Here is a 55,387-nt window from a genome sequence, read left to right as displayed (position 1 = left end):
ATCCAGTCGATGTGGTCGCCGGCGGTCACCGCCGTGCGGTCGAAGGGCATCGACTGCGTCTTCCAGCCGCTGAAGGAAGGCTACCGCGCCTGGGCCTCGGGTTTCGCCCTGCCCGCCACCCTCGAAGGGCCCAAACTCGACGCGGCCTACGAGTTCGTGAACTGGTTCCTGTCCGGCTGGGCCGGCGCCTTCCTCAACCGCCAGGGCTACTATTCCGCCGTGCTGCCGACCGCCAAGGCGGTCATGGAGCCCTACGAATGGGCCTACTGGATGGAAGGCCAGGAAGCCGCCGAGGACATCAAGTCGCCGGGCGGCGACGTCATCGCCCTCAAGGGCACGAAGCGCGACGGCGGCTCCTACGAGGAGCGCATGGGCGGCATCGCCTGCTGGAACGCGGTGATGGACGAGGACGCCTACATGGTCCGCAAGTGGAACGAGTTCGTCGCAGCGTAGGCGGGGCTCAACGCACGGCGTGGCGCCTCTTCGCTGAAGGAGGAGGCGCCACGCTCAAGGCTTCGTCATCCCGGCCCCCGAGCCGGGATCCATTCCAAGTCGTCCGAAGGCTCGCTCCGGCGCAGATCTCAATCGTTTCAACGATTTGGAATGGATCCCGGGTCAAGCCCGGGATGACGACCCTCCTGATAGCGATGCGCCTGTAATGGCCGCGCGCGCATCAAAGACCTTCCTCAACCGGATCTCTCCATGACCTCACGCGTCGGCATCGCACCCTATCTGCAGGCCATGCCGCTGGCGCTGGTCTTCCTGCTGTTCCTCATCATCCCGCTGATCTTCATCGTCGTGGTCAGCTTCTGGACCTACGAGAACTATTCGATCCAGCCGGCCTTCGTCGTGCAGAACTACATGGACGTGTTCGACCGCTGCATCGTCCGGCTGCCGGTCTTGTGCACGACGTTCAAGACCTATCTGTCGACGCTGTTCTTCTGCGTCGTGGTCTGGGTGCTGACGCTCGCGATCGGCTTCACCGTCGCCTATTTCCTCGCCTTCGAGGTGCGCAGCAAGGCGATCCAGTCGGTGCTGTTCCTCGTCTGCACTATTCCGTTCTGGACCTCCAACGTCATCCGGATGATTTCCTGGATCCCGCTGCTCGGTCGCGAGGGTCTCGTCAACCAGACCCTGCAGAAGATCGGGGCGATCGATGCGCCGCTCGACTGGCTGCTCTATTCAAAATTCTCCGTCACCATCACCTTCGTCCACCTCTTCACCTTCTTCATGGTGGTGCCGATCTACAATTCCATGCTGCGCATCGACCGCTCGCTGATCGAGGCGGCACGGGACGCCGGCGCGACCGGCTGGCAGACGCTGACGAACGTCATCATCCCGCTGTCGAAGACCGGCATCGCCATCGGCTCGATCTTCGTCGTCACCATCGTCATGGGTGACTTCATCACCATCGGCCTGATGGGCGGCCAGCAGATCGCCTCGGTCGGCAAGACCATCTCGGTCGAGATCAGCTACCTGCAGTTCCCGATCGCCGCCGCCAATGCCGTGGTGCTGCTTCTCACCGTCCTCATCATGATCTTCGCCCTGACAAGGGTCGTCGACATCCGCAAGGAGCTTTGAGCATGGGCGAGAGCCGCACCCCGACCTTCTACCTCCTCGCCGCCTTCTTCACGCTGTTCGTCGCCTTCCTCTACGGGCCGACGCTGACCATCGTCATCCTGTCCTTCCAGGGGCCGCAGGGCGGCATGACCTTTCCGATGAACGGCGTCTCGCTGCACTGGTTCGGCGTCTTGTGGGAAGGGCTCGGCGTCGTCGACGTCTGGGCCGCCTTTGGCCGGTCCTTCCGGCTCGGCCTTGCCGTCACCGTGCTGACGGTGGTGATCTCGGTCTTGACCGGGCTCGCCTTCCGCCGCCGCTTCATCGGCTCGACGCTGCTCTTCTACACCGCCATCGCCAGCCTCATCCTGCCCTCGATCGTCGTCTCGCTCGGCATCGCGCTGGAGTTTCGCATCGTCGACGATTTCCTGAAGTCCACGGGCCTTGCCGGCACCGGCTTTCAGTCGGCGATGGGCCTGTTCACCTCGGCGCTCGGCGCCCATCTCACCTGGACGCTGCCCTTCGGCATGCTGATCATGTTCGTCGTCTTCAACCGCTTCAACCCGGCCTATGAGGAAGCCGCGCGCGATCTCGGCGCGACGCCCTGGCAGACGTTCCGCCATGTCGTCCTCCCGATCATTTCGCCTTATCTCGTCGGCGTCGCCCTGTTCGGCTTCACCCTGTCCTGGGACGAGATCGCCCGGACCAGCCAGGCGATCGGCGGGCCGAACACGCTGCCGCTGGAACTCCAGGGCCTGACCTCGACGGTGACGACCCCGGCGATCTATGCGCTCGGCACCATGACCACGGCGATCTCCTTCCTCGTCATCGGCCTGACGCTCGGCACCGGGCTGCTGTTGCGCCGCCGCCGGACGCGCGGCGCCTCCGATGCCGGCAAGGGCATTTAGCCGCCCGGTCCCTCCCCGGGCGCGTTTACGGCCGAGAGCAGCGGAGGGTCGGGCGGACTTCCGGCGCAGGCGCGTGCGAGCCCCTGTTCCGAGCTTCTCTCGCCTGCAACACCGCCGCCCTCTCCGCGAAAAATACCGATCCGAAAGCCCCCCATGCGCCTGTGCTTCATCAACCCCAACTCGACGGCGTCAATGACGGCGAAGATCGCCGCGGCGGCGCAAGCCGCGGCCTCTCCCGGCACCGAGATCGTCGCCCTCACCTCCGCCACCGGGCCGGCCTCGATCCAGGGGCTGGAGGACGGCGTGGCGGCGGTGCCGGGGCTGCTGGCGCTGGTCGGCGCGCATGCCGAGGCCGTGGACGCCTTCGTCATCGCCTGCTTCGACGACACCGGCCTGTTCGAGGCGCGGCGGCTGACGAAAAAGCCGGTGCTCGGCATCGGCGAGGCGGCCTTTCTCGCGGCCCGCACCGGCGGGCGGCGCTTTTCCGTGGTGACCACGCTGTCGGTCTCCATTCCGGTGATTGCAGGAAACATCGAGACCTACGGGTTCGCCGCGGACTGCATCCTCGTGCGGGCGTCGGAAGTGCCGGTGCTGGAGCTGGAGCGCGAGGGCTCCGCGGCGCGCGAAACGGTGGCAGCCGAGATCGCGCGGGCGCTGGCGGAGGACCGTCCGGACGCCGTCGTCCTCGGCTGCGCCGGCATGGCCGATCTGGCCGAGGACTATGCGGCGCGCTTCGGCCTGCCGGTGATCGACGGCGTCGTCGCCGCCGTCCGCCTTCTCGAAGCCCGGCTTGGCGGGTAGACCGCCGTCCTGCGCACGGGCGCGAATCTGGCCCGCCGGCTTTTGAGGAGAACACCCATGACCATTGCCACGACCCTCACGGTCGAGATCGACGGCGTCCGCTTTCCCGCGCGCTTCGAAACCGAGGCGGCGCCGATGACGGTGGCGGCGGTGCGCCGTATCCTGCCCTACGAGCAGCGCATCATCCATGTCCGCTGGTCGGGCGAGGCCTGCTGGATTCCGCTCGGCGCCCATGATTTCGGCCTCGGCTACGAGAATGCGACGAGCCATCCGGCGCCCGGCCAGATGATCCTCTATCCCGGCGGCGTCAGCGAGACGGAATTCCTCCTCGCCTACGGCCCCGTCGCCTTCGCTTCCAAGGCCGGGCCGCTCGCCGGCAACCACTTCCTGACCATCACCGAGGGTCTCGACGACCTCGCCCGGCTCGGGCGGGAGACGCTGTGGACCGGAGCGAAGACGATCCGGCTGACGGAGGCTGGCGGCATCGCGGCCTGAACCTGCGCCGCCGTTCAGAACTCCTCCCAGCTCTCGCTGACCGGATCGGCGTAGGCGGCGGCGGCGGCGCCGGTGGTGCGCATCTGCGTCACCGGGCGGGACTGGGCCCGCGGCGCCGGGCGGGATGCGCGGGGGGGCTGGTGGCGGACTGTCGGGGCGGCATGGCCGCTGGCCGCATGGCCGCTGGCCGCATGGCCGGTGTTGGTGGTGAAGCGTTCGACCATGGCGGCGAGTTCGTCGGTCTCGTCGGACAGCGTCTGGGCGGCCGCGGTGGCTTCCTCGACCATGGCGGCGTTCTGCTGCGTGACCTTGTCCATCTGGTCGGCCGCGCCCGAAACCTCGCGCAAGGACACCGCCTGCTCGCGGGCGCTCCGGGCGATCTCGGCGACCACCGCCGACATATCACCGACCTGCGCGACGATTTCCTCCAGCGACTTGCCCGAGGCCGTCACCAGTTTGACGCCCTCGCCGACCTGTTTCGACGAGGTCGAGATCAGGTTCTTGATCTCCTTGGCCGCTTCCGCCGAGCGCTGGGCGAGGCCGCGCACTTCCTGCGCCACCACCGCGAAGCCGCGGCCGGCTTCACCGGCCCGTGCCGCCTCGACGCCGGCATTCAGCGCCAGGAGGTTGGTCTGGAAGGCGATCTCGTCGATGACGTCGATGATCTTGCCGATCTCTTCCGAGGAATGCTCGATCTCGGCCATGGCGGCGACGGCGCGGGCGACGATCTCGCCACCCTTTTCCGCGTTCTTCTGCGCCGCGCTGGCGCCGACCTGAGCGCGGGCCGCGCCCTCGGCCGTCTGGTTCACGCCGGTGGTCACTTCCGACAGCGCCGCCACGGTCTCTTCGAGGCTCGCCGCCTGCTGTTCGGTGCGCTGGGCGAGGTCGTTGGACGCGACGGAGATTTCGGCAAGGCCCGTGCGCAGCGTCGCGACGCCGCCGGCGACGCCCGAGATCGCGGCCTCGAGCTCGGCGACGCTGGCGTTGAATTTCTGCCGGATCGGCTCGAATTCCGGCGCCACAGCCTGGTCCATGCGCACCGTCAGATCGCCGGCCGACAGCGCGTCAAAGCTCTGTTCCACCGCCTCGACGAAGGCCCGGAGATCCTCCTCCTTGGAATGATCCAGCGCCGACTGCCGCTCCCGCTGGCTGGCCTGCGCCGCCCGCGCCGAAGAGGCGTCGGCCTCCAGGCGCTTGTTCTCGATGGCAGCCAGACGGAAGCCCTCGACGGCATTGGCCATGCCGCCGATCTCGTCACGACGTCCGAGGCCGGCGACTGCCGCGTGATGGTCGCCGCGCGCCAGCGCCGACATGCTGAGCCCCAGCGAGCGGATCGCCCGCACGATCGACTGCGAGATTATCATCATCAGGGGAACGATGAGGAGAAAGGCGACGATCGCGGCCCCGAGCTGGAAGTAGAAGGCGTTGTGCGCGGCCTTGTCGGCGGTCGCGATCTCCTGTTCGAGCCGCTCGTCCGCCTTGGCCTGCAACACCGTCAACTTGTTCGAAAGCTCCTCGCCGGAGCCGTCGATGGTGTCGTCGATGACGGCGAAAGCCTCCATCGGCGCGCGGCTGACGATCAGCGCCGGGAGCGTCTTCGAAACGGCGACGGCGAGGCTTTCGACATTGGCGGCAAAGCCATCCATGCCGCCGGTCATCCCGAGCATCTCGGCGAAGAAGGGACCGTCCTTGGCCATCTGGCGCAGAATGCCGAACTCCTCGCTGATGATTTTCAAGCGTTCCGGGGAGACGGCGCCCTCGTCGCGGTCGATGATGCTGTCCATGGCAGCCAGCACCAGCCGGACATTGGCGAGACGCGCCACGGAGATTTCGCCCATTCCGTGCCGCAGCGTGTCGGCGACCGCCATGCTGTCGATGACCTTCTGGCCCTGCACCCAGGCCATCGCGGCCATCGCGACAAAGGCGGCCGCCGCCAGACACATGACAAGCCGCAGTCGTCCAGCGATGGAAAGCGATTCCAATAACATTATCCCGCCTTATCAATAGTGTCTCAATCTACTCTTTCATAATTGGATAATCTGAACCGAGCTCTAATAATTCCGGAGTGCTTTTGGTAACCCAAGGCCGCATGAAAAGCATGCGGCGGCCCATCGCGTCACCTTTGCAGGAAACATCTCCGAGACGTCCGGGCACCGGACGCGACAGGGCGGCTCCGGGGCGCGTCCGGAACAGGGGAAGCCGCCGTCCGAAGGCACCGGCGCCCCGCCCGAAAACTTAATAGAAAATTTTTTATTTGACGGCGCATCCACCGCCGTGGTGATCTCCGCGTGACAAGGGAAGGGAGCGCGATGACGATCGGAAGGCCGACTCTGGCCCGCCAGGCCTATGCGGAAATCCAGAGCAAGATCCTGTCGGGCGAGCTCAGCGCTGGTCAGCGTCTGCTGCCGGACGAACTGGCGCAGAAGCTCGCGGTCAGCCAGACGCCGATCAAGGAGGCACTGGCGCTGCTCGAGCGCGACGGCCTCGTCACCGGCACGGACCGGCGGGCGTCGCTCGTGCGCCGCTTCACCGTCGCCGATATCGGCGAGATCTACGAGGCGCGCATCCTGCTCGAAACGAACGCGCTGTCGGTCGGCTTCCACGCCGGAAAGATCGACGCCGGCTTCGTGCGCAAGGCGTCCGATCTCGTCCAGGCGCAGCTCAGGCTGATGCCGGCCCGCAGCCAGGCCGTCCTCGTCAAGGCGATCGCGCTCGACCGCGAGTTCCACGAACTGATCATGAAGCTCGGCGGCAACGAGGTCTTGACCGGCTGGCACCAATCCATTCAGCTTCGCATCCAGACCGTGCGGACCTATTCGGTGGAGACCTATGTGTTCGAGCGGGTGAGGCTGGAGCACCAACGGATCATCGACGCCCTGGCCGGCGGCCGGGTGGAGGAGATGGTGGCCGCCCTGCGCGATCACCTCGCCTCCAGCCGCGACGACCTGATCGCCCGGCGGCCGGACGAGCTGCCGGTGCGCTAGACCCGGGCGGTCGGCACAGCGACCGACCGGCCGCCGCTGCGCAAGCGGCAGAAGGCGGACGGACGACGGCGTCCCGGGGTTGGCGGTGCCGCCTCCGCGACAGGCCGAAACAGACGAAGTCGCCGGCGCTGGGAGGCGCGGCGACGGGGAAGAGTTCAAGCATCGCTCCACGTTCGGCGCCGGCGTGGGTCGCAAGCACAGCGCGCAATCTGTTTTCTGGGAGGAAAATTCATGTCGTTCACCAAACTCACTGCCCTGACCCGCCGCACCTTGCTCGGCACCGCTGCGGCGGCGCTCGTCGCCAGCGCGGGCCTTTTGCCCACGGCACCGGCTCGCGCTGCCGACGTCACCATTCCGATCATCGTCAAGGACACCACGTCCTTCTACTGGCAGATCGTGCTGGCCGGCGCCCGCGCCGCCGGCAAGGATCTCGGCGTCACCGTGCCCGAGCTCGGCGCGCAGGCCGAGACCGACGTCAACGGCCAGGTCTCGATCCTCGAAAACGCCGTCTCCGGCTCGCCGGCCGCCATCGTCATCGCCCCGACCGAGAAGGACGCGCTCGGCGCCCCGATCACCGAGGCGGCGGCTTCCGTGCCGATCATCGGCATCGATTCCTCGGCCGATTCCGACAAGTTCTCCTCCTTCCTCACCACCGACAACGTCCAGGGCGGGCGCATCGCCGCCGATGGCCTGGCCGCGGCGATCGCCGCCAAGCACGGCGGCAAGGCCGAGGGCGACGTGGCGCTGATTACCAACGCGCCGGGCGCCGGCTCGCTCGAGCAGCGCAAGGAAGGGTTCGTCGCGCAGCTGAAGGAAAAATATCCCGGCCTCAACCTCGTCGCCGACAAGTATGCCGACGGCCAGGCCTCGACCGGCCTGAACATCACCACCGATCTTCTGACCGCCAATCCGAACCTCGTCGGCATCTTCGCCTCGAACCTGATCATGGCGCAGGGTGCCGGCCAGGCCGTGGCCGAGAACAAGGCGCAGGACAAGGTCGCGCTGGTCGGCTTCGACAGCGACGACAAGCTGGTCAGCCTGCTGCGCGAGGGCGTGATTTCGGCCCTCGTCGTCCAGGACCCCTACCGGATGGGCTATGACGGCATCAAGACGGCGCTCGCCGTCTCCAAGGGCGAAACGGTCGAGAAGAACGTCGATACCGGCGCGAACCTCATCACCACCGCCAACATGGACGAGCCGCGTTCGCAGGAACTCCTCAACCCCAAAGTGAACTGAGCCTTGGTTCACGGGACCTCGGTTCGCCAAACCGAGGTCCCCCTTTGGAACGCCGGGAGGAAAGCGCGTGTCAGATCCCATCACCCTGCATCCGGGGCGCTTAGGCGCGCCGGATGACGCGGCAGCCCTTCCCGGCGGCCCGATCCTCGAATTGCGGGGACTGGAAAAGAGCTACGGGCCGGTGCTCGCCCTCAAGCCCCTCAGCCTCGCTTTCGAGCCGGGCGAGATCCACGCCATCGTCGGCGAGAACGGCGCGGGCAAGTCGACCCTGATCAAGCTCCTCACCGGCGTCATCCGCCGGACGGGCGGCGAGATCTTTTGGCAGGGCCGCGCGTCGGCTCTCGCCTCCCCGCAGGACGCGATCGATCTCGGCATCAATGCGGTGCACCAGGAAGTGGTGCTGTGCCGCCACCTGTCGGTCGCCGCCAACATCTTTCTCGGCGACGAAAAGGTCCGCTACGGCCTGTTGCAGAAGCGCGAAATGACCCGCGCGGCGCAGGCGATCCTCGACGACATGGGATTTAGGCTGCCGGCCGGGGCCGAGCTCGGCTCGCTGACCATCGGCCAGCAGCAGCTGGTCGCGACCGCGAGAGCCTCGCTGCGCGGCACGAAGTTTCTCATCTTCGACGAGCCGACCGCCTATCTCACGCGCCAGGAGGCCGACCAGCTCTTCGCCCTGATCCGCCGCCTGAAGGCGGAGGGCGTGACGATCGTCTATATCAGCCACCGCATGGAGGAAGTGTTCGAGCTCGCCGACCGCGTCTCGGTGCTGCGCGACGGCGTGCATGTCGGCACGCGGCAGATCGCGGAGACGAACGACGCCGAGCTCGTGGCGCTGATGATCAACCGCTCGCTCGAACAGATATACCACAAGGAAAAGATCGCCCTCGGCGCCACCCTTCTGGACGTGCGCAACCTCTCGGGCCCCGGCTTTTCCGACGTCTCGCTAGAGGTGCGCGCCGGCGAGATCGTCGGCCTCTACGGCCTCATCGGCGCTGGCCGCTCGGAATTCGTCATGGGCCTCTACGGCCGCACCGCCAAGACCAAGGGCGAGACCTTCTGGAAGGGCGAGAAGGTCGACATCTCGGACGAGCGCAAGGCGATCGGCCTCGGCATCGCGCTGGCGCCGGAAAGCCGGCGGGACCAGGGCCTCTGCCTCAATCTTCCGATCGGCCTCAACCTCAACCTGCCGGTCTACCAGCGGCTGACGCGCGGCGTGACCGTCTCGCGCAAGCTGGAAGCGGAAGCGGCCGACCGGCAGATCGCCAGCCTCGGCATCAAGACGCCGAGCCGGCATTCGCTGGCCTCCTCGATGTCCGGCGGCAACCAGCAGAAGATCGTCATCGGCAAATGGCTGAACCACGGCGCCGACCTCTTCATCTTCGACGAGCCGACGGTCGGCGTCGACGTCGGCACCAAGGCCGAGATCTACCGCCTGTTCGGCGCGCTGCTGAAGCGCGGCGCCGGCATCATCCTGATCTCGTCCTATTTGCCCGAGGTCTACGAACTCGCCGACCGGCTGCATGTCTTCCGCTCCGGCAAGCTCGTCGCCTCCAACGACTTCATGAAAAGCAGCCATGAGGAAGTTTTGGCGCAGGCGATCGGAGTCTGACGCCATGACTCAATCCACACCTTCCAACTGCTTCACCATCACCAGGGCCGCATGCCCACCCGGCTCCAGGAGACGCCCATGACAACCGACGCCACGGCCCCGTCCGTCGCCCGACGAAACTACAGCTTTCTCTTCGCGCTGACGCTTCTGGGCTTCCTGCTGCTGCTCTGCGTGATCCTCAGCGTGGCGACGCCGAACTTCGCCACGTCCAACAACATCGCCAACCTCCTGCGCCAGGGATCGATGATCGCGATCCTGGCGCTCGGCGAAACCTTCGTCATCATCACCGCCGGCATCGACCTCTCGGTCGGCGCCATCGTCGGCTTTTCCACGGTGATCGTTGCCTTGATGCTGCAGGCGGGTTTCCCGATCTGGGTGGCGGTCGGCGCGACCCTGCTGCTGGGCCTCGCCATCGGTCTCTTCCACGGCTTTGCCATCGTGCGCATGGGCCTGCCGCCCTTCATCATCACCCTGGCGACGCTGACCTCGCTGCGCGGCGTCGGGCTTCTCATCACCAACGGCTCGACCATCAACATCAAGAACGAGGCCTTCAACGCCTTTTCGCGCGGCGATTTTCTCGGTCTGCCGAACCTGTTCTGGATGGTCGTGCTCGTCGCCGTGCCGGCCTTCATCTTCCTGCACATGAGCCGCTGGGGCCGCTATCTCTTCGCCGTCGGCTCGAACCCGGAAGCCGCGCGCCTGTCGGGCGTGAAAGTGTCGACGATGATCTACGTCGCCTATTCGCTCTCGGCCGTCTGCGCCGCCTTCGTCGGCGTGCTCCTCGCCGCGCGCATCGGCATCGGCAATGCGACGCAGGCCGAGGGCTGGGAACTGCAGGCGATCGCCTCCTCGGTGATCGGCGGCACCAGCCTCTTCGGCGCCGTCGGCTCGGTGCACGGGCCGCTGATCGGCTCCTTCATCCTCGCCACCATCAACAACGGCGCCAATCTCCTCAACGTCAACTCGTTCTGGCAGCGGGTGATCACCGGCGTCTTGATCATCGTCATCGTCTTCTTCGACCAGCTGCGCCGCCGCAGCCGCTGATCCCGAAAGCGGGCCTTCCGGCTTTCGGGAAAGATCAGGCGACAACACAAACGAAAGCGGGCGGGCGCTTCGAAGAAGAGCCAGTCCGCCTTGGCCGGGGCTCCCGGCAGTCTGGAAAGCAGAACATGCAGGCACTCTTCATCGACGCGGTCGGCGAGACACGTCTCGGGCCGATCGACGAGCCGGCACCCGGCCCCGGCGAGATCGTCGTCGCCATCCGCCATGTCGGCCTCTGCGGCAGCGACCTCAACACCTTTCGCGGCCTCAACCCGCTGGTGCAGCTGCCGCGCATTCCCGGCCACGAGATCGGCGGCGAGATCCTTTCCGCCGGCGATGGGGTGCCGGCGGGCTATGCCGTCGGCGCCCCCGTCACCGTCCTGCCCTATACCAGCTGCGGCACCTGCTCCTCCTGCCGCAAGGGCCGCACCAACGCCTGCCGCTATAACCGCACCCTCGGCGTGCAGCAGGATGGCGGGTTGAAGGAGCGGCTGACGCTGCCCTTCGAGAAGGTGATCGTCAACGAGCGCCTCGCTCCGCGCCATCTGGCGCTCATCGAGCCGCTGTCGGTCGGCTTTCACGCCGTCGAGCGCGGGCGCGTGACGGCGGAGGATAGGGTGCTGGTGCTCGGCTGCGGCATGATCGGCATGGGCGCCGTGCTCGGCGCGCTTGCCAAGGGCGCGGACGTCACCGTGCTCGACATCGCTGCGGACAAGCTGGCGCTGGCGAAAGAGTTCGGCGCCGCGCACAGTATCGACCCCGCCCACGAGGACGTGGCCGAAGCGGTGCAGCGGATCACCGGCGGCGACGGGTTCGACGTCGTCATCGAGGCCGTCGGCGTGCCCGAGACTTTTACCGCCGCCATCGACCACGCCTGCTTCTGCGGCCGCGTCGTCTATATCGGCTACTGCAAGGCGCCGGTCAGCTACCAGACGCAGCTCTTCAACCTCAAGGAACTCGACATTTTTGGCTCGCGCAACGCGACCCTGGCGGACTTTTCCGCCGCCGCCGCCTGCCTCGAAGCCATGGGCGCGACGGCCGACAAGCTCATCACCCAGACCTTTGCCTTCACCGAGGCCGACAAGGCCCTGCCCTACTGGGACACGCACCGCGCCGAGGTGCTGAAGATCATGGTCGAGGTCTGATGACGCCCTGCCCCGCCACCGGAGTTTCCGCATGAAGCGCTACGCCATGACCATCGGGCTCAAACCCGACTGCATCGCCGAATACAAGCGCATCCACGCCGAGGTCTGGCCGACGGTGCTGGCGACGCTGTCGAAGCACAACATCAAGAACTACTCGATCTTCCTGCAGGAGCCGGAAAACCGCCTCTTCGGCGTCTACGAATACCACGGCACCGACCACGAAGCCGACCAGGCCGGCATCGCCGCCGACCCGGAAACGCAGCGCTGGTGGACAATCACCGACCCGATGCAGGTACCGCGCGAGAACCGCGCGGCGGGGGAGCGGTGGGCGATGCTGGAGGAGGTGTTTCATTTGGATTGAGGGGGCATGTGGCCGGCGGGAGCGGCAGTTGCAGCGTGGCGCTGCGTCTCTTCGCACCCGTGCGATCGATGGCGGATGCCGCCGACCTCCGAAGCATTTCGGCAAGACCGAACCCGCCGTAGGCAATAACCGACTATCCGCTTTCCCGGGCCGTGTCGCAAACTCGCTTCATTTCCTCTGCAACTCTATCGTCGGCTGACTGTCATCTCGAGTGACGACAGTCGAACGAGGAGAGAGGGGACGCGCGGGAGAATGGCGCTACCCGTCGAAATGGATTGAAAGGCTGCTGCTGATGAAATCCCCATTGATCGCCGCGACGCTCGTCGTCCTTGGCACCCTGCCGACCCTTGCCCAGGACTATCAGAAAGCCGGATCAGAATTGGAGGTGGGAGACACCGCGACTGTTCCGCATCTGGTGCCGAAGGGACCGGAAGTTCCCATCGCGTTGACCGTGACCGCCATCGAAGAGGGATCGATGGACGACCTGAAAGGGTTCGAGATTCCCGCCGACCTGCGCAATGCGCGGCCTATCTACGTCCGTTATGCCTATACCAATCTCAGCGACGAGGATCTTTCGGCCCAGCAGATCGGGGCTTTCGTCGCCATCGACGACCGCGACCAGGCGCAGGCGCCGGCGCTGGCGATGAGCGGCGGAACCTTCACCAAATGCACGACGCCGCCGGCCGCGGGATTGACCAAGGGCAAGTCCGCCGAGGGCTGCGTGATGTTCATGATCCATGCCAATGGGAGCCTGGCGGCCGCCGCCTACCAGGGACACTACCGCAGCGAGGGCAGCACCAATACCGAGGCGGACTTCCCCATCTACTACAACCCGGTGAAATGGACGGCCCCGACGTCCGCCGCGATGCCGTCCAGCGGCAAGCGCGTGGTGCAGTAGCCGGCCACCCGGGTCGGCTCTCACCCTGCCGGTCAGCCCGGCTGTTGCCGACATGCAAATCGTTCGACGTGGTGTTTGCGGGACCGCCCTGACCGCCGCCCCCGGCCGCCGTCTGAGACGGCGATCGGGGGATTTTTCATTGGAGCCCATCGCGGATCCCGGCGTTTGCTGACATCGACGTGCCCGTCAACCGATCCTGCCATGTCCGTTTGGCAGCGATCGACGCCCGGCCGTCCGGGCGGCCCTCACGCCCCCCGCGGCGCAAACAGAATGATCCCCGCCCCCACCACACACACGCCCGCGCCAACCAGATCCCACCGATCCGGCCGGAAGCCCTCGACGGCCCAGAGCCAGCCCAGGGACGCCGCGATGTAGACGCCACCATAGGCGGCGAAGGCGCGGCCGGCCTGGTCGGCGGGGGAGAGGGTGAGGAGCCAGGCGAAGGCGGCGAGGCAGAAGAGGCCGGGGAGGAGCCAGAGCGACGACCGGTCCAGGCGGAGCCAGGCCCAGAAGGCGAAGCAGCCGGCGATTTCGGCCAGGGCGGCGGCGGCGTAGAGGGCCAGTGTCGTCATGGTCCGTGTCCCCTCTGGTTGGTGCCGGCCGGGTTGTGGCGGCAGGCTCTCCGGCATTCGTGCCGACGTTTTCGCCGCGGGGCGGCAAGGTGCTTCCCCAGGCTTCGCCGAGCGGTGCCCAGCGGCCCGCCCCGCTTCCGCCAAGCGTCGTGCCCTGCTTCGCCAAGCGTCGTGACGCGTTTCCGCCGAGCGGCGTGTCCACTCCGACCGAATGGCGCACCCTGCATCGCCAAGGACGCATGCCCCGCTCTGCCGAGGGGCATGCCCAGCTTCTCCGGGCGTCGCTCCGCCAAACCTACCTCCGGCATAGCCTTTGACGCCGCGGCGATATAGAGACGCGGAGGGATTGACGGAGTTTTCGTGGCCAAAGAAATGATCAGCGGCGTCTATGGCGCCCCCCCGCAGGACCTCGCAGCGCTCGGCGCCGACGTGGTGCAGTTTTCGCCGCTGGTGCCGGGCGCGGCGTCCCTCGAGGCGTTATCGCCCGGCAGCCTCGCCGCGATGACCATCCTCGCCTCGCCCGGGACGATCGAGCGGCGCTACGTCACCGCTCTGGCGCTGCGGGCGCTCGCCCCCGGCGCGCCGCTGACGGTGCTGGCGCTGAAGGACAAGGGCGGCGCACGCATCGCTAGGGAGTTCAAGGCTTTCGGCTGCGACGTCGGCGAGACCGCGCGCAGCCATTTCAGGATCTGCGAAACGCTGCGGCCGGAAGCCTTCGACCGCGAGGGGCGCGAATTCATCGCCACGGCGATCGAGGCCGGCGCGCCGCGGCTCGTGCCCGAGATGGGCCTGTGGACGCAGCCCGGCATCTTCTCCTTCGACCGGCTCGACCCCGGCAGCGCCCTCCTCCTCGACCACCTCCCGGCCTTTTCCGGCCGCGGCGCGGATCTCGGCTGCGGCATCGGCGTGTTGTCGCTCGCCGTCCTTCGGGCGCCCAAAGTCACGGCGCTGGCGCTGGTCGACATCGACCGCCGCGCCGTCGAGGCCGCGCGCCAGAATGTCAGCGATGCCCGCGCCACCGTGCACTGGGCCGACGTGCGCACCGCCGAACTCGGCCTCACCGGGCTCGACTTCGTGGTGATGAACCCGCCCTTCCACGATGCCGGCATCGAGGACCGGGGCCTTGGCCAGGGCTTCATCCGGCAGGCCGCGACCATGCTGCGGCCGGGCGGCTTTCTCTGGCTGACGGCCAACCGGCATCTGCCCTACGAGGAAATCCTGAAGCCGATGTTCAAGCTCGTCACCAACCGGGCCGAGGATGGCGGCTACAAGATCTTCGAGGCGCGCAAGTGAAGTTTTCGACCATGCGGCTCGACCGGCTGCTCGCCAATATGGGCTACGGGTCGCGCCGCGAGATCCAGATGCTGGCGCGCAACGGGCGCATTCTCCTCGACGGCGCGCCGGTCGAGGACGCGGAAAAGCGCATCGCGCTTTCGCCGGATCTTGCCGCGCGCATGGTCGTCGACAGCGAGCCGCTGGATCCGATCCCCGGCATGGCGCTGCTCCTCCACAAGCCGCTCGGCGTCACCTGCTCGCACAAGGAGGCGGGGCCGCTGGTCTATGGCCTGCTGCCGCCGCGCTGGCGCCGTCGGGACCCGGCGATCTCGACCATCGGCCGGCTCGACAAGGAGACCTCGGGCCTGCTTCTCCTGACCGACGACGGCGCCCTCCTCCACCGCGTGATCTCGCCGAAGAACCATGTGCCGAAGCGCTATGTCGTGACGCTCGACCGGCCGCTGGCCGGGACCGAGGCGGCGATCTTTGCGGCGGGCACGCTGATGCTCGACGGCGAGGACAAGCCGCTGCTGCCGGCCGAGATGGAGGTTTTGTCGCCGACGGAGGCCACGATCACCCTCACCGAGGGCCGCTACCACCAGGTGCGGCGGATGTTCGCCGCCGTCGGCAACCATGTCGTCGCGCTGCACCGCGACCGCATGGGCGGTCTCGGCCTCGGCGATCTCGAACCCGGCGCCTTCCGGCTGCTCGGGCCGGAAGACCTGGCGCTGGTCCTGCCGCCCGCCCCGGCCGCCTCGCCAAAAGTATAGACCGCAAGGCCGAGCGCTTTTCTTCGCCGATCCCGGCACCAGATGGAGCGGCATGGATATCGCCTTCGACACAGACTTCGATCCCCGCCACGGCGAAGCGGTGCCGGTGGCGCCGGCAATCCTGCGCGTGACCGCACCCAATGCCAGCCCCTTCACATTCCACGGCACCAACAGCTATCTCCTCGGCGAGCAAAGCCTCGTCGTCGTCGATCCCGGCCCGGACGACGACCGGCATTTGGCGGCGCTGCTCCGGGCCATCGCCGGGCGGCCGGTCGAGGCCATCCTGTTGACGCACACCCACCGCGACCACACGGCGCTGGTGCCGCGGCTGCAGCAGGCCGTGGGCGCGCCGGTGCTGGCGGAGGGACGCCACCGCGCCTCGCGCGCTTTGCACGAAGGCGAGATCAACCTGATGGACGCCGCCGGCGACATGGCGCTGGTGCCGGACCGGTTTCTCGTCCACGGCGAGGTGCTTGAACTGGCGGGTCTTCGGATCGAGGCGGTGGCGACGCCAGGCCACGCGGCCAACCACATGGCCTTCGCCATCGGCGACACGCTTTTGAGCGGCGACCATGTGATGGCCTGGTCGACGACCATCGTCGCGCCGCCCGACGGATCGATGGCGGATTACATGGCCTCGCTGGAGACGCTGCTCGCGCGTGACGAGACGCTCTATCTACCGGGTCACGGCGGGCCGGTCACGCGGCCGCAGGCGTTTCTCCGGGGCCTCAGGTCGCACCGGAAAATGCGCGAGACGGCGATCCTCGAGCGGCTGAAAGCCGGCGACCGCAACATTGCCGAGGTGGTCGCAGCGATCTACCGCCAGACCGATCCGCGCCTGCACGGCGCGGCCGCGCTCTCGGTGCTGGCGCATCTGGAGGACCTCGTGGCCAAGGGCCGCGTCCAGACCGACGGCCCGGTCCTTCTAGGTGGCCGCTACGAACCTGTCTAGCCGTCCTGCCTAGCCGTCCTTCGCCGGCAGCACGGCGGTGACGCCGGCCATGCCCTCGTCGAGGCGGGCCAAAAAGTCCTCGATGAAGCGGCGGTTCTGGCCGAGATCGAAGGTGACGGCGCGCGAGGTCGAGCGCAGGTCGACAAAGGTCTCGTTGCCGTCCTCGACGATGCGGATGGCCATGTCGCTGGGAAGGCGCAGCAGGAAATCGCGCGCCTCGACGGTGAGCGCGTAGTCCTTGGCCTCGGGCAGGGCGAAGCGATCGACGGGCGCCTCGGTGGTTGCCCGCGGGGTCGGCAGGGGGATGCCGACGGTCCCGCTGGTGCCGAGGTCGCCGGTGGCATCCTCGGCATCGTCCTCCGACACCTCGGTCACGACGTCGACGAGCGTCCAGCCCTTGTCCTCGATAACGAGGCGCGCCACGGCGTAGACCTGGGCCGCGCTGGCCTGGAAGCGCCGTCCGGTCAGCGAGGCGCCGCCGTCTGCCAGTTCGGCGGCCGCGCCCTCGTTCACGGTAACACCGGCGAGCATGTCGTTGACCATCATGGCGTCGGTTTCCGCGCTGTTGGTGCGGGGATACTGCGAGGCGAGAACGCCGGCGAGCCCGAAGGGAACGATGACGAGAAGCGCGATGGTGAGGGCGCCGAGGGCGGCGCCACCGCCTTCGCGGCCGCTGTGCCAGACCCGCACCAGTCCGGCGAGCGCCGTGACCAGCGCCAGGACGGCGAGCCCGAAGACGCCCGCGGCCAGCAGCCTCAGCGTGGCGAAATCGATGCCGCCCTGGCGGAACAGGACGATGGCGACGACCAGAAGCACCGCGGCGAAGGCCGCCGCACGACGGGCGGGCACCGCGGTCCGCAGCCGCTTTCTGATATAGTGTCCCGACAAGTGCGCGCGTCCGACCGTCATCTGCATGATGTCACTCCAGGCGCGGTCTTAGCCCACAAGGGCGCTTCGAAAAAGCGCCATCGCGCATCACTCGGCCGGCAATCGGTAGTCGGCGAATTCCTCGCGCAGCCGCATCTTTAGGATCTTGCCGGTCGCGGTGTGCGGGATCGCCTCGACGAAGGCGACGTCGTCGGGCAGCCACCAGCGGGCGACCTTGCCTTCCATGAAGGCGAGGATCTCCTCGCGCGTCGTCCGTCGCCCTTCCTTCAGCACCACGACCAGCAGCGGCCGCTCGGCCCATTTCGGGTGGGCGACGCCGATCACGGCGGCTTCCGCGACGTCGGGATGGCCGACGGCGAGGTTTTCGAGGTCGATGGTCGAGATCCACTCGCCGCCGGACTTGATCACGTCCTTGGAGCGGTCGGTGATCTGCATGTAGCCATGCTCGTTCACATGCGCGACGTCGCCGGTATCGAACCAGCCGCCCTCGCCGAAGACTTCGCCGCCGACGCCCTTGTAGTAGGCGCTGGCGACCGCCGGCCCGCGCACCTTCAGCCGGCCGAAGGTCTTGCCGTCCCATGGCAGGGACCGGTCCTCGTCGTCGGTGACCTTCATCTCGACGCCGAAGGGCGGGTGGCCTTGCGTCTGCGCGACGTCGAGATAGGCCTCGCCGTCGAGGTCGGCGACCTCCGGCTTCATCGAGCAGAGCGTGCCGAGCGGGCTCATCTCGGTCATGCCCCAGGCGTGGATGACCTTCACCTGGTAGTCGTCGCGGAATTTCTGGATGACCGCGCGCGGACAGGCCGAGCCGCCGATGACGACCCGATCGAGGTCTGGCAAGGCACCGCTTTCCTTCTCCAGCTGCTGCAGCAGCATCAGCCAGACCGTCGGCACGGCGGCGCTGAAGGTCACCTTTTCCGCGACCAGCAGCTCGTGGATCGAGGCGCCGTCCATCTTCGGGCCGGGCATGACCATGGCGGCGCCGGCCATCGGGCAGGAGAAGGCGAGGCCCCAGCCATTGGCGTGGAACAGCGGCACCACCGGCATCACGACGTCGCGCGAGGAGAGGCCCATGGCATCGACCTGCTGCGCGATCATCGAGTGCAGGATGTTGGAGCGGTGGGAGTAGACGACGCCCTTCGGGTTGCCCGTCGTGCCCGAGGTGTAGCACATGCCCGCCGCCGTGGTTTCGTCAAAACTTTTCCAGACAAAGTCCTCGTCGGCCTCGGCCAGCCATTCCTCGTAGGCGACGGCGCCGGGCAGCGCGGTCTCCGGCATGTGGGCGGCATCGGTGAGGACGACGCAGCGGCGCAGGCTCGGCAGGCGCGGCGCCAGCGCTTCCAGGATCGGCAGGAAGCTGAGGTCGACGAAGATCAGCCGGTCCTCAGCATCGTTGATGATCCAGGCGATCTGGTCGGGGAAAAGGCGCGGATTGACGGTGTGGTAGATCGCCCCGATGCCGGTGATCCCATACCAGCATTCGAGATGGCGCCAGGTGTTCCAGGCGAGCGTCGCCACCCGGTCGCCGAGGCCGAGGCCTTCCTGCTCCAGACGCTTCGCCAGCTGCAGCGCCCGGCGGCGCACGGTCCGGTAGTCCGTCCGGTGGATCGGACCCTCGACCGACCGGGACACCACGGCGCGCGCGCCATGATAGGTCGCGGCATGGTCGATGACCTTGGAGCACAACAACGGCCAGTGCTGCATCAGTCCCTGCATCGGAACGTCCTCCCTTTTGTCACATTTTACGGTCTTGATCGCTCCTCTCTCGGGAGGCTTGCCAGGACCGCGCAGGTCCGTGCGCAAGGCCAGTGTCCGGAAGCGGCAAGGATTTGTCCAGCGACGTCGCCAGCCGCGTCGGAAGGACCGACCGTCGGGTGACGGTCAGATCGGAAGGATTGAGCGATGCGGATGCAGACAGCGGACGATGCGACCGGGGAGCCGGTCATGGACGCGTTCGAATCGGTCGAGTTCGAGCTGGCCCTGGACATGCAGGATCTGACCGAATTTTCCTTCGAGGCCTGCGTCGCGCATGCCGCAGAGGTGGTGGGCGGGGAAATCCTGTTCGACATGCCGACCGACGGCTCGATCGAGGACGCCGCACGCATGGCGGCGGTCCGCATCCCCCATCCGACACGGGACCGCATCCTCTTCGTCGTCCTCGACGAAGCGCGGTCGAGCCTGCGGGTCGCCTCGAGCGAAGAGGTCGGCGAGCGGTTTCACGGTTTTGCCCGGGCCTTCGTCAGCGTGCTCGAACGCATTCGCGACGACCTGCCGGATCTGCGCCCCGTCGGCTCGGCCTGACCGGCGACTCCGAACGCCTGACGATGGACGGGCGGCGGCCCTTGGCGGCGCGCAAAAACCCTCTTCAGCCAGGGGCGAGGGTCACACGGGGCCCAAGGCCGTTTCGCTCTTGATCCGGGTCTTAGCCGCGCCGGGGCCGCGCAGGGAGCGCGTCAGCCGGATCGCCGCCTGCGCCGCCGCCAGCCGGGCGATCGGCACGCGGAAGGGCGAGCAGGAGACGTAGTCGAGCCCGGTCTGCTCGAAGAAGGCGATGGAAGCGGGATCCCCGCCCTGCTCGCCGCAGACGCCGAGCGAAATGTCCGGCCGCGTGCGCCGCGCCTTTTCCACGCCCATGGCGATCAGCTCGCCGACGCCCTCGACGTCGATCGACTGGAACGGGTCGCGCTCCAGAATGCCCTTGCGCTCGTAGGTCGAGAGGAAATTGGCAGAGTCGTCGCGCGAGATGCCGAACACCGTCTGCGTCAGATCGTTGGTGCCGAAGGAAAAGAAGTCGGCGACCTCGGCGATGGTATCGGCACGAATGATGGCGCGCGGCAGCTCGATCATCGTGCCGACGAGATAGGTGACGCGCTTGCCGCGCTCGGCGGCGACGAGATCGGCGACCTCGTCGATCCGCGCCTTGACGAAGTCGAGTTCCTTGCGAAGGCCGACCAGCGGCACCATGATCTCGGGCACGACCGCCTCGCCCGCCCGCTCGCCGGCCTCGATCGCCGCCTCGAAGATGGCGCGCGCCTGCACCTCGACGATCTCGGGATAGGAGATGGCGAGGCGACAGCCGCGATGGCCGAGCATCGGGTTGAATTCCTCGAGCTTCTCGATCCGCTCGCGCAGCACGCGCTCGGGTATGTCCATCTGCAAGGCCGTCTCGGCGATCTCGGCATCGCCCTTCGGCAGGAACTCGTGCAGGGGCGGGTCGAGCAGGCGGATGGTGACGGGCAGGCCCGCCATGATCTCGAACAGCTCGATGAAATCCGACCGCTGGATCGGCAGCAATTGCTGCAGGGCGGCCCGCCGCCCGGCCTCGTCCGGGGCGAGGATCATCTCGCGCATGGCGCGGACGCGGTCGCCCTCGAAGAACATGTGCTCGGTGCGGCAGAGGCCGATGCCTTCGGCCCCGAAGGCGCGCGCCGCCCGCGCCTCCATCGGCGTCTCGGCATTGGTGCGAACGCCCATGCGCCGCGCGCGGTCGGCAAATCCCATCAGCCGGGCGAAGTCGCCGGTGAGTTCGGGTCGCTGCAACTCAGCCGTCCCGAAGATGACCTCGCCGGTCGAGCCGTCGATGGTGATGGCGTCGCCTGCTTTGAGGGTCACCCCCTGTGCCCGCAATTCCTCCCGCTCGGCGTCGATCCGCAGGGACCCGGCGCCGGTGACGCAGGGCTTGCCGATGCCGCGGGCGACGACGGCGGCATGGCTCGTCGTGCCGCCGCGCACCGTCAGCACGCCCTCGGCGACGTGCATGCCGTGGATGTCCTCGGGATGGGTCTCGTTGCGCACCAGGATGACGGGACGCCCCTCGGAGGAGAGGGCCTGCGCCCGATCGGCCGTGAACACGATCTCGCCGGTGGCGGCCCCCGGCGAGGCCGGCATGCCCTTGGCGATGGTCACGAGGTCGGCATGGCGGACGATCGTCGGGTGCAGCATCTCGTCCAGCGAGGCCGGATCGATGCGCAGGAGCGCCTCTTCCTCCTCGATCAACCCCTCCTCGACCAAGACGACGGCGATGCGGATGGCCTCGGCCGCGCTGCGCTTGGCGATGCGCGATTGCAGGAGAAAAAGCTCGCTGTCGCCGATCATGAAATCGATCTCGACGGCGTCGCCGACATGGCGCTCCAGCCGCTGGACATGATCGGCGAGCGCCGCGAGGTCGGCCGGGAAGATCGCCGCGCCCTCCTTGTCGCCGCCTTCGATGAGCGTTTCCAGCGCCCAGGTCTCCGGCCGCTCGCCGATGTCGCCGCGCTCGCGCCCGCCGAGGCCGAACTCGCCGGTCAGCCGCGAAGCGCCCGTCCTGAGGTCACGCGAGACGGCCCGGCCCGTGCCGGAATTCTGGTCGCGCTCGTTGAAGATCATCGCATGTGCCGTGACCGCGAGGCCTGCATTCTCATGGATGCCGTGCAGCACCCGGAAGGCGCGCGCCACCGGGTTGCGCCAGCTGGCAAAACTCGCCTCGATCACCTTGAACAATTGCTCGATCGGCGTCTGCGGCAGGGTCTCGCCGATCTCGTCCTCGATGAAGGCGAGGTAGCGCGCGATCAGCGAGCGCCACTCCTCGACGGTCGAGGGCTCAGGCCCCGACCAGGCCGCGGTCTCCCGCTCGTCGTCGGCCAGATCCTCGAAGTCTGACGGCTCGACGCTGTAGACGAGGAAGGCGAAGGACTCGATGAAGCGGCGATAGCTGCGGAAGGCGAAGTCCACGTCCTCGAGCTCGGCGGCGAGCGTCTCGACGGTGCGGTCGTTCATGCCGACGTCGAGCACGGTATCGGCGAGCCCCGCCATCGGCGTGCGCGAGCTGGTGCGTACGGCGAGCAGCAGCGGCCGCTCGGCCCCGTCGAACTTGCGGCCCGTGGCCTCCTCCAGCCACTCGACCGCGACGCTGATGTCCGAGCGCAGTGACTGCGACAGCCCCTGGGCAAGACCCTGCGCCTCGCGCCATGCGGCCGAGGTGACGGTGAACCCCGGCGGGACCGGCAGGTCGAGGGAGGCCAGGAGCGCCAGATTGGCACCCTTGGCGCCGAGGGCCTCGAACGCATCGGCGGTCCGCTCGGCAGATCCCCGCTTGAAGGTTTGGATTCGCTTGGCCATCGGACGTCGCGCACTCTTCCCGGAATTCGTGTTCTACCGTCTTCGCATCGGACGGGTCTGAAACGCTTACGGGAATTCCGCGGCCGCGCCAATTGTTGCGTTGCAAAATGCCAAAAGGGGCAGCCCGTCAGCCGAGCCACCCCCAGTGTGTAAGGACCAGGTCCTGATCCGAGGTGCGCCTGTCGGGCGCCCCTGGCGACGTCAGTTCGACGCGGCGACGACGGCCTCGAACTCGGCGGCGCTCATCGAGCCGGAGTACTTGTTACCGTTGATGAAGAAGGTCGGCGTCGCGTTCACGCCGAACTCCTTCTCGCCGCGCTGCTGGGTGTCGATCACCTTCTGCTGCAGGGCCTTGTCGTTCAGGCAGGCGGCGAAGCTCTCCTGGGTGAAGCCGGCGAGCTTGGCGATCCCGAGCAACGCCTGCGAGGCGTTCTCGGCCCGCGCCCACTGGTCCTGCTGGTTGAACAGCACGTCGATCATCGCCGTGCGCTTGTCGTCGGGTGCGCAACGCGCCAGCATGAAGGCGGCGACCGCGCGCGGGTCGAAGGGGAATTCGCGCAGGATCAGCTTGGCCTTGCCGGTGTCGATCAGATCCTTCTTGATGGTCGGGAGCGTGTTCACGTGGAAGTCGGCGCAGTGGCTGCATGTCATCGAAGCATATTCAACGATGGTGACGGGGGCCGCGGGATCGCCGATGACGACGTCCGGCAGGGGACCTGGCGCCATCAGCGCGGCGACGTCGACACTGCCCTGCGAGGCCGGCGCCGCTACGGGCGCAGCCGACTCAGTCGCGGGTGCGGCGGGAGTGGCGCCTGGGGTGGTGGCCGTGCCGGCAGCAGGTGCGGCTTCCTGCGCCGCGGCAGACTGGACGAAGCCCCGCGTAGCGCGGTCCGACCCGGCGGCGAGCGCGATCAGGCCGACGGTTCCGGCCAGGGCCGCCACGATCAGGCGGGTGCGGCGTGCCGCGTGACCTTGAATTTGCTTCGCGTGCATCGGGCTCATACCTTCCATGGTTGCCGCCCCGGTCTGGCCGCGGACGGGTTGTCCCGTCGTGAATAGGAAGAGATTGCGGTCTTGCCAAGGGCCGATGGCGCCTGTGCGCCTTACGCTTTTGTCATCGGAAGGCGCTGCAGGACGCTGGTGCCGAAGGCCGCGAGCGCCGCTTTCAGCCGGGGATCCTCGATCCGGTCGGTCATCGCTGCGATGTCCGACACTTCCGAAGCCTTCAGGCCGCGCAGCACCGGCCGACGGTCCAGGCGCGGCTGCGTGACCGCGCGCTGCACGATCTTCAGGCGGTCGATGGCGGGATAGCCGAAGAAGGCATTCACGCGCGCAATCAGTTCGGAGGTCTGGTGCTGCAGGCGCAGCACGGAGGCGCCCTCGCAGGCCACCACGAGCGTCGCCGGCTGGAACGCGTCGGCCTCGTGCAGGCGCGGCGGCCAGACTAGCTTTTCCGGGCGGCAGACGCCGCCGAGCTTGGCGCCGACGAGTTCGGCCCAGGCGGCGATCAGCCCTGTCGTCATCCCCGCTTTGCGGGCCAGGACGGGATCGAGCAGTTGCGACACGAGGTCGCCCACGGGGCGCGCCCCGCGGCGCTGCGGCGCTCTGGCCATGCCTCAGTTCCCTTTCGTTCCGCCCACGCCGTCGAGCCAGGACCGCGCCGGCACGGAGGCCGCGAGCAGCGAGACGGAGAAGACCCAGACGGCATCCAGGATATCATGAAAGAACATGATGTTCGTCATGCCGGCGCCGAGAAAGGCAACGACCAGGATGAGGCTGGCGCCGAGCCGTCGGCCACCACCCACGGCGTGGCGCGCCCGCCAGGCGACGATGAGGGGCGAGACCACCACGGCCAGGAAGCCGGCGATGCCGACCAGTCCCGCATCGACGCCGACGGTGAGAAACACATTGTGAAAATGCGTGAAGGAGATGCCCCCGAAGACCGAGGCATCGAGGTAGGGGGAGACGGCGGCCCAGTGGTTCTGCGCGCCATAGCCGAACCAGGGCCGGGCCGCGATCGCCTGGACTGCGGCCGAATACATCTCCTTGCGCAGATTCAACGAGGTCGGGGTATCGACATCGGCGAGGATCAGGGCGAGTTCGCCCCACATCTCGCCGATCCGCGCGCCGACCATCGGCGCCACCAGGACCGCGACGCCGGCCAGGACCGCCACGGTCAGGGCGGCCAGCAGCCCGCGCGCGACGGGTGACCACGTCCGCCAGAGTGCGGCCAGTTCCCGGCGCCGGGTGAACACGGCGATGGCCAGGCAGATCGGCAGGAGCGGCCAGGTGCCCCGCATTCCCGACAGGAAGACCGCGACGCTGCCACCGAGCGCGCCCATGACCGCAAGAGAGAGTTGCAGACGGCTGCTGTCCCGCGACAGATGCAGGATCGACCAGCCGGCGCACAGGAGCGCCGTGACCGACAGGGGCCCCTGGTTCCCGGCAAAACCCTGGACGCGGGCGGAAAAGAAGAAGAATTCGGCCAGGACGATGACCAGGAGAAGGCAGCCGCCGACCGCCATGCCGGCAAAGGCGACAGGCAGGGTATCGCGGAACTGCGACAGCCGCATGCGCGGGATGAGGACGAGCGGCATGACGAAGGGGAGGAGCGCGCCGACCCGCAGCAGGCCGCGGCTCGGGTGCTCATGATGCAAGTTCGAGAACGACATGATCGCGAAAAACAGCAGCGAGGCCGCCACGACGATCCAGTCGGACGCGGTCAGACGCAAGGCGAAACGCCGAAGCACGAGCGAAATCAGCGCCCAGCAGGCGAGCAGGCCGGCAACGACCGACGCCCCTGAGCCGCCGGCTGCGGCCAGCACGAAGAAGGTGAAGGTGGAGAGCCGGTTGCGACGGCCCAAAGCCGCCGGGTCCGGCGTCAGGAGAAGACGCAGGGCTGCCGGCCGGTGAGAATCCACAGCCGGCACGACGCGGCTCGGGGCGCTCGCAAACAGGCTGGGCATTTCCGCGGAATGGCTGGATGGAGAACCGGCGCGGGCAGGCTGCAATGTGGGGGTCCCGGAAGGCAGGATGCCCGAGCGCTCATTCATTCCGCAGTCCTCGCGCGGACGCTCCGACAGCGCCGGGGTCCGTTTGTACCAATATGTCGTCGGCCATGATGCCTTGCTCCAGGACTGTCGGCAGGTCTCTTCGGCTGCAGCTCAAGCCTTTCGACCGGCCATCGTCGGCGACGCTCTTTCCATCGACCGATCCGCTCCCTATCACAGGCGCATCGAGAATGTCCTGCCAGGATAGGCAAAAGCAGAATGACAAGGCGACATGATGCCGACGCGCTTCGGCATGGCCCGGCCGTGCCGGAACGGCGCCCCAGGTCCGTTGGGACATGAGGACCGCCAGCAGGCCCGCGCCCGACGAACCACCGGGCGCCTCGCACGACGAGGCACCGGGCGCGCGCTCGGGGCGGCTTCTCGAGTGGTATGATCGACATGCGCGCGCGCTGCCCTGGCGCGTCCTTCCCGCCGAGCGGGCGGCCGGCAAGCAGGCCGACCCCTATCACATCTGGCTCTCGGAGGTGATGCTGCAGCAGACGACCGTCGCCACGGTGAAGGCCTATTACGAAAAATTCCTTCGCCTCTGGCCGACGGTCGAGGCGCTCGCCTCGGCGCCGGCCGAGACTGTGATGGGGGCCTGGGCGGGCCTTGGCTACTATGCCCGCGCCCGCAACCTGCATGCCTGCGCCAAGGCGGTGGCCGCCGAGCACAAGGGGCGCTTTCCCGCCACCGAGACAGGGCTGCGGACCCTGCCCGGCATCGGCGAGTACACGGCCGCGGCGATCGCGGCGATCGCCTTCGACGTGCCGGCCGCGGTCGTCGACGGGAACATCGAGCGGGTCGTCACGCGGCTTCACGCGATCGACACGCCGCTTCCCGCCGGCAAGGCTCTGGTCAAAGCGCACGTCGCCGGCATGACGCCGTCGCGACGCCCCGGCGACTTTGCCCAGGCGATGATGGATCTCGGCGCCACCATCTGCACGCCGCGGCGCCCGGCCTGCGTTCTCTGTCCCCTGTCGGAGGGCTGCCTCGCCCGGATCGCGGGCACGATGGAGCTTTATCCGGTCAAGGCCGCCAAGAAGCCGAAGCCCGCCCGGCAGGGCGCTGCCTTCGTCGCCGTGCGGGCGGGCGACGGTGCGATTTTCCTGCGCCGGCGGCCGGAGACGGGGATGCTCGGCGGCATGGACGAGCCGCCGACGACCGAATGGGGCGTCCGGCGGGACGGCGCCACAGGCGCCGGCGCCGCGCCGTTTCCCGCCGCCTGGACGCGCGCCGGATCCGTGGTGCATGTGTTCACGCATTTCCAGCTCACACTGGAGGTCTGGCGCGCCGATGTCGCCGATGCCGCCGGCGCCGAAGGGCGGTTCGTGACGCCGGCCGGCCTGGTGGCGGTGGCCCTCCCGACACTGATGAAAAAGGCCATCGAGCTGGCCGAACCCGCGGCCCTTGCCCCCTCTCCCCCGCAGCGAAAGCGCCAGATATGATCGACCACGTCGTCTTCGACATCGGCCGCGTCCTCATCCACTGGGACCCGGAGACCCCGTACCGCCGGCTGATCGCGGACGATACCGCGCGCGCAAGGTTTCTGGCCGAGGTCTGCAGCCCCGCCTGGAATCTCGAGCAGGACCGGGGCCGTGGCTGGCCCGAGGGGGAAGCCGAAGCGATCCTGCGCCACCCGGACAAGGCAGACCTGATCCGGGCCTATCGGCGCCTCTGGAAAGAGATGGTGCCGCACGCCCACGACGACACCGTCGTTCTCCTGCGCGGTCTGATCGCACGCGGCGTCGACGTGACGATGCTGACGAATTTCGCCGCCGACACGTTTCGCGAGGCGACGGCCCTCTACGGCTTCCTCGGCGAATCGCGCGGCGTCACGGTGTCCGGCGAGATCGGCCTGGTGAAGCCGGACCGGCGCATCTACGAGCACCATGCCCGCCGTTTCGACCTCACCCCCGAGCGCACGCTGTTCATCGACGACAGCGTGGCCAATGTGGAGGGTGCCAAGGCCGCCGGCTGGCAGGCGGTGCACTTCACCGATGCCGGCCAGCTGGCAGTGGACCTGGCCCGCTTTGGATTGGCCGAGGCGGAGACCCGCCCCGCCTGAGCCTGGTCAGGCGCCGACGAGCGCCATGCGGTCGCGGATTTCCTGGCGCAGCTCGTCGATCACCTGCAGGCCCTTGGGCGAGCGCAGGTGCCAGAAGGTCCAGCCATTGCAGGCATCGAGCCCCTGCACCTTGGCGCCGAGGCGATGGATCGAGGCGGCGTGGTCGCCGATGGCGATCGTGCCGTCGGCCCGCACATTCGCCGTCCAGCGGCCGCGCGAATCCGTCAACTCGGCGCCGGGCGCCACGAGCCCGGCCTCGATCAGGCTGGTGAAGGGCACGCGCGGCTCGGCGCGCTTGCTGCCCACGGTCTGCAGGGTGTGCAGGTCGAGAGGCTCGATCGCGTCGATGCGGGCCTGGGCTGCCGTGATATAGGCCTCCTCCCGCTCGATGCCGACGAAATGACGGCCGAGGCGCTTGGCGACGGCGCCGGTCGTGCCGGTGCCGAAGAAGGGGTCGAGCACCACGTCGCCGGGTTTCGTCGACGACAGCAGCACCCGCGCCAGCAGCGCCTCGGGCTTCTGCGTCGGATGCGCCTTGCGGCCGTCCTCGGCCTTCAGCCGCTCGCCGCCCGAGCAGATCGGGAACAGCCAGTCCGAACGCATCTGCAGATCGTCGTTCGCCGCCTTCATCGCATCGTAGTTGAAGGTGTAGGCCTTGGCATTCTGGTCGCGCGAGGCCCAGATCATCGTCTCATGCGCGTTCTGGAACCGCCGGCCGCGGAAATTCGGCATCGGGTTGGCCTTGCGCCAGACGATGTCGTTCAGGAGCCAGAAGCCGAGATCCTGGACGATCGAGCCGACGCGAAAGATGTTGTGATAGGAGCCGATCACCCAGATCGTGCCGTTCGGCTTCAAGAGGCGGCGGGCCGCCAGCAGCCAGGCCCGCGTGAAATTGTCGTAGGTCGCAAAGCTCTCGAAGCGGTCCCAGTCGTCGTCGACGGCGTCGACCTTGGACTGGTCCGGGCGGTGGAGATCGCCACCGAGCTGGAGATTGTAGGGCGGGTCGGCGAAGATCACGTCGATCGACCCGGCCGGCAGCGCTTCCATCTTCGCGATGCAGTCCCCGCGGATGATGGTATCGAGCCATTCGGCCCGATCTGCCTGAGGATCGAGCCGAGTGGTCGTCGCAGCGCGCAGTTTTGCCATGTTTCTCACCGGTTACGCAGAACAAATCATCACCGACATGGTTACCGAACAGCGTAAACAATCGATGAAGCCCGCCCCGGCAATCGCCGCTGGCCGCCCGCCGGGTGGCAAGACTATGGACGGGACGCGTTCCAGCTTATATCGCGGCCAGGCTTTACGCCGTGTCCCGACAATGCCTTCCGGAGTTTCCCATGCCCCCGCTTGCCCTTGCCATCTTCGACTGCGACGGCGTGCTGGTCGATTCCGAGATCATCGCGGCGCGGGTAGAATCGGTAATCTTCAAGGAATTCGGCATCGAGATGGAGGCCGAGGAGATCGCGTCGCGCTTTGCCGGCCTGACGCTGCCGCGCATCCTCGACATCCTGGCCGAGGAGAACGGCATCGTTTTCCCCTCTGATTTCGAGGAGCGGGTCGAGAAGGAGACGGACATCCGGCTCGGCAGCGAGGTCGAGGCGATCGCCGGCGTGCACGCGATGCTCGACCGCATCGACCTGCCGCGCTGCATCTGCTCGAACTCGACCACCGTGCGGCTGGAAATGGAGCTCGGCCATGTCGCCCTCTGGGACCGGTTCCGCCCTTACGTCTTCGCCGCGCGCGAGGTCGGCAGCATGAAGGGCAAGCCGGCCCCGGACGTTTTTCTCTACGCCTGCGAACAGTTCGGCGTCGCCCCGTCGAGCGCGATCGTCATCGAGGATTCGGTGCATGGCGTGGCTGCGGCCGTGGCGGCCGGCTGCCGCGTGGTCGGCTTCACCGGCGGCTCGCACAGCTATCCCGGCCATGCCGATGCGCTGAGCGAGGCCGGCGCCGAGACGGTGATCAGCCGCCTGGCCGACTATCCCGCCGTCATCGAAGCCTTCGACGCCTGGAGTGCCGCCTGAGCCTCGGCTCCGCTGCCGCCCCGGCGACAGATGGCGGGGACGGCGGAAGGTGGAACCGAAGCGCCACCTCAGTGGCGCTGTCAGTCCGGCGTGCCTTCGTCGAAGCCGGCATAGATCACGAGGTCCTTGCTGGTCGGTTCAGGCACGACGATCGCCGAATCGACGTAGACGAAATTCGGCGTGTTGCCCGGCTGCAGGGAGACGGCCTGCGATCCCATCTGGGAGTAAAGGACGGTTGTCCCCTGAACCACGGCGATGCGGATCGGCAGGCCGAGTTCGCCTGACTTGGCCGCCGGACCCGGCACGACGCGCCCGGCAATGCCGACCTTCATCCGGAGTTCGCCGTTGAGGACGCGGCACTCGCGGCTGGTCGAGACGATCGAGGCGACATATTGCAGATTCGCGCCGTCACCCTTGCGCAGGATCGCGGTGCCTTCGCGCAGGGTGATCCTCGGGCAGTAGTCGGGGACGACCCCTTCGGCCTCCGTCGACATCCTCGGCGGCGTTCCGTCCAGGGCGGCGGGCCGATCGCCATTGGCGGTGCAGGCGGCGACCAGGGCGGCGGCGCCCAGCAGCGCGGCGGTGCGGGCGGCGTTGAACATATCCATCCGTCGGTTCTTCCCTTATTGTGGCGGGCCGTTCTATACCAGCCCTTCCGCCAATAGGCGACGGGCACGAAGAATTCGCGGGCGCCGCGGCGGCGACAGGGTTCGGCCTCCGTCGGGAGAGGATACGACGTGGAATATGTAAGTACACGGGGCGAAGCTCCCGTGCTGGGATTTGCCGACGTGCTTCTGGCGGGTCTCGCCACCGATGGCGGCCTCTACGTTCCCAAGGCGTGGCCGGCCTTCTCGTCCGAGGACATCCGCGCCATGCGTGGCCAGCCCTATGCGGACGTCGCCCTGAAGATTCTGACGCCCTTCGTCGGCTCGGACATCGCGCCCGCCGACCTCAAGGCGATGGTCGATGCTGCCTATGGCAGCTTCCGCCATCCGGCCGTCGCGCCGCTGGTGCAGATCGGCCCGTCGCATTTCGTGCTGGAGCTTTTCCACGGCCCGACGCTCGCCTTCAAGGACGTCGCCATGCAGCTCCTGTCGCGGCTGATGGACCATGTCCTGCGCGAACGCGGGGCGAATGCGACGATCGTCGGCGCCACCTCCGGCGACACCGGCGGCGCGGCGATCGCCGCCTTTGCCGAGAGCGAGCGGACGGACATCTTCATCCTCTTTCCCAAGGGCCGGGTCTCGCCGGTGCAGCAGCGCCAGATGACGACGTCGGGCGCGGCCAATGTCCACGCCGTGGCGGTCGAGGGCACCTTCGACGACTGCCAGGCGCTGATCAAGGCGATGTTCAACGACCAGCGCTTTCGCCAGAAGGCGGCGCTCTCCGGCGTGAATTCGATCAACTGGGCCCGCATCATGGCGCAGATCGTCTACTACTTCACCGCCGCGGCAAGCCTCGGCAGCCCGGACCGGACGATCTCCTTCACCGTGCCGACGGGCAATTTCGGCGACATCTTCGCCGGCTATGCCGCCAAGCGCATGGGCCTGCCGATCGACCGGCTGATCATCGCCACCAACGAGAACGACATCCTGGCGCGCACGCTGGACAGCGGTCGCTACGAGAAGACCGGCGTCCACGCCACGACCTCGCCTTCGATGGACATCGAGATCTCCTCGAACTTCGAGCGCCTCCTGTTCGAGGCCGGCGGGCGCGATGCCGAGAGCGTGCGGCGGATGATGCAGCAGCTGGCGCAGTCCGGCAGCTTCGCCCTGCCGGAAGCGACGATTTCGGCCATTCGCGCCGAATTCGACGCCGGCCGCAGCACGCGGGCCGAAGTGGCGGAGACCATCCGGGGCTCCCTGGTTTCCTCGGCCTACATGCTCGACCCGCACACCGCCGTCGGGGTCGCCGTTGCCGACAGGCATCTCGCAGACAGCCCGATGGTGACGCTCGGCACGGCGCATCCGGCAAAATTTCCGGATGCGGTGAAGGCGGCCTGCGGCGTCTCGCCCGAACTGCCGCCGAGCCACGCCGACCTGATGACGCGCCGAGAGACGTTCGACAGCCTGCCCAACGACCTGTCAGCCGTCGAAGCCTACATTGCGGAGCGCAGTCGTGCGGTCCGAAAGGGAGTAACCGCATGAGCGTGAATGTCGAGATCACCCGGCTTTCGAATGGCATTACCGTGGCGACGGAGACCATGCCGCACCTCGAAAGCGCGGCGCTCGGCATCTGGGTGAAGGCGGGGGCGCGCGACGAGACCGAAAGCGAGCACGGTCTCGCCCATCTCCTCGAGCACATGGCGTTCAAGGGCACCTCGACGCGCACCGCGCGCCAGATCGCCGAGCAGATCGAGGATGTCGGCGGCGAGCTGAACGCGGCGACCTCGGTCGAGACGACGTCCTACTACGCCCGCGTCCTCAAGGACGACGTGCCGCTGGCCATGGACATCCTGACCGACATCCTGATCGACTCCAATTTCGACGAGGCCGAGCTCGAGCGCGAGCAGCAGGTCATCCTGCAGGAGATCGGCGCGGCGGAAGACACGCCCGACGACATCGTCTTCGACCATTTCCAGGAAACCGCCTTCGCGCGCCAGATCATCGGCCGGCCGATCCTCGGCACAAGGCAGACGGTGAAGTCCTTCACCCCCGCCAGCCTGCGCTCCTATCTCGCCAAGCACTATTCGCCCGACAAGATGATCGTCTCGGCCGCCGGCGCCGTCTCGCACGAGGATATCGTCCGGCGCGTGACCGAGGCTTTCGGCTCGGCGGCCGTGGCGCTGCCGGCCGCTGCGGAGACGCCGCGGCCGATCGCCGCCTATACCGGCGGCGACTTCCGCGAAACGCGCGACCTGATGGACGCGCAGATGGTGCTCGGCTTCGAGGGACGCGCCTATTACGCCCGCGACTTCTACGCCAGCCAGGTGCTGTCGCTGATTTTGGGCGGCGGCATGTCCTCGCGGCTGTTCCAGGAGGTGCGCGAAACGCGCGGCCTCTGCTACGCGATCTACGCCTTCCACTGGAGCTTCTCCGATTCCGGCATCTTCGGCGTGCATGCCGCGACCGGCGAAGAGGAGCTGGCGGAACTCGCGCCCGTCATCATCGCCGAGCTGATGAAGGCGGCAGAGGGCATCCGCGAGGAAGAGGTCACACGGGCGCGCGCGCAGATGCGCTCCAGCCTGATGATGAGCCAGGAAAGCCCGGCCTCGCGCGCCGGTCAGATCGCCCGGCAGCTCTTGTTCAACGGCGCGACCATCTCCAATACCGAACTGATGGACCGCCTCTCGGCGATCACCGCGCCGCGCCTGTCGGAATTGGCGGCCCGCACCTTCCTCGGCAAGGCGCCGACGCTGGCGGCGATCGGTCCGGTCGCGCAGCTTCCCAGCATGGAGGAGATCGTGTCGCAGCTGGACGGAAAGTCCGGCGGCCCCGGCCTGCGCTCCGTGGCGAACCGCTAGGCGAACAGCCATGCGGCTGTTCGACCTCTTCCAGGGCCCCCCGCTTCCACTCCTCCGCGGCGACGGTCTGCTGCTGCGCCTGCCCCGCGCCCGCGACTACGAGGCGTGGCGGTCGCTGCGCCAGGCCAGCCGGCAGTTCCTGGTGCCGTGGGAGCCGACCTGGACGGACGACGAGCTGTCGCGCCAGGCTTTCGGCCTGCGCCTCCTGCGATATCGCCGCGACGCGCGCGAAAGGGCGGGCTACAGTTTCTTCGTCTTCGACGCCAACGGCACCACCCTCTACGGCGGCGTGACGGTCGGCCTCGTCAGGCGGGGAGTCGCGCAATCCTGCACGCTGGGCTATTGGATGGGAGAGGCCCATGCCGGCCGGGGCCATATGTACCGGGCGATCGAGGCGCTGAAACCCTTTGTGTTCGATGTCGAAGGTCTGCACCGCATTGAGGCGGCCTGCCTTCCGAAAAACCAGCGCTCGATCCGCCTCCTGGAAAAATCCGGTTTCCGCCAGGAAGGCTATCTGCAAAAGTACCTGAAGATCGCCGGCTGCTGGGAGGATCACTATCTCTATTCGTTTCTGGCGGAAGACTGGATGCGCCCGGCGGCTGCCAGCCGCCTTGAGTTTGCCGCTGCCCGGTGAGATAGGCGCGGCGAACACGATCGTCGCTTCCCCCCTTCAAGGTGACCGCCTGCCGATGTCATTCCTGACCCGCCTTCTCGGCCTCCTGGCCGTGGTCCTGGCCGCCGTCGTGCTGCCGGCGGCGCCGTCTTTGGCGCTGGAACCCGTCGGCATCTCGCGCGAGGATGTCGCCATCGACCTCGCCACGGCCGTCGACATCTACCGCAACCGCGGTGCGAGCTTCCAGGTCTCCACCGTTCCCGGCGCCGACGGCATCGTGCGGCGCATCGAGGTCGAGGCCAATTCGCCGAATTCCTCCGGTGACTGGGCGGTGTTCGCGCTCGCCAACAACACCGACGTGCAGATCGACCGGCTGATCGTCGCGCCGAACTTCCGGCTCGCCGGTTCGGGCATCGTCTGGCCCGATCTCGGCTCGCAGCGCATCGCCTCGGTCACGCCGTCGGAGGGCTTTGGCCTGGAACGGCAGCCGAGTTCGGAGGCGGACGTCTTCCTCGTCACCCTCGATCCCGGCTCCGTCATCACCTTCGTCGCCGAAATGGCCTCGCACGACCTGCCGGAAATCCGGCTGTGGGAGCCGAACGCCTACAAGGACACGATCAACGCCTACACGCTGTACCGCGGCATCGTGCTCGGCATCGCCGGCCTCCTCGCGGTGTTCCTGACGATCCTGTTCGTGGTCAAGGGCTCGGCGATGTTCCCGGCGACAGCGGCGCTTGCCTGGGCGGTGCTCGCCTATATCTGCATCGACTTCGACTTCTGGCAGAAGCTCGTGCCGACCATGCCGGGGCAGGAACGGATCTGGCGCGCCGGCACGGAGGTCGCGCTCGCCTTCACCCTCGTCGTCTTCCTCTACGCCTATCTCAACCTCAACCGCTGGCACGGCGTCCTCTCGGCCTTCACCCTGCTCTGGCTCTCGGTCCTCGCCGGGCTCGGCGCGACGGCGGTTTTCGACCCCTCGGTGGCGGCGGGCCTTGCCCGCATCTCGCTGGTCGCGACCGCCGTCGTCGGCCTCGGGCTGATCCTCTACCTCTCCTGGCTCGGCTTCGACCGCGCGATCATGCTGATCCCGACTTGGTGCCTCGTCATCGTCTGGCTCGTCGGCGGCTGGCTGACGGTCACGGGCCAAATTGCCAACGACGTGGTCCAGCCGGCGCTGGGCGGCGGCCTGGTGCTGATCGTGCTCCTGATCGGCTTCACCGTGATGCAGCACGCCTTCGCCGGCGGCGGTTTTTCCGGCGGCGCGATCTCGGACATGGAACGCAGCGCGCTGGCGCTGGCCGGCACCGGCGACGCGATCTGGGACTGGGACGTCGTCCGCGACCGGATCTTTGCCGGCGCCGACGGCGACAGCCTAGTCGGCCTGCCCTTCCTGACGATGAACGGACCGGCCCGCGACTGGTTGCCGATCCTGCACGCCGACGACCGCGACCGCTTCAAGATGACGCTCGACACCATCATCGAGCACCGGCGCGGCAAGATCACCCAGGATTTTCGCGTGCGCGGCAATGAGGGGCACTATCACTGGGTGGCGCTCCGGGCCCGGCCGGTGCTGGGCAGCGACGGCGAAGTGGTGCGCTGCGTCGGCACCATGAAGGACGTGACGGAGCGCAAGAAGGCCGAGGAACGGCTGCTGCACGACGCGCTGCACGACCAGCTGACGGGCCTGCCCAACCGCGAGCTGTTCATCGACCGGCTGGATTCCATCGGCGTCCTCGCCGGCCTGCATGCCGGCGTGCGCCCCTCCATCTTCCTGATCGACCTCGACCGCTTCAAGCAGGTCAATGACGAGTTCGGCGTCGCCACCGGCGACACCATCCTCCTCACCGTCGGCCGCCGGCTGAAGCGCGTGTTGAAGCCGCAGGATTCGCTGGCCCGCCTGTCCGGCGACCAGTTCGGCCTGATCCTCGTCTCCGAAACCGAGGTTGCGGCGATCGTTGCCTTCGCCGAGAGCCTGCGCGAGGCGATCAAGGCGCCGATATCCTTCGGCGGCCGCGAGATCGTCCTCACCGGCTCGATCGGCCTCACCGGCTGGACGGAGAACACGCCGCCCGAGGAGATCCTGAAGGAAGCGGAACTGGCCATGTACCAGGCCAAGCGTTTTGGCGGCGACCGCATCGAGCCGTTCCGGCCGGCCTACAAGGGAGCCGGCTCCGGCCGGCTGGAGATGGAATCGGACCTCCGCCGCGCCTTCGACCGCAACGAGCTGTCGCTGGCCTTCCAGCCGATCGTGCGCCTGCACGACGGCGAGATCGCCGGCTTCGAGGCGCTGCTGCGCTGGGAGCACCCCAAGCGCGGCACGATCTCGCCGTCCGAGTTCATCCCGATCGCGGAGAGTTCCGGCCTGATCGTGCCGCTCGGCCAGTTCGCGCTGGAGGAGGCCTCGCGCCGCCTGTCCGACTGGCTGAAGCTGACGCCCGACGGCGACCTCACCATGTCGGTGAACATTTCCAGCCGCCAGCTGATCCGCCAGGACCTCGTCCAGGACGTCAAGAACGCGCTCGACCGCTACCAGTTTCCGGCGCGCTGCCTGAAGCTGGAGATCACCGAATCGATCGTCATGGACAATCCCGAGCGCTCGGCGAAGCTTCTGGCGCGGCTTCGGGACATGGGCGTCGGCCTGTCGCTCGACGATTTCGGCACCGGCTACTCCTCGCTGTCCTATCTCCTGCGCTTTCCCTTCGATACGTTGAAGATCGACCAGTCCTTCCTGCGCGACGATGGCCATCCGCAGCGCCCGATCATCCTGCAGTCGATCGTCACCATGGCGCACGATCTCGGCCTCTCGGTCGTCGCGGAAGGGGTGGAGAGCGAGGAGGACACGGTGCGGCTGCGGCAGCTGCAGTGCGAATACGCCCAGAGCTACATGTTCGCCCCGCCACTTACGCCGGAAGCGGCGCGCCGCCGCCTGCAGGACCGCCAGATGGGCTTGAAGCGGGCGGGATGACGGCGGGCGCCGTCGCGCCCGCGCGAGCGCCAGCTAGACGGCGCCCGCGTCGTGCCAGGACGGCGCCTGCAGCTATCCGGCGTCGATGCGGTCGCCCACCGGCCGCCCCTCACGCCGACCGGCGCTCGGGTCCTGACCTGGAGCCGGGACCGATCCGGACGTCGGCCGGCGCGCCTCAGGCGTGCCCGACCTCGCTGTTGAGAAAGGCCGGGTCGACACCCAGCAGCGCCAGAGCGCGCGAATATTTGTCGTCAAGCTCCGGCGCGAACATGACGCCGAAATCCGCCTCGCAGGTCAGCCATCCATTGGCGGCGATTTCGGCCTCGAGCTGGCCCTCGCCCCAGCCGGCATAGCCGAGCGCCATGATCGCCGTGGTCGGGCCGATGCCGGCGGAGATGGCCTTGAGGATGTCGAGCGTCGGCGTCAGCGAGACGCGGTCGGTGACCGCGACGGTGGACTCGGAATCATAGTCGTCGGAGTGGAGAACAAAGCCACGGCCGCGCTCGACCGGACCGCCCATGCACACGGAAACCTCGCGGCCCTTGGCCGGCAGCCGAATCTCATCCTCGTCGGCGACGATGCCAAGCTGGGTCAGCAGCGCGCCGAAACTGATTTCCTGCGCCTTGTTGATGATGAAGCCCATGGCGCCCTTCGGCGAATGGGCGCAGATGTAGATCACGCTGCGCGCAAAGCGTTCGTCCTCCATGCCGGGCATGGCGATGAGGAAATGGCCCTCCAGAGAGGGTTGGTTGTCGTCGGCTCGATCTTTCATGGCGTCCATGACCAAAAGATAGAGGGTCGCCGGGCGGATGTCACCGGCATGCCACCATTGGGCGGGATGGAATGAGGCGGATCAAGGGCCGGGACACGCCGTCTCGTGTTTTTGAGTGGCTATCGGGGCGAGGACGCGGTAGCGGCGGGGATAAGGCGAGCCTCCCCGTCTCCCGACCGGGGGGCTCGTCCCGCCGTCGGCCCCCCTGATGGAGCGAATGCATGCGCCTGGTCATCCGTCCTCGGCTCTTCTGGCTCTTCCTCGCCGTTCTCGCCGCCCCTGTCGCCGGGCCAACGCTGGTGCTCGCCGGGGACCGGCCTGCGGCGCGCTTCGACAGCGACGCGGTTGCGCTCACGCTCGTCGCCGAAGCGCCGGGCGCGGATGGCAGCATCCGCGCGGCGCTTGCCATCGACCTCGCGCCGGGCTGGAAGACCTATTGGCGCGACCCGGGCGAGGCGGGCATCGCGCCGACCGTGGACCTTTCGGGCAGCAGCAATGCCGTCGTCGATTCCCTGTCGTTTCCGGCCCCTCACCGCTTCGGTGACGACTACGCGAGTTCCAACGGCTATTCCGGCCCGATGGCGATCGCGTTGCGGCTCCGGCGCGATCCGGCCGGTGCAGACACGGTTCTGCGGGCAAAAATCTTCATCGGCGTCTGCCGCGACATCTGTATTCCGGTCGCCGCCGACCTGACGGCGGTTTCCGCCGAGGCTGACGCCGGTGCCGTGGCGGCGGCTTTCGATGCCTTGCCAGAGAGCCACGATCCGGCGCAGGGCATCCTCGGCGCCGCCCTCTCCGCCGACCGGACGCTGCTGACTGTCACCGCCACCACCGGCGGGGCCGAGCGCCCGGACCTCTTCGTCGCCGGCCCTGAGGGCTGGGCCTTCGGGGTGCCGACGGCGACCGAAGCCGATAACGGCCGTATGGCGTTCACGCTGCCCGTCCTTTCCAAGCCGCGCCGCGCCGGCCCGGCTCCCCCGCCGCTGGACATCGTGATGACCTCCGCGGAAGGCGCAGTCGAGGCCCGCTCGGTTATCCCCGGCGCAGGGCCCTGAGGGGCTCGACAGCCGCCCCGCCACCGCTATCTCAGGCTATTCAGATTTCCTTCCCGCGGCGTCGCGCCGCCAGCAACCGGATCCAGCCGACATGACGATCTCCATTGGCGACAAGCTGCCCGACGCGGTCCTGAAGACGCGGACCGAGGACGGCCCGACCGACATCTCGACCGCCGAGATCTTCGACGGCAAGAAGGTCGTGCTCTTCGCCGTCCCCGGCGCCTTCACCCCGACCTGCTCGATGAACCACCTGCCGGGCTTCCTCGACCTCAACGACGAGATCCGCGCCAAGGGCGTCGACACCATCGCCGTCGTCGCCGTCAACGACGTCTTCGTCATGAACGCCTGGTCGAAAGCCAACGACGCCGAGGGCAAGGTGCTGTTCCTCGCCGACGGCAATGCCGAGTTCACCAAGGCGGTCGGCCTCGACATGGACCTCACCGTCGCCGGCCTCGGCGTCCGCTCGAAGCGCTATTCCATGGTCGTCGACAACGGCGTCGTCACCGCCCTGAACATCGAGGAGTCGCCGGGCCAGGCCGACAAGTCCTCCGCCGGAGCGCTGCTCGAACAGCTCTGAGCTGACGACACCCCGTCCTGGATCAAGAGCGGCCGACCGTGGGCCATCACGGTCGGCCGTTTGCATGCGCGGGCACGCAACCTTGTGCAGATGCAGGCATGCCCCCGCGTCCTTAGAGGCCCGAGGGCATTGCGGACAGAATGGCATCCCGCATGGCCGGAAAAGTTGTAAAGCCCGTCTCTCCGTTGAGGTGCCCACCGCCCCTGACAATGTCGAGCGGAGCATTCAGATGGGTCGCAATCTCTTGCGAACGGGCCAGTGGAACGTAGGGATCGTCGTCGCCTGCCCAGCACCGGACCGAAAGCCCCTGCCGGGCGCGGATGGTCGGCCAGTCGAACGGCGAGGCAAAGAAAGACTGATTCATCGTGTCGTAGTCGGGAAGCCCGAGGGCCCCGACGAAGCCAGCGGCCAGAAAAAGGCCGGCAAAAGGGTCTCGGGCCTGTTCGACCAGGCGCAGCGCGAAGGCAGCCCCGAGGCTGTGACCGACGAGGACGGTGGCCGCCGGCGGTAGCGGCCGGAGGGCCAGATGATAGGCCTCGGTCCAAGTCGAAAGCGACTGGCCGAGAGGGGTCGGGAAGCGCGGCCGCACGACCTCCACTCCCCCGGATTCCAGTTCCGCGCCCAGCCAGGGAAACCAGTTCGTGTCCGGCCCGCCATGGGCGCCATGCAGAATGACAACTCTCCGCGGCATGCGCCTCTCCAGCCTTGCTCGGTCCCTTCGGAACCGTCTTGATCGTCGCGGCCGGCGCGCCTACCAGGCCGCCCTAGCCGGCCCGGCCCGTCCGCTGCGCCTTGAACGGCGCCATGGCGAGGCGCGCCAGTTCGTCGCAACGCTCGTTCTCGGGATGGCCGGCATGGCCCTTCACCCAGTGGAAGGCGACGTCGTGGATCTCGCGGGCGGCGTCGAGGCGCTGCCAGAGCTCGGCGTTCTTCACCGGCTTCTTGTCGGCGGTCTTCCAGCCATTGCGCTTCCAGCCATGGATCCATTTGGTGATGCCGTCGCGCAGGTACTGCGAGTCGGAATGCAGGTCGACCGGTACCGGGCGCTTCAACGAGCCGAGCGCCTCGATGGCCGCGAGCAGCTCCATCCGGTTGTTCGTCGTCAACGCCTCGCCGCCCGACAGTTCCTTGGTCGTCCCGTCATAGCGCAGGATCGCGCCCCAGCCGCCCGGCCCCGGATTGCCCGAGCAGGCACCATCGGTGAAGATCTCGACGCGGGGCAAGGTCATGCAGTCTCCGTTTCGGCGCTCAGACCGTAGTCGGCAGCGCTGGTCACGCCGCGGTGGAAGCGCAGCTTCTTCAGGTACTCCTTCGGGTCCTTCTTGGTGACGAAGGAGCCCTCCGGTGTGTTCAGCCAGTCGTAGAGCCGCGTCAGCAGGAAGCGCATGGCCGCGCCTCGCGCCAGCATCGGCAGCGCCGCGATCTCGCCGGGGGTCAGCGGGCGCACCGACCGATAGCCCTCGATCATCGCCCTGCCCTTGGTGATGTTGAAGGCGCCGTCCGCCTCGAAGCACCAGGCACAGAGCGCGATGGCGAGGTCGTAGGCCAGGATGTCGTTGCAGGCGAAGTAGAAGTCGATGAGGCCCGAAAGTTCGCCGCCGAGGAAGAAGACGTTGTCGGGAAAGAGGTCGGCATGAATGACGCCGCCCGGCAGATCTTCCGGCCAGTTGGCCTCCAGCGCGGCCAGTTCCCCAGCGATCTCGGCGGCCAGACCCGGCTCGACGCGGTCGGCGCTCTCTCCACAGGCCTCTGCGAGCGGGCGCCAGGCGCCGACGCTGAGGGCATTGGGCCGGCGCAGCGGGAAATCGGCCGCGGCCGCGTGCATGCCCGCCATGGCCGCGCCAACGGCCCGGCAATGGGCGACGGCAGGGCGGCGCGTCCACATGCCTTCCAGAAAGGTGAAAACCGCCGCCGGGCGGCCAGCGAGCTCGCCCAGCCGCTCCCCGTCGGTCCGCGCCACCGGCAGCGGACAGGACAGGCCGCGGCTGGCGAGGTGCTCCATCAGGCCGATGAAGAAAGGCAGATCGTCGCGGTCGACGCGCTTTTCGTAGAGCGTCAGGATGAAGCTGCCGGTCTCGGTGCGGACGAGAAAGTTCGAGTTCTCGACGCCTTCCGCGATGCCCTTGTAGCTGAGCAGCATGCCGACATCGTAGTCGGCGAGGAAGCGCGCCAGATCGGTCTCCGACACATCAGTATAGACGGCCATGGTCAGTTCCCGCCGAAGGCGACGACGGGACGGTTGTCGCCGTTGACGAAGGCCATGTCGGCATTGGTGAGAGGGGTGTCGCGCAGGCTGCGCATGACCGGAAAGTTCTCGTTCTCCTCGGCCGTGCGGACGAGTTCGATGCGCACGTCGAAGCGCGCCCGGAAGGCGTCGAGAATCTCGTCGATCACGACCTCGGGCGCCGAGGCGCCGGCGGACATGGCGATGGTCGAGCCCGCCCCGATGATTGCCCAGGGAATGTCGGTGGCGCGCTGCACCAGATGCCCGGCGAGTGCGCCGGCACGCGTGGCGACCTCGACGAGGCGCATGGAGTTCGACGAGTTCGGCGCGCCGACGATGAGGAAGACCTCCGCCCCCGGGGCCGCGGCCTTCACCGCCTCCTGGCGGTTGGTCGTGGCGTAGCAGATCGATTCCGACGACGGCGCGGCCATGTCCGGAAATCTGGCCGCCAGCGCCGCGACGATGCCGGCGGTGTCGTCGACCGACAGTGTCGTCTGGGTGACGAATCCCAGCATCGCGGGATCTTCCGGCATCAGGCCGGCGACGTCGTCCTCGGTCTCGATCAGGGTGGCCGTGCCCGCCGGCAGCTGGCCCATGGTGCCGACCACCTCGGGATGGCCGCGATGGCCGATCAACAGGACATGGCGGCCGCGCTTGACGTGCAGCTGCGCCTGCTTGTGAACCTTCGACACCAGCGGGCAGGTCGCGTCGAGATAGAGGAGCTCGCGCTCGGCCGCTTCCGCCGGCACCGATTTCGGCACGCCATGGGCGGAGAAGACCACGGGCTGGCCGTCGGCCGGAACGTCGGCGAGTTCCTTGACGAAGACCGCGCCGAGCGTCTCGAGCCCTTCGACGACATAGCGGTTGTGCACGATCTCGTGCCGGACATAGACCGGCGCCCCGTATTTCTTGAGGGCCAGCACGACGATCTGGATCGCCCGGTCGACGCCGGCGCAAAAGCCGCGCGGCTCGCACAGGCGGATGGTCAGGACAGGCTTATCAGGCTTGGTTGGGCTGGTGTTGAGCAAGGCGCTCTCCGTTCGGCGCAGCCATGGATCGGCCGCGTCCTTCAGGGCGAATGAAGGGATCGTGCCCCCTCCTGTCAACCCTCGGCGGTCGTCGCCTCTTCCCCGCCGGCATGGGGACCGCGCCAGGAACGGACCAGGAAGGAGCCGAGCATGGCGGCGAGCGCCAGCGCGAGGCCGAACCAGGTGACGGCATAGGACAGGTGGCTGTTCGGCAGGTCGACGATGGTGGTGCCGCCCATGGGATAGCCGTCCGCCCGGGGGCTCGGCCCGGCGTCGAGGAAGAAGGGCAGGAAGCCCGCGCCGTCGGGAAGCGCCAGTCCCTTCGTCATGTCGGACAGGTTGCGCCAGAAGAAGACGTTCTGTACCGGGTCGTTATCGGGCGCCGAGGGCGGTCTTTCGGATACGGGATTGCGGGCAAGGCCGGTGACGACGACGTTGCCGTCGGCCTTCTCCTCGCGCGCCGCCGGATCCTTCAGCGCATAGGGCACGAAGCCGCGATTGACGTAGAGCAGGCGACCGTCGGCCAGCTGCAGCGGCTCGTAGAGATTCCAGCCGGCATTGCCGTCGAAGGTCGTGAGGAAGTAGCGCGCGCCCTCGTGCAGGAACCGGCCCTCAGCCCGCATCGGCACATATTCGACGTCGGCGGTCTCGGCGAAGCGCTGTTCGAGGGTGGCGAGCGGCAGCGGCTCGGCGTGGCGGCGGGCCTCGATCGAAGCGATCAGGTCTTCCTTCCAGGCGAGACGCTCCAGCTGCCAGGCGCCGAGACTGCAGAGCACGGCGATGCCGGCCAGGCTGGCGACGATCGCGATCCAGAAACGCAGCCGACCATGTCGGCGCGGCATCGCGGCGGCTTCAGTCATCGGCATCGTCGCTAAGGCGTCCTTCGGCGGCACGGTTGCGGTACTGCAGGCCGATCATCAAGCCCTTCAAAAGCCGCAGCAGCGGCAGGCAGAGAGCGAGGGTCAGCGGCAGCCAAAGCAGAATATGCACCCAGAAGGGCGGACTCCAGGTGATATCGACCCACAACGCCAGGCCGACGATGATGAAGCCGATGATCAGGATCACGAAGACCGCCGGTCCGTCGCCCGAATCGATGAAGGCGTAGTCGAGGCCGCAGCTCGTGCAGGCCGGCCGCAGCGACAGAAAGCCCTTGAACAGTTTCCCCTGGCCGCAGCGCGGACAGCGATTGAACATCGCCATCTTCGCGGCATGGACGGGTGCGATTCCAGTCCGGTCGTCGGTCACGGCAGGCCCTCCAAAAGCAAGAAGGCGGCCGCAGGATGCGCCGCCTTCTTCAAGGTCGTTGTCGGAGGCCGATGCCTCACTCGGCGTGGATCACCGCACCCCAGCTGCCCCAGATGTAGATTGAGAAGAAGAGGAACAGCCAGACCACGTCGACGAAGTGCCAGTACCAGGCGGCAGCCTCGAAGCCGAAGTGATGCTTCGGCGTGAACTGGCCGAGATAGGCCCGGACCAGGCAGACCAGCAGGAAGATCGTCCCGACGATGACGTGGAAGCCATGGAAGCCGGTGGCCATGAAGAAGGTCGAGCCGTAGATCGATCCGGCGAAGGCGAAGGGGGCATGCAGGTATTCGTAGTACTGGACGTAGGAGAAGATCAGTCCGAGCACGACGGTGAGGCTAAGACCGGCGAGCAGGCCCTTGCGGTCGTTATGCAGGAGAGCGTGGTGCGCCCAGGTCACGGTCGTGCCTGAGAGCAGCAGCGTGATGGTGTTGAACAGCGGTAGATGCAGGGGATCCAGCGATTCGATGCCGACCGGCGGCCACTGGCCACCCGTCGCCTCGACGCGCGCGGTCATGATCGCTTCGTTGGCGTAGAGGCTGGCGTCGAAGAAGGCCCAGAACCAGGCGACGAAGAACATCACCTCGGAGGCGATGAACATGATCATGCCATAGCGCAGATGCAGCGACACGACCTTGGTGTGGGCGCCCTCCTGGCCCTCCTTCACCGTGTCCGACCACCAGGCGAACATGACGTAGAGAACCAGCGCCAGGCCGATGAAGAAGATCCAGGGCGTGGCCAGGTCGAGGCCGAAGACCACGAACTGCTGCTCGGAATGGCTGCGCATCCAGCCGACCGCGCCGAAGAACATGACCAGCGCCCCCAGCGAGCCGAGGAACGGCCAGGGACTGGGATCGATGATGTGGTAGTCGTGCTGCTTGCCGTGAGTGGTATCGGCCATTTGGTTCTATCCCCGGTCTTCCATGCCTTGGTGTCGACGTGTCTATACGAGTTCGCGCCCGAGCTCTAGCATTCTCGCGCCAGTCTCGGCAGCTCCGCGACCGTCGTCACAGCTTATTTCTGGCCGCATCCGTCGAGGGTGCCTCGGCCACTGGGGCGGGATTGTCCTCGCGAAAGAAGGTGTAGGAGAGCGTGATCGCCGGCGCGTCCTTCAGCTCCTCGGTCTCCAGCATCGCCGGATCCACGAAGAAGACGACCGGCATCTCGCGGCTCTCTCCCGGCTCCAGCGTCTGCTCGGTGAAGCAGAAGCAGGAGATCTTGTTGAAGTAGCTCCCGGCCGTGATCGGAGTCACATTGTAGGTCGCCTGCGCGGTGACGCGCTCATCCGAGAGATTTTTGACGAAATAGCTCGTCTGAACCACTTCGCCGAGCTTGACCGTCACTTCGCGCTGGCCGGGCTGGAACGACCAGGGAACCCCAGGAGAGGCGTTGGCGTCGAAGCGCACCGCGACCTTGCGGTCGATGACGCGGGTCGGCGCCCCGTCGGCGCGCTGGGTCGTGCCGCCATAGCCGGTTACCTGGCAGAACATCTGGTACAAGGGCACCGCCGCGTAGGCCGCGCCCACCATCCCGGTGGCGAAGGCCACGCAGGCGATGGCGGTGGCGGTGCCGCGGCGGCGGATCTTCGCGTCACGCTCCTCGAGGCTCGCCGGCATGGTCAGGCTCCCATCTTCACGAGGGTCACGACATAGAAGATCACGACCAGCACCACGAGGAAAACCCCGATGGCGACCGACCGCTTGCGGCGGGCTTTCGCCTCGCGCTCGGTTAGGGTGACGCGCTCGTCGCTCATCTCAGAACCCTCCGACCATCGTCAGGCGCGCGACGACGCCCTCGACGAGAAGAATGCCGAACAGCGCGAAAAGATACAGGATGGAGAAGCCGAACAGGCGCTTCGCCGGCAGCATCTTCTCGTCGCCGTCGGCCATGCGATAGGTCTTGAAGGCGAGCCAGACGAAATAGGCACCGAGCAGCGCGGCGGCGGCCCCGTAGACGGGACCGGCGAAGCCGAGCACGTAGGGCAGAACGCCGACCGGCACGAGGACCAGGGAATAGGCGAGGATCTGGAAGCGCGTCGTGGCCTCGCCGGAGACGTTCGGCAGCATCGGCACGCCAGCGGCGCCGTAGTCCTTCATCTTGAACATGGCCAGCGCCCAGAAATGCGGCGGCGTCCACAGGAAGATGATCAGGAAGAGGACGAAGCTCTCCATCGACAGGCCGCCGGTGACGCAGGCCCAGCCGATCATCGGCGGAAAGGCGCCGGCGGCGCCGCCGATGACGATGTTCTGCGGCGTCCAGCGCTTCAAAAGCATGGTGTAGACGACGGCGTAGAAGAAGATGGTGAAGGCGAGAAAGGCCGCGGCAAACCAGTTTACCGCCAGACCGAGCGTGCAGACGGACAGCAGCGACATCGCGAGGCCGAAGGCCAGCGCCGTCTCCGGCGCGATCCGCCCGGCCGGAACCGGCCGCGTCGCGGTGCGCGTCATCACCGCGTCGATGTCGGCGTCGTACCACATGTTGAGAGCGCCGGAGGCGCCGGCGCCGAGCGCGATGGAAAGGATGGCGATGAAGCCCAGCATCGGGTTGATCGCACCCGGCGCGAGGACGAGGCCGGTGATCGCCGTCAGCACGACCAGCGACATGACCCGCGGCTTCAGGAGCGCGAAAAAGTCTCCCGGCTCGGCAAGGCTGATGCCGCCGCGGGTGTCGGCGGCGTCCAGATGGGTGATGTCGACTGCGCTCACGGGTAGACCTTTGGCATTCCCGCCTTGGCCAGCCGGCCGGCCGCGTGGGCCGCCCGGGGCGTAAGGCATCGGGCCGGCAAGCCGCCGGCCGATTTTCAGGGGGACGGCCCCGCTGGCGGGGCCGTCCTCATCTCGGCGCGGACGCCGTAAGCCGCTGTGCTTAGCGGATGCGCGGCAGCTGTTCCCACTGGTGGAACGGCGGCGGCGAGGTCAGCTGCCATTCCAGCGTCGTGGCGCCGATGCCCCAGGGGTTGTTGCCGGCGATGCGCTTCTTTGCGAAGGCCTCGTAGACGCCGTAGAGGAAGATCAGCACGGCGACGGCCGAGAGGTAGGAGCCGAGCGAGGAGATGTAGTTCCAGCCGGCATAGGCGTCTGGATAATCGGCGTAGCGGCGGGGCATGCCCTGGGCGCCCAGGAAGTGCTGCGGGAAGAAGACGAGGTTCACGCCGACGAAGGTGACGTAGAAGTGAATCTTGCCGATCGTCTCGTTGTACATGTAGCCGGTCATTTTGGGGAACCAGTAGTACCAGCCCGCGAAGATCGCGAAGACGGCGCCCAGCGACAGCACGTAGTGGAAGTGGGCGACGACGTAGTAGGTGTCGTGCAGCACGCGGTCCATGCCGGCATTGGCGAGCTTCACGCCGGTCACGCCACCCAGCGTGAACAGGAAGATGAAGCCGATGGCCCAGAGCATGGGCGTCTTGAAGGAGATCGACCCGCCCCACATCGTGGCGATCCAGGAGAAGACCTTGATGCCCGTGGGAATTGCGATGACCATGGTGGCGAAGACGAAGTAGCGCTGCGTGTTGAGCGAGATGCCCGTGGTGTACATGTGGTGCGCCCACACCACGAAGCCGACGACGCCGATGGCGACCATGGCGTAGGCCATGCCGAGATAGCCGAAGATCGGCTTCTTCGAGAAGGTCGAGATGATGTGGCTGATGATGCCGAAGCCGGGCAGGATCAGGATGTAGACCTCGGGATGGCCGAAGAACCAGAACAGGTGCTGGTAGAGGATCGGATCGCCGCCGCCGGCCACGGTGAAGAAGGTCGTGCCGAAGTTGCGGTCGGTGAGCAGCATGGTGATCGCACCGGCGAGAACCGGCAGCGAGAGCAGGAGCAGGAAGGCGGTGATCAGCACCGACCAGGCGAACAGCGGCATCTTGTGCAGCGTCATGCCGGGAGCGCGCATGTTGAGAATGGTGGTGATGAAGTTGATCGCACCGAGGATCGAGGACGCACCCGCAATGTGCAGCGCGAAGATCGCGAGGTCGACGGCCGGGCCGGGATGACCCGAGGTCGACAGCGGCGGATACATCGTCCAGCCCGTGCCGGCGCCGTTCGAGCCCGGCGCACCCTCGACGAACATCGACAGGATCAGGAGCAGGAGGGCGGGGACGAGCAGCCAGAACGAAATATTGTTCAGGCGCGGAAAAGCCATGTCCGGCGCGCCGATCATGATCGGCACCATCCAGTTGGCGAAGCCACCGATCAGCGCGGGCATGACCGTGAAGAAGATCATGATCAGGCCGTGGCCGGTCACGAACACGTTGTACATGGCGGGGTCGCCGAAGATCTGCATCCCCGGCTCCTGGAGCTCCATGCGCATCGCGACCGAGAGGGCACCGCCGAGGATGCCCGAGCAGATCGCGAAGATCAGGTAGAGCGTCCCGATGTCCTTGTGGTTGGTCGAATAGACCCAGCGCGTCCAGCCGGTCGGCCGGTGGTCGTCATGGGCGTCGTGGGCGGCCTCGTAAGCCATGCGGTTCTCCTTGAAGCCTGACGATTACCGGCCGGCGACGGCGACGGTGCCTGCGGACTGGATGGAAGCGACAAGCGCCTGGTTGGCGGCGGAAACATCGCCGGCGGCTGCGGCGAGCCAGGTGGCGAACTGCTCCTTCGAGACGACGCGCACGCCGATCGGCATGAAGGGGTGGTTGACGCCGCAGAGCTCGGAGCACTGGCCGTAGAACAGGCCTTCGCGGTTGGCCTCGAACCAGTATTCGTTATTGCGGCCGGGCACGGCGTCGACCTTCACGCCCATCGACGGGATGGCGAAAGAGTGGATGACGTCGGCGGAGGTCGCCAGGATGCGGATCACGGTATCGACCGGAACGACCATCTCGTTGTCGACGGCCAGGAGGCGGGGATATTCGCCCATGTCTTCCTTGCCCGATCCAGCCCGGTCCGACTCCTGGACCATGTAGGACTCGAACGAGACGGGCTCGGCGCCGGCCGGCGCGACGTTGGCGGCAACCGTCGCGGCGTCGACGTCGCCACTCTGGTACTCGTAGCCCCAATACCACTGGAAGCCGGTCGCCTTGATGGTCAGCTCAGGCGGGCTCGGCGGGTTGTACTGCTCGGTCAGGAGCTGGAAGGAGGGGATGGCAAGGCACAGCAGGACCAGAACCGGCGCCACCGTCCAGATCACCTCGATCGTGGTGTTGTGGCTGGTACGCGAGGCGACCGGATTGCGCTTCTCGCTGTAGCGATAGGCGACCCAGGCCAGCAGCGCCGCGACCAGGATGGTGATCGGGATGATGAAGGCGAGAACGTAGTTGCTGAACCAGTGGATATTGGCCTCGACAGGCGACAGCGCCTCCTGGAGGTCGATATGCCAATTATGCGGCTGCCCCGGACGGACCGCTTCCTGCGCAAAGGCGGCAGCGCCGCTGACGGACACGGCCGCCGCCGCGATCATGGTTCTCTTCACACTGCTCTCCCTGTCGCGGACGCACCGGCCGGCGGCAATCCACCCGGCCGCTTCCGCCGTGCCGCCATGGCGGCGCGCGCTCGAAATGCTCGACCGTCTCTAGCCTGAACCTGCGTGGGTTCAAACCACGAAAACGGCTCTTCTGCAACATTTCCAAACTAGCCTGGGCTTGCGACATTTTCGCTATGCCGCGCTGCCCATGACCGCCACAGGCCCGGCGCGCGCGGGGCGCGGCGGCCGGCCCCGCCCGCGGGTATCACCACAATGCGATCCCTCGGATGACACAGCCTCGCCATTGTGCCACGATTTGTGGCCCTTAACCATTTGTTTTCCATGTTCGCCACAGAGTGGCTTCGTTCTGATTCGGGTGAGACGATGATCATGCAGACGAAGTCGGCGTTCGCCGCAGTCCTTCTGGCGATTCTGGCCGGCGCGGCCACGCCGGCCGCGGCCCAATCCGGCGCGACCGGGTCCGTCACGTCGCAGCATGGGGCTTGGGCCGTCGTCTGCGACCGGCCGGCGGGCGCGCCCAGCGACCAGTGCGCGCTGTTGCAGAACGTCGTGGCCGAAGACCGGCCGGAGGTCGGGCTTTCGGTCGTGGCGCTGAAGACGGCGGACGGCAAGGCGCGGATCCTGCGCATCCTGGCCCCGCTCGGCATTCTCCTGCCGAACGGCCTCGGCCTCTATGTCGACGGCAAGGACATCGGCCGGGCACAGTTCGTGCGCTGCTTCTCCGATGGCTGCTATGCCGAGGTGATCCTCGAGGAGGCGCTTCTCACCACCCTATCGTCCGGCAAGAGCGCCACCTTCATCGTCTTCCAGACGCCGGAAGAGGGCATCGGCATTCCCGTCGACCTCAACGGTTTTGGCGAAGGCTTCGCCGCCCTCCCCTGAGCTCGGGCGGCGCCGAAGGCGGGTGGATCCGCCGGGAAAAGCGGCACCGCATTGAGACCGGACGCGCTTGCGCCTATGTCTGGGGCCAACCCCTGGCAGATTGGAAAGCCGTCATGACCGCATCGCTGATCGAGCGCTTCGACCTCTCCCGCGCCGGCATCGAGCGCATTCTCGGCGACGCGCTGTCGGGCGCCGACGATGGCGAGCTGTTCATGGAATACCGCGAGCAGGAATCGCTGACCTTCGACAACGGCCGCCTGAAAATGGGCAATTTCAACACCGAGCAGGGGTTCGGCCTGCGCGTCGTCGCTGGCGAGGCGGTAGGCTTCGCCCATGCCGGCGACCTCTCGGAAGCGGCGCTGACGCGCGCCGCGCAAGCCGTGACCGCCGTCAAGTCCGGCCATCACGGCAGCTATGCCGACGCGCCGCAGCGCACCAACCAGAAGCTTTACGGCGAGGAGAACCCGATTCCCTCGCCGGGCTTCGAGGCCAAGGTGAAGCTGCTGCAGGACATCGACGCCTATCTCCGGGAGAAAGGCGACGCCGTCCGTCAGGTCTCGGTGACCCTCGGCTCGCAATGGCAGAATGTCGAAATCCTGAGGGCCGACGGGCGGCTGGTCACTGACGTCAGGCCGCTGGTGCGAATCAACGTCTCCGTCGTCGCCGGCCGCGGCGACCGGCAGGAGACCGGCTCCTTCGGGGCCGGCGGCCGGACCGGCTTCGGCGGCTTCTTCGTCACCGAGAGCTGGCAGAAGATCGCCGACGAGGCGCTGCGCCAGGCCATGGTGAACCTCGACGCGGTGCCGGCACCGGCGGGCGCCTTCGACATCGTGCTCGGCGCCGGCTGGCCTGGCGTCATGCTGCACGAGGCGGTCGGCCACGGGCTGGAAGGCGACTTCAACCGCAAGAAGACCTCGGCCTTCTCCGGCCTCCTCGGCACCCAGGTCGCGGCGAAGGGCGTTACCGTCGTCGACGACGGCACCATTGCCGAAAAGCGCGGATCGCTGACTATCGACGACGAGGGCACGGCGACGAACCGCACCGTCCTCATCGAAGACGGCAAGCTCGTCGCCTACATGCAGGACCGCCAGAACGCCCGGCTGATGGGCATGGCGCCGACGGGCAATGGTCGCCGCCAGTCCTACCAGCACGCGCCGATGCCGCGCATGACGAACACCATGATGCTCGCCGGCGACAAGACGCCCGAAGAGATCATCGCCTCGGTGAAGGACGGCATCTATGCCGTGGCCTTCGGCGGCGGCCAGGTCGACATCACGTCAGGCAAATTCGTCTTCGGCTGCACCGAGGCCTACCGCATCCGCAACGGCCAGGTCGGCGAAGCGCTGAAGGGCGCCATGCTGATCGGCAACGGGCCGGAGGTGATGCACCGGGTGTCGATGATCGGCAACGATCTGGAACTCGATACCGGCATCGGCATGTGCGGCAAGGCCGGCCAGGGCGTTCCTGTCGGCGTCGGCCAGCCGCATCTGCGAATGGACCAGATCACCGTCGGCGGCACCGAGGCCTGATTCTTCATTTGGCTGCCGGGTGACGCGGCCCTCAGGCCGCCTCGCCCGGCACCGGGTTCAGGGATAGAGCCGCGTCAGCGACCAAGGCCCGCCGGCATCGGCGCGCCGGAACTGGATGCGGTCGTGCAGGCGGAACTCGCCGTCCTGCCAGAACTCGATCTCGCTCGGCACGAGCCGAAATCCGGACCAGATGGCGGGCCGCGGAATGTCGTCGCCGGGATGCCGCGCGTCGACGTCCGCGACGCGGTCGATCAGGACGCTGCGGCTCTCCAGCGGCCGAGACTGGTCGGACGCCCAGGCGCCGAGGCGGCTGCGGCGGGGCCGTGTCGCGTAGTAGGCATCGGCTTCGACATCCGACACGACCTCGGTCGTGCCCCGGATCCGAACCTGGCGGCGCAGGCTCTTCCAGTGAAAGCACATCGCCGCCTTGCCATTTCCTAAGATCTGCTGACCTTTCGCGCTGCCGAAATTCGTGTAGAACACGAAGCCACGGGCGTCGAAATCCTTCAGCAGCACCATCCGGACATCCGGCAGGCCTGCCGAATCGACGCTTGCCAAGGCCAGCGCATTCGGATCATTGATCTCCGTCGCGCCGGCTTCTTCCAGCCATTGGCCGAACTGGGCGAATGGATCGTTGCCGACGGGGTTTTCACCAAGGCTTAAGCTATCGTTCGTCATAATCGGCCGGGGCTCCCTCATCAGGTTCGCCCAAGCCGATCGAGACCCGGGCCAGCGAGACATACGACCACGATGCATCCGATCAAAGCGCCTTTCCTTCTCGTGCTGATTATGTCGCTCTCGGGCTGCGTGATTTCGGGCGGCGGCATGGAGGAAATGGTCGATCGCAGCATCGTCACCAACTCCATCGCTCCTGCCGCGCCGACGATCGCTCCGGAGCAGGCTTCCGACGGCAACACCGTGCGCAACGCCGTCTCCTCGGCCAATCTCGCCGCAGCGTCGGAAAAGCCGATGGCCTGGGCGAACGCCGATACCGGCGCCAGCGGCGTCATCACCGCCATCCACGAAGTGAAGGCCGGGGACATGATCTGCCGGCAGTTCCGCACCTCGCGCCAGCGCTATGACGGCGTCGCCGTCTACGATGGCGAGGCCTGCACCAAGGGACGGGGCGAGTGGACGCTGACGCACTTCAGCGAAGGCAGCTGACGCCAACTCTTCGCGTCACGCACCCTTAAATTCCGTGTGAGCCGGTGCCATATCGGGTATCTGCGAAGGCACGGCCCGCTGTCACCGGACGCCGGCCTCTCGGGAAATGCCGTTTTCTCCGACGGACACTAGGATTAGACCTCATGCGCGACCCCTACGCCGCCCTCGGCGTTGCCAAGACTGCCAGCGAAAAAGAGATCAAGAGCGCCTTCCGCAAACTGGCCAAGCGCTTCCATCCCGATTCCAACACGCAGGATCCGACGGCGGCCGCGCGCTTCAACGAGGCCAACCAGGCCTACGAGATTCTCGGCGACAAGGACAAGCGGGCGCAGTTCGACCGCGGCGAGATCGACGCCGAGGGCAAGCCGAAGTTTCAGGGCTTTCCCGGCGGCGGCGGCAGCCCCTTCGGCGGCGGCCGGCCCGGTGCCAGCCCCGGTTTCGAGTTTCGCTCGGGCGGCGCCGAGGGTGCCGACAGCGTGTTCTCCGACTTCTTCGAGCAGGCCTTCGGCGGACGCGGCGGGCCGCGCGGCGGCGGGGCAGGCTTTGCCGGGGCGCGCCAGGCGGCAGCCAAAGGCGAGGATATCCGGGCGACGCTGAAGGTGCGGCTGGAGGACATCGTTTCCGATGACAAGGTCGAGGCGATCTTTCCCTCCGGCAAGCGCCTCGCCATCCGGCTTCCGGACGGCGTCGAGAACGGCCAGACGATCCGCCTCCGCGGCCAGGGCCAGCCCGGTTTTTCGCCTGCGGCGCCGGCCGGCGACGCGCTCGTCACCATCGACTTCGTGCCGCATCCCCGCTTCGAGATCGACGGGCGCGATTTGAAGCTCAGCCTGCCCGTCCCGATCCGCACCGCCGTCCTCGGCGGCAAGATTCCGGTCGACACCCTCGACGGAAGGGTGTCGCTGACGCTGCCGCCCTGGTCGAACTCGGGCAAGACGCTGCGGCTGAAGGGCAAGGGCCTGACGCGCGCCGACGGCAGCCGCGGCGACGTGCTGGTGGCGGTGAAGATCGTCCTGCCGAAGCAGCACGACGAAGCGCTGGCCGACTTCCTCAGGTCGCAGGAAAGCGGGGATTGATGCCTGGCTGACGTCCCCACGGAAGCGGCAAACTTGAAGGCCGCTCCCGGCTATGCCATACCGCCGCCGCGCCTGCCGTGCGGGTGCGATGGTCTGGGGAAGTCTGACATGGCAGTATCGAACGACGCCTCGCGCGGTCTCATGGCGGGCAAGCGCGGTCTCGTAATGGGCGTCGCCAACAACCGTTCGATCGCCTGGGGCATCGCCAAGGCCCTCGCCGACCAGGGCGCGGAGATCGCGCTGACCTATCAGGGCGACGCGCTGAAGAAGCGGGTCGAGCCCCTCGCGGCCGAGCTCGGCGCCTTCGTCGTCGGCCACTGCGACGTCGCCGACCCGGCGACGATCGACGCGGTGTTCGAGACGCTGGCGGACAAGTGGGGCAAGATCGACTTCCTCGTCCACGCCATCGGCTTTTCCGACAAGGACGAACTGACCGGCCGCTACGTCGATACGTCGGAAGGCAATTTCACCAAGACCATGCTGATTTCGGTCTATTCCTTCACGGCGGTCGCGCAGCGGGCCGAGAAGCTGATGACCGATGGCGGCTCGATGCTGACCCTCACCTATTACGGTGCCGAGAAGGTGATGCCGCACTACAACGTCATGGGCGTCGCCAAGGCGGCGCTCGAGGCCTCGGTGCGCTATCTCGCGGTCGACCTCGGCAAGCAGAAGATCCGCGTCAACGCCATCTCGGCCGGGCCGATCAAGACGCTCGCCGCCTCCGGCATTGGCGATTTCCGCTACATCCTGAAGTGGAACGAATACAATTCGCCGCTGAAGCGGACCGTCACCATCGACGAAGTCGGCCAGTCCGCCCTCTATCTCCTGTCGGACATGTCGACGGCGGTCACCGGCGAGATCCACCATGTCGATTCGGGCTATCACACCGTCGGCATGAAGGCGGTCGACGCGCCCGACATCTCGGTCGTGAAGGATTGAGCCTTTCGGAGGCGCCCGGCCCGATGCCCCTGCCCCTGCTCTACCTCTGCCGTCACGGACAGACCGACTGGAACGCCGAGGAGCGCCTTCAGGGGCAGGAGGAGATCGGCCTCAACGCGCTGGGCCGCCGCCAAGCCCAGCGCAACGGCCAACGCCTGGCCGAGCTGCTCGAAGGCCGCGCCGGCACCTTGAGCTTCCTCGCCAGCCCGATGCTGCGCACCCGCCAGACCATGGAGATCATCCGCAGCGAGCTGGGTCTCGATCCCCTCGCCTATGCGACGGACGCGCGGCTGATGGAGCTGCATTTCGGCGATTGGCAGGGATCGACGCTGGACGAGATTGCCGCCGAGACGCCGCAGGCGGTGGCCGATCGCGAGGCGGCGAAATGGGACTATGTGCCGCCGGGGGCAACGGCGGAGAGCTATGCGATGCTGGCCGAGCGGGCTCGGCCGGTCTTCGAGGCGCTGGCGGAGCCGACGATTCTCGTCGCGCATGGCGGCATCGTCCGGGCCTTTCTCCGGCTCTATGGCGGCCTCTCCGCCCGGGAAGCCGCCTTTCTCACCATTCCGCAGGATCAGATCCTGAAGGCGAGCGAGGGAACGATCGCCTGGGTCTGACGCGGGCTGCCGCG

55 protein-coding genes (1 of these 55 only partly in view) are annotated in these 55,387 nt (G+C 67.4%); 31 read left to right on the top strand and 24 right to left on the bottom strand.

Annotation, left to right across the window (positions count from 1 at the left end):
* From IEX88_RS04600 to IEX88_RS04580, 5 genes are all read left to right on the top strand, one after another.
* Positions 1-453, top strand: partial view of an ABC transporter substrate-binding protein gene (locus IEX88_RS04600; protein WP_188849411.1) — the end only. The gene continues 837 nt to the left of window position 1, outside the view; 453 of the gene's 1,290 nt are visible here — the last part of the coding sequence; its start codon lies off the left edge, out of view; the stop codon is at positions 451-453.
* 249 nt (positions 454-702) lie between these two features.
* Positions 703-1,581, top strand: coding sequence for an ABC transporter permease (locus IEX88_RS04595; protein ID WP_188849410.1), 879 nt, complete (start codon positions 703-705; stop codon positions 1,579-1,581).
* A gap of 2 nt (positions 1,582-1,583) precedes the next feature.
* Entirely contained in the window at positions 1,584-2,465 is an 882-nt protein-coding gene (locus IEX88_RS04590; RefSeq protein ID WP_188849409.1) for an ABC transporter permease, read from the top strand.
* Positions 2,466-2,618: 153 nt separating this feature from the next.
* The gene (locus tag IEX88_RS04585; RefSeq protein WP_188849408.1) at positions 2,619-3,266 is read left to right on the top strand and encodes an aspartate/glutamate racemase family protein; all 648 of its coding nucleotides are present in this window, start codon (positions 2,619-2,621) and stop codon (positions 3,264-3,266) included.
* 57 nt (positions 3,267-3,323) lie between these two features.
* Entirely contained in the window at positions 3,324-3,761 is a 438-nt protein-coding gene (locus IEX88_RS04580; protein WP_188849407.1) for a DUF3830 family protein, read from the top strand.
* 14 nt (positions 3,762-3,775) lie between these two features.
* Here the strand turns inward: IEX88_RS04580 and IEX88_RS27025 are convergent, their stop codons facing one another.
* Complete coding sequence (locus IEX88_RS27025) at positions 3,776-5,743, bottom strand: methyl-accepting chemotaxis protein (RefSeq protein WP_274604575.1); 1,968 nt, start codon at positions 5,741-5,743, stop codon at positions 3,776-3,778.
* Between the two features lie 327 nt (positions 5,744-6,070).
* On the opposite strand from IEX88_RS27025, the gene IEX88_RS04570 reads away from it, so the two are divergent.
* From IEX88_RS04570 to IEX88_RS04540, 7 genes are all read left to right on the top strand, one after another.
* On the top strand, positions 6,071-6,745 hold the full coding sequence (locus tag IEX88_RS04570; RefSeq protein ID WP_188849406.1) for a GntR family transcriptional regulator: 675 nt from the start codon (positions 6,071-6,073) through the stop codon (positions 6,743-6,745).
* Positions 6,746-6,976: 231 nt separating this feature from the next.
* On the top strand, positions 6,977-7,981 hold the full coding sequence (locus IEX88_RS04565) for an ABC transporter substrate-binding protein (protein ID WP_188849405.1): 1,005 nt from the start codon (positions 6,977-6,979) through the stop codon (positions 7,979-7,981).
* 79 nt (positions 7,982-8,060) lie between these two features.
* Positions 8,061-9,593 carry a sugar ABC transporter ATP-binding protein gene (locus IEX88_RS04560; RefSeq protein WP_244639898.1) on the top strand — a complete coding sequence of 511 codons (1,533 nt, stop codon included), beginning with the start codon at positions 8,061-8,063 and terminating at the stop codon, positions 9,591-9,593.
* 78 nt (positions 9,594-9,671) lie between these two features.
* Positions 9,672-10,637 carry an ABC transporter permease gene (locus IEX88_RS04555; protein ID WP_188849403.1) on the top strand — a complete coding sequence of 322 codons (966 nt, stop codon included), beginning with the start codon at positions 9,672-9,674 and terminating at the stop codon, positions 10,635-10,637.
* 125 nt (positions 10,638-10,762) lie between these two features.
* Positions 10,763-11,779, top strand: coding sequence for a zinc-binding alcohol dehydrogenase family protein (locus IEX88_RS04550; RefSeq protein WP_188849402.1), 1,017 nt, complete (start codon positions 10,763-10,765; stop codon positions 11,777-11,779).
* A 31-nt stretch (positions 11,780-11,810) separates the two neighbouring features.
* A complete protein-coding gene (locus IEX88_RS04545) occupies positions 11,811-12,140 on the top strand; it encodes an L-rhamnose mutarotase (RefSeq protein WP_188849401.1) in 330 nt (109 codons plus the stop codon).
* 292 nt (positions 12,141-12,432) lie between these two features.
* Positions 12,433-13,038 carry a hypothetical protein gene (locus IEX88_RS04540; RefSeq protein WP_188849400.1) on the top strand — a complete coding sequence of 202 codons (606 nt, stop codon included), beginning with the start codon at positions 12,433-12,435 and terminating at the stop codon, positions 13,036-13,038.
* 245 nt (positions 13,039-13,283) lie between these two features.
* Here the strand turns inward: IEX88_RS04540 and IEX88_RS04535 are convergent, their stop codons facing one another.
* A complete protein-coding gene (locus tag IEX88_RS04535; protein WP_188849399.1) occupies positions 13,284-13,610 on the bottom strand; it encodes a YnfA family protein in 327 nt (108 codons plus the stop codon).
* A gap of 372 nt (positions 13,611-13,982) precedes the next feature.
* On the opposite strand from IEX88_RS04535, the gene IEX88_RS04530 reads away from it, so the two are divergent.
* From IEX88_RS04530 to IEX88_RS04520, 3 genes are read left to right on the top strand one after another with little or no spacing between them, the layout of a single operon-like run.
* Positions 13,983-14,903 carry a class I SAM-dependent methyltransferase gene (locus IEX88_RS04530; RefSeq protein WP_188849807.1) on the top strand — a complete coding sequence of 307 codons (921 nt, stop codon included), beginning with the start codon at positions 13,983-13,985 and terminating at the stop codon, positions 14,901-14,903.
* A gap of 11 nt (positions 14,904-14,914) precedes the next feature.
* Entirely contained in the window at positions 14,915-15,655 is a 741-nt protein-coding gene (locus IEX88_RS04525; RefSeq protein ID WP_188849806.1) for a pseudouridine synthase, read from the top strand.
* A 52-nt stretch (positions 15,656-15,707) separates the two neighbouring features.
* Entirely contained in the window at positions 15,708-16,607 is a 900-nt protein-coding gene (locus IEX88_RS04520) for an MBL fold metallo-hydrolase (protein WP_188849398.1), read from the top strand.
* A 9-nt stretch (positions 16,608-16,616) separates the two neighbouring features.
* Here IEX88_RS04520 and IEX88_RS04515 read toward each other — a convergent pair whose 3' ends face one another.
* Positions 16,617-17,522: a DUF1499 domain-containing protein gene (locus tag IEX88_RS04515; protein ID WP_188849397.1), complete on the bottom strand. Its 906-nt coding sequence runs from the start codon at positions 17,520-17,522 to the stop codon at positions 16,617-16,619.
* A 60-nt stretch (positions 17,523-17,582) separates the two neighbouring features.
* Positions 17,583-19,211: a long-chain-fatty-acid--CoA ligase gene (locus tag IEX88_RS04510; RefSeq protein ID WP_188849396.1), complete on the bottom strand. Its 1,629-nt coding sequence runs from the start codon at positions 19,209-19,211 to the stop codon at positions 17,583-17,585.
* A 228-nt stretch (positions 19,212-19,439) separates the two neighbouring features.
* On the opposite strand from IEX88_RS04510, the gene IEX88_RS04505 reads away from it, so the two are divergent.
* Positions 19,440-19,796, top strand: a complete 357-nt coding sequence (locus IEX88_RS04505; protein ID WP_188849395.1) for a hypothetical protein — start codon at positions 19,440-19,442, stop codon at positions 19,794-19,796.
* 81 nt (positions 19,797-19,877) lie between these two features.
* Here the strand turns inward: IEX88_RS04505 and ppdK are convergent, their stop codons facing one another.
* The 4 genes from ppdK to IEX88_RS04485 all read right to left on the bottom strand — a co-directional run bounded on the left by ppdK (position 19,878) and on the right by IEX88_RS04485 (position 25,648).
* The gene (ppdK, locus tag IEX88_RS04500; RefSeq protein ID WP_188849394.1) at positions 19,878-22,595 is read right to left on the bottom strand and encodes a pyruvate, phosphate dikinase; all 2,718 of its coding nucleotides are present in this window, start codon (positions 22,593-22,595) and stop codon (positions 19,878-19,880) included.
* Between the two features lie 201 nt (positions 22,596-22,796).
* Positions 22,797-23,588 (bottom strand): DsbA family protein, encoded by a 792-nt coding sequence (locus IEX88_RS04495; RefSeq protein WP_188849393.1) that lies wholly within the window; start codon positions 23,586-23,588, stop codon positions 22,797-22,799.
* A 110-nt stretch (positions 23,589-23,698) separates the two neighbouring features.
* Positions 23,699-24,208, bottom strand: coding sequence for a DUF721 domain-containing protein (locus tag IEX88_RS04490; protein WP_188849392.1), 510 nt, complete (start codon positions 24,206-24,208; stop codon positions 23,699-23,701).
* A 3-nt stretch (positions 24,209-24,211) separates the two neighbouring features.
* Positions 24,212-25,648, bottom strand: a complete 1,437-nt coding sequence (locus IEX88_RS04485; RefSeq protein ID WP_188849391.1) for an O-antigen ligase family protein — start codon at positions 25,646-25,648, stop codon at positions 24,212-24,214.
* Between the two features lie 293 nt (positions 25,649-25,941).
* Here IEX88_RS04485 and mutY point away from each other — a divergent pair, with 293 nt between their 5' ends.
* The gene (gene mutY, locus IEX88_RS04480) at positions 25,942-27,093 is read left to right on the top strand and encodes an A/G-specific adenine glycosylase (protein ID WP_188849390.1); all 1,152 of its coding nucleotides are present in this window, start codon (positions 25,942-25,944) and stop codon (positions 27,091-27,093) included.
* On the top strand, positions 27,090-27,713 hold the full coding sequence (locus IEX88_RS04475; protein ID WP_188849389.1) for an HAD family hydrolase: 624 nt from the start codon (positions 27,090-27,092) through the stop codon (positions 27,711-27,713). Before mutY ends, IEX88_RS04475 begins: the two co-directional genes overlap by 4 nt.
* A gap of 6 nt (positions 27,714-27,719) precedes the next feature.
* Here the strand turns inward: IEX88_RS04475 and IEX88_RS04470 are convergent, their stop codons facing one another.
* Positions 27,720-28,859: a site-specific DNA-methyltransferase gene (locus tag IEX88_RS04470; protein WP_188849388.1), complete on the bottom strand. Its 1,140-nt coding sequence runs from the start codon at positions 28,857-28,859 to the stop codon at positions 27,720-27,722.
* Positions 28,860-29,050: 191 nt separating this feature from the next.
* Here IEX88_RS04470 and IEX88_RS04465 point away from each other — a divergent pair, with 191 nt between their 5' ends.
* The gene (locus IEX88_RS04465; protein WP_188849387.1) at positions 29,051-29,737 is read left to right on the top strand and encodes an HAD family hydrolase; all 687 of its coding nucleotides are present in this window, start codon (positions 29,051-29,053) and stop codon (positions 29,735-29,737) included.
* An 80-nt stretch (positions 29,738-29,817) separates the two neighbouring features.
* On the opposite strand, the gene IEX88_RS04460 is transcribed toward IEX88_RS04465, so the two are convergent.
* Positions 29,818-30,345 (bottom strand): hypothetical protein, encoded by a 528-nt coding sequence (locus tag IEX88_RS04460; protein WP_188849386.1) that lies wholly within the window; start codon positions 30,343-30,345, stop codon positions 29,818-29,820.
* Between the two features lie 129 nt (positions 30,346-30,474).
* On the opposite strand from IEX88_RS04460, the gene thrC reads away from it, so the two are divergent.
* The 4 genes from thrC to IEX88_RS04440 are packed head-to-tail and all read left to right on the top strand — an operon-like array spanning position 30,475 to position 36,778.
* Complete coding sequence (thrC, locus tag IEX88_RS04455) at positions 30,475-31,884, top strand: threonine synthase (RefSeq protein ID WP_188849385.1); 1,410 nt, start codon at positions 30,475-30,477, stop codon at positions 31,882-31,884.
* A gap of 2 nt (positions 31,885-31,886) precedes the next feature.
* Positions 31,887-33,200, top strand: coding sequence for a M16 family metallopeptidase (locus IEX88_RS04450; RefSeq protein ID WP_244639894.1), 1,314 nt, complete (start codon positions 31,887-31,889; stop codon positions 33,198-33,200).
* Positions 33,201-33,210: 10 nt separating this feature from the next.
* Complete coding sequence (locus IEX88_RS04445; protein ID WP_188849383.1) at positions 33,211-33,834, top strand: GNAT family N-acetyltransferase; 624 nt, start codon at positions 33,211-33,213, stop codon at positions 33,832-33,834.
* Positions 33,835-33,889: 55 nt separating this feature from the next.
* Positions 33,890-36,778, top strand: coding sequence for an EAL domain-containing protein (locus tag IEX88_RS04440; RefSeq protein ID WP_188849382.1), 2,889 nt, complete (start codon positions 33,890-33,892; stop codon positions 36,776-36,778).
* A gap of 175 nt (positions 36,779-36,953) precedes the next feature.
* On the opposite strand, the gene IEX88_RS04435 is transcribed toward IEX88_RS04440, so the two are convergent.
* Positions 36,954-37,559, bottom strand: a complete 606-nt coding sequence (locus tag IEX88_RS04435; RefSeq protein WP_188849381.1) for a YqgE/AlgH family protein — start codon at positions 37,557-37,559, stop codon at positions 36,954-36,956.
* 290 nt (positions 37,560-37,849) lie between these two features.
* Here IEX88_RS04435 and IEX88_RS04430 point away from each other — a divergent pair, with 290 nt between their 5' ends.
* Together IEX88_RS04430 and IEX88_RS04425 are read left to right on the top strand one after the other, a co-directional pair.
* On the top strand, positions 37,850-38,605 hold the full coding sequence (locus IEX88_RS04430) for a protein-disulfide reductase DsbD domain-containing protein (RefSeq protein WP_188849380.1): 756 nt from the start codon (positions 37,850-37,852) through the stop codon (positions 38,603-38,605).
* A gap of 91 nt (positions 38,606-38,696) precedes the next feature.
* Positions 38,697-39,182 (top strand): peroxiredoxin, encoded by a 486-nt coding sequence (locus IEX88_RS04425; RefSeq protein ID WP_188849379.1) that lies wholly within the window; start codon positions 38,697-38,699, stop codon positions 39,180-39,182.
* 112 nt (positions 39,183-39,294) lie between these two features.
* Here IEX88_RS04425 and IEX88_RS04420 read toward each other — a convergent pair whose 3' ends face one another.
* The 12 genes from IEX88_RS04420 to coxB form a co-directional block, all read right to left on the bottom strand.
* Positions 39,295-39,873, bottom strand: coding sequence for an RBBP9/YdeN family alpha/beta hydrolase (locus IEX88_RS04420; protein WP_188849378.1), 579 nt, complete (start codon positions 39,871-39,873; stop codon positions 39,295-39,297).
* Between the two features lie 73 nt (positions 39,874-39,946).
* The gene (gene rnhA, locus IEX88_RS04415) at positions 39,947-40,411 is read right to left on the bottom strand and encodes a ribonuclease HI (protein WP_188849377.1); all 465 of its coding nucleotides are present in this window, start codon (positions 40,409-40,411) and stop codon (positions 39,947-39,949) included.
* Positions 40,408-41,388: a homoserine kinase gene (locus tag IEX88_RS04410; protein WP_188849376.1), complete on the bottom strand. Its 981-nt coding sequence runs from the start codon at positions 41,386-41,388 to the stop codon at positions 40,408-40,410. Before IEX88_RS04410 ends, rnhA begins: the two co-directional genes overlap by 4 nt.
* Before the next feature lie 2 nt (positions 41,389-41,390).
* Positions 41,391-42,434 carry a 4-hydroxy-3-methylbut-2-enyl diphosphate reductase gene (gene ispH, locus IEX88_RS04405; RefSeq protein ID WP_188849375.1) on the bottom strand — a complete coding sequence of 348 codons (1,044 nt, stop codon included), beginning with the start codon at positions 42,432-42,434 and terminating at the stop codon, positions 41,391-41,393.
* 74 nt (positions 42,435-42,508) lie between these two features.
* Positions 42,509-43,300 (bottom strand): SURF1 family protein, encoded by a 792-nt coding sequence (locus IEX88_RS04400; RefSeq protein WP_244639837.1) that lies wholly within the window; start codon positions 43,298-43,300, stop codon positions 42,509-42,511.
* Positions 43,287-43,634, bottom strand: a complete 348-nt coding sequence (locus tag IEX88_RS04395; protein ID WP_188849804.1) for a DUF983 domain-containing protein — start codon at positions 43,632-43,634, stop codon at positions 43,287-43,289. Before IEX88_RS04395 ends, IEX88_RS04400 begins: the two co-directional genes overlap by 14 nt.
* A 121-nt stretch (positions 43,635-43,755) precedes the next feature.
* A complete protein-coding gene (locus tag IEX88_RS04390; RefSeq protein WP_188849374.1) occupies positions 43,756-44,637 on the bottom strand; it encodes a cytochrome c oxidase subunit 3 in 882 nt (293 codons plus the stop codon).
* A gap of 106 nt (positions 44,638-44,743) precedes the next feature.
* Complete coding sequence (locus IEX88_RS04385) at positions 44,744-45,352, bottom strand: cytochrome c oxidase assembly protein (RefSeq protein WP_188849373.1); 609 nt, start codon at positions 45,350-45,352, stop codon at positions 44,744-44,746.
* Between the two features lie 2 nt (positions 45,353-45,354).
* Positions 45,355-45,489, bottom strand: a complete 135-nt coding sequence (locus IEX88_RS04380; protein WP_188849372.1) for a cytochrome c oxidase system small membrane protein — start codon at positions 45,487-45,489, stop codon at positions 45,355-45,357.
* Position 45,490: 1 nt separating this feature from the next.
* Positions 45,491-46,441: a heme o synthase gene (cyoE, locus tag IEX88_RS04375; RefSeq protein ID WP_244639835.1), complete on the bottom strand. Its 951-nt coding sequence runs from the start codon at positions 46,439-46,441 to the stop codon at positions 45,491-45,493.
* 160 nt (positions 46,442-46,601) lie between these two features.
* A complete protein-coding gene (gene ctaD / locus IEX88_RS04370) occupies positions 46,602-48,203 on the bottom strand; it encodes a cytochrome c oxidase subunit I (RefSeq protein WP_188849370.1) in 1,602 nt (533 codons plus the stop codon).
* A 24-nt stretch (positions 48,204-48,227) separates the two neighbouring features.
* A complete protein-coding gene (gene coxB / locus IEX88_RS04365; protein WP_244639833.1) occupies positions 48,228-49,154 on the bottom strand; it encodes a cytochrome c oxidase subunit II in 927 nt (308 codons plus the stop codon).
* 381 nt (positions 49,155-49,535) lie between these two features.
* Between coxB and IEX88_RS04360 the strand changes: the two genes are divergently transcribed.
* A complete protein-coding gene (locus IEX88_RS04360) occupies positions 49,536-50,048 on the top strand; it encodes an invasion associated locus B family protein (protein WP_373289554.1) in 513 nt (170 codons plus the stop codon).
* Between the two features lie 113 nt (positions 50,049-50,161).
* Positions 50,162-51,577 (top strand): metalloprotease TldD, encoded by a 1,416-nt coding sequence (gene tldD / locus IEX88_RS04355; RefSeq protein ID WP_188849368.1) that lies wholly within the window; start codon positions 50,162-50,164, stop codon positions 51,575-51,577.
* Between the two features lie 57 nt (positions 51,578-51,634).
* Here tldD and pdxH read toward each other — a convergent pair whose 3' ends face one another.
* Positions 51,635-52,255 (bottom strand): pyridoxamine 5'-phosphate oxidase, encoded by a 621-nt coding sequence (gene pdxH, locus IEX88_RS04350; protein WP_188849367.1) that lies wholly within the window; start codon positions 52,253-52,255, stop codon positions 51,635-51,637.
* Positions 52,256-52,327: 72 nt separating this feature from the next.
* On the opposite strand from pdxH, the gene IEX88_RS04345 reads away from it, so the two are divergent.
* The 4 genes from IEX88_RS04345 (at position 52,328) to IEX88_RS04330 (ending at position 55,373) form a co-directional block, all read left to right on the top strand.
* Entirely contained in the window at positions 52,328-52,741 is a 414-nt protein-coding gene (locus tag IEX88_RS04345; RefSeq protein ID WP_244639831.1) for an RT0821/Lpp0805 family surface protein, read from the top strand.
* 143 nt (positions 52,742-52,884) lie between these two features.
* A complete protein-coding gene (locus IEX88_RS04340) occupies positions 52,885-53,817 on the top strand; it encodes a DnaJ C-terminal domain-containing protein (protein ID WP_188849366.1) in 933 nt (310 codons plus the stop codon).
* 108 nt (positions 53,818-53,925) lie between these two features.
* Positions 53,926-54,756, top strand: coding sequence for an enoyl-ACP reductase FabI (gene fabI, locus IEX88_RS04335; protein ID WP_188849365.1), 831 nt, complete (start codon positions 53,926-53,928; stop codon positions 54,754-54,756).
* Between the two features lie 23 nt (positions 54,757-54,779).
* Complete coding sequence (locus IEX88_RS04330; protein ID WP_188849364.1) at positions 54,780-55,373, top strand: histidine phosphatase family protein; 594 nt, start codon at positions 54,780-54,782, stop codon at positions 55,371-55,373.
* Positions 55,374-55,387: the final 14 nt, after the last annotated feature.

The organism is Aureimonas glaciei (genome assembly GCF_014643375.1).
Taxonomy (GTDB): domain Bacteria; phylum Pseudomonadota; class Alphaproteobacteria; order Rhizobiales; family Rhizobiaceae; genus Plantimonas; species Plantimonas glaciei.
This window is presented reverse-complemented; position numbering and strand designations above follow the sequence as displayed.

Excerpts from the sequence above, each read along its gene's own strand:
- IEX88_RS04595 (WP_188849410.1), top strand. The coding sequence starts at position 703 with ATGACCTCACGCGTCGGCATCGCACCCTATCTGCAGGCCATGCCGCTG.
- IEX88_RS04590 (WP_188849409.1), top strand. The coding sequence starts at position 1,584 with ATGGGCGAGAGCCGCACCCCGACCTTCTACCTCCTCGCCGCCTTCTTC.
- IEX88_RS04585 (WP_188849408.1), top strand. The coding sequence starts at position 2,619 with ATGCGCCTGTGCTTCATCAACCCCAACTCGACGGCGTCAATGACGGCG.
- IEX88_RS04580 (WP_188849407.1), top strand. The coding sequence starts at position 3,324 with ATGACCATTGCCACGACCCTCACGGTCGAGATCGACGGCGTCCGCTTT.
- IEX88_RS04570 (WP_188849406.1), top strand. The coding sequence starts at position 6,071 with ATGACGATCGGAAGGCCGACTCTGGCCCGCCAGGCCTATGCGGAAATC.
- IEX88_RS04565 (WP_188849405.1), top strand. The coding sequence starts at position 6,977 with ATGTCGTTCACCAAACTCACTGCCCTGACCCGCCGCACCTTGCTCGGC.
- IEX88_RS04555 (WP_188849403.1), top strand. The coding sequence starts at position 9,672 with ATGACAACCGACGCCACGGCCCCGTCCGTCGCCCGACGAAACTACAGC.
- IEX88_RS04550 (WP_188849402.1), top strand. The coding sequence starts at position 10,763 with ATGCAGGCACTCTTCATCGACGCGGTCGGCGAGACACGTCTCGGGCCG.
- IEX88_RS04545 (WP_188849401.1), top strand. The coding sequence starts at position 11,811 with ATGAAGCGCTACGCCATGACCATCGGGCTCAAACCCGACTGCATCGCC.
- IEX88_RS04540 (WP_188849400.1), top strand. The coding sequence starts at position 12,433 with ATGAAATCCCCATTGATCGCCGCGACGCTCGTCGTCCTTGGCACCCTG.
- IEX88_RS04535 (WP_188849399.1), bottom strand. The coding sequence starts at position 13,610 with ATGACGACACTGGCCCTCTACGCCGCCGCCGCCCTGGCCGAAATCGCC.
- IEX88_RS04530 (WP_188849807.1), top strand. The coding sequence starts at position 13,983 with ATGATCAGCGGCGTCTATGGCGCCCCCCCGCAGGACCTCGCAGCGCTC.
- IEX88_RS04525 (WP_188849806.1), top strand. The coding sequence starts at position 14,915 with ATGCGGCTCGACCGGCTGCTCGCCAATATGGGCTACGGGTCGCGCCGC.
- IEX88_RS04520 (WP_188849398.1), top strand. The coding sequence starts at position 15,708 with ATGGATATCGCCTTCGACACAGACTTCGATCCCCGCCACGGCGAAGCG.
- IEX88_RS04515 (WP_188849397.1), bottom strand. The coding sequence starts at position 17,522 with ATGCAGATGACGGTCGGACGCGCGCACTTGTCGGGACACTATATCAGA.
- IEX88_RS04510 (WP_188849396.1), bottom strand. The coding sequence starts at position 19,211 with ATGCAGGGACTGATGCAGCACTGGCCGTTGTTGTGCTCCAAGGTCATC.
- IEX88_RS04505 (WP_188849395.1), top strand. The coding sequence starts at position 19,440 with ATGGACGCGTTCGAATCGGTCGAGTTCGAGCTGGCCCTGGACATGCAG.
- ppdK (WP_188849394.1), bottom strand. The coding sequence starts at position 22,595 with ATGGCCAAGCGAATCCAAACCTTCAAGCGGGGATCTGCCGAGCGGACC.
- IEX88_RS04495 (WP_188849393.1), bottom strand. The coding sequence starts at position 23,588 with ATGCACGCGAAGCAAATTCAAGGTCACGCGGCACGCCGCACCCGCCTG.
- IEX88_RS04490 (WP_188849392.1), bottom strand. The coding sequence starts at position 24,208 with ATGGCCAGAGCGCCGCAGCGCCGCGGGGCGCGCCCCGTGGGCGACCTC.
- IEX88_RS04485 (WP_188849391.1), bottom strand. The coding sequence starts at position 25,648 with ATGAATGAGCGCTCGGGCATCCTGCCTTCCGGGACCCCCACATTGCAG.
- mutY (WP_188849390.1), top strand. The coding sequence starts at position 25,942 with ATGAGGACCGCCAGCAGGCCCGCGCCCGACGAACCACCGGGCGCCTCG.
- IEX88_RS04475 (WP_188849389.1), top strand. The coding sequence starts at position 27,090 with ATGATCGACCACGTCGTCTTCGACATCGGCCGCGTCCTCATCCACTGG.
- IEX88_RS04470 (WP_188849388.1), bottom strand. The coding sequence starts at position 28,859 with ATGGCAAAACTGCGCGCTGCGACGACCACTCGGCTCGATCCTCAGGCA.
- IEX88_RS04465 (WP_188849387.1), top strand. The coding sequence starts at position 29,051 with ATGCCCCCGCTTGCCCTTGCCATCTTCGACTGCGACGGCGTGCTGGTC.
- IEX88_RS04460 (WP_188849386.1), bottom strand. The coding sequence starts at position 30,345 with ATGGATATGTTCAACGCCGCCCGCACCGCCGCGCTGCTGGGCGCCGCC.
- IEX88_RS04445 (WP_188849383.1), top strand. The coding sequence starts at position 33,211 with ATGCGGCTGTTCGACCTCTTCCAGGGCCCCCCGCTTCCACTCCTCCGC.
- IEX88_RS04440 (WP_188849382.1), top strand. The coding sequence starts at position 33,890 with ATGTCATTCCTGACCCGCCTTCTCGGCCTCCTGGCCGTGGTCCTGGCC.
- IEX88_RS04435 (WP_188849381.1), bottom strand. The coding sequence starts at position 37,559 with ATGGACGCCATGAAAGATCGAGCCGACGACAACCAACCCTCTCTGGAG.
- IEX88_RS04425 (WP_188849379.1), top strand. The coding sequence starts at position 38,697 with ATGACGATCTCCATTGGCGACAAGCTGCCCGACGCGGTCCTGAAGACG.
- IEX88_RS04420 (WP_188849378.1), bottom strand. The coding sequence starts at position 39,873 with ATGCCGCGGAGAGTTGTCATTCTGCATGGCGCCCATGGCGGGCCGGAC.
- rnhA (WP_188849377.1), bottom strand. The coding sequence starts at position 40,411 with ATGACCTTGCCCCGCGTCGAGATCTTCACCGATGGTGCCTGCTCGGGC.
- IEX88_RS04410 (WP_188849376.1), bottom strand. The coding sequence starts at position 41,388 with ATGGCCGTCTATACTGATGTGTCGGAGACCGATCTGGCGCGCTTCCTC.
- IEX88_RS04400 (WP_244639837.1), bottom strand. The coding sequence starts at position 43,300 with ATGCCGATGACTGAAGCCGCCGCGATGCCGCGCCGACATGGTCGGCTG.
- IEX88_RS04395 (WP_188849804.1), bottom strand. The coding sequence starts at position 43,634 with ATGGCGATGTTCAATCGCTGTCCGCGCTGCGGCCAGGGGAAACTGTTC.
- IEX88_RS04390 (WP_188849374.1), bottom strand. The coding sequence starts at position 44,637 with ATGGCCGATACCACTCACGGCAAGCAGCACGACTACCACATCATCGAT.
- IEX88_RS04385 (WP_188849373.1), bottom strand. The coding sequence starts at position 45,352 with ATGCCGGCGAGCCTCGAGGAGCGTGACGCGAAGATCCGCCGCCGCGGC.
- IEX88_RS04380 (WP_188849372.1), bottom strand. The coding sequence starts at position 45,489 with ATGAGCGACGAGCGCGTCACCCTAACCGAGCGCGAGGCGAAAGCCCGC.
- ctaD (WP_188849370.1), bottom strand. The coding sequence starts at position 48,203 with ATGGCTTACGAGGCCGCCCACGACGCCCATGACGACCACCGGCCGACC.
- IEX88_RS04360 (WP_373289554.1), top strand. The coding sequence starts at position 49,536 with ATGCAGACGAAGTCGGCGTTCGCCGCAGTCCTTCTGGCGATTCTGGCC.
- tldD (WP_188849368.1), top strand. The coding sequence starts at position 50,162 with ATGACCGCATCGCTGATCGAGCGCTTCGACCTCTCCCGCGCCGGCATC.
- pdxH (WP_188849367.1), bottom strand. The coding sequence starts at position 52,255 with ATGACGAACGATAGCTTAAGCCTTGGTGAAAACCCCGTCGGCAACGAT.
- IEX88_RS04345 (WP_244639831.1), top strand. The coding sequence starts at position 52,328 with ATGCATCCGATCAAAGCGCCTTTCCTTCTCGTGCTGATTATGTCGCTC.
- IEX88_RS04340 (WP_188849366.1), top strand. The coding sequence starts at position 52,885 with ATGCGCGACCCCTACGCCGCCCTCGGCGTTGCCAAGACTGCCAGCGAA.
- fabI (WP_188849365.1), top strand. The coding sequence starts at position 53,926 with ATGGCAGTATCGAACGACGCCTCGCGCGGTCTCATGGCGGGCAAGCGC.
- IEX88_RS04330 (WP_188849364.1), top strand. The coding sequence starts at position 54,780 with ATGCCCCTGCCCCTGCTCTACCTCTGCCGTCACGGACAGACCGACTGG.